The sequence below is a fragment of the Aeribacillus sp. FSL K6-8394 genome (assembly GCF_038008865.1).
Lineage (GTDB): Bacteria > Bacillota > Bacilli > Bacillales > Aeribacillaceae > Aeribacillus > Aeribacillus composti.
Genome location: NZ_JBBPAA010000001.1, coordinates 2,193,015 through 2,250,685, shown reverse-complemented (window position 1 = coordinate 2,250,685; position 57,671 = coordinate 2,193,015). Strand labels below are relative to the sequence as shown.

48 protein-coding genes (1 of these 48 only partly in view) are annotated in these 57,671 nt (G+C 38.6%); 30 read left to right on the top strand and 18 right to left on the bottom strand.

Annotation, left to right across the window (positions count from 1 at the left end; genetic code table 11):
- Nucleotides 1–143 precede the first annotated feature (143 nt).
- The 3 genes from NSR00_RS10680 to NSR00_RS10670 are packed head-to-tail and all read left to right on the top strand — an operon-like array spanning nucleotide 144 to nucleotide 2,501.
- On the top strand, nucleotides 144–710 hold the full coding sequence (locus NSR00_RS10680) for a tyrosine-type recombinase/integrase (RefSeq protein ID WP_094244430.1): 567 nt from the start codon (nucleotides 144–146) through the stop codon (nucleotides 708–710).
- Nucleotides 711–764: 54 nt separating this feature from the next.
- Nucleotides 765–1,265 (top strand): cation:proton antiporter regulatory subunit, encoded by a 501-nt coding sequence (locus NSR00_RS10675; RefSeq protein ID WP_066250077.1) that lies wholly within the window; start codon nucleotides 765–767, stop codon nucleotides 1,263–1,265.
- Between the two features lie 9 nt (nucleotides 1,266–1,274).
- Nucleotides 1,275–2,501, top strand: a complete 1,227-nt coding sequence (locus NSR00_RS10670; protein WP_144598418.1) for a cation:proton antiporter — start codon at nucleotides 1,275–1,277, stop codon at nucleotides 2,499–2,501.
- 344 nt (nucleotides 2,502–2,845) lie between these two features.
- On the opposite strand, the gene NSR00_RS10665 is transcribed toward NSR00_RS10670, so the two are convergent.
- Nucleotides 2,846–4,024 carry a M20 metallopeptidase family protein gene (locus NSR00_RS10665; RefSeq protein WP_066250069.1) on the bottom strand — a complete coding sequence of 393 codons (1,179 nt, stop codon included), beginning with the start codon at nucleotides 4,022–4,024 and terminating at the stop codon, nucleotides 2,846–2,848.
- 474 nt (nucleotides 4,025–4,498) lie between these two features.
- Between NSR00_RS10665 and NSR00_RS10660 the strand changes: the two genes are divergently transcribed.
- Together NSR00_RS10660 and NSR00_RS10655 are read left to right on the top strand one after the other, a co-directional pair.
- On the top strand, nucleotides 4,499–5,668 hold the full coding sequence (locus NSR00_RS10660) for an ISL3 family transposase (RefSeq protein WP_021292746.1): 1,170 nt from the start codon (nucleotides 4,499–4,501) through the stop codon (nucleotides 5,666–5,668).
- 792 nt (nucleotides 5,669–6,460) lie between these two features.
- Nucleotides 6,461–7,636: an acetyl-CoA C-acetyltransferase gene (locus NSR00_RS10655; protein WP_063386832.1), complete on the top strand. Its 1,176-nt coding sequence runs from the start codon at nucleotides 6,461–6,463 to the stop codon at nucleotides 7,634–7,636.
- Between the two features lie 330 nt (nucleotides 7,637–7,966).
- Here the strand turns inward: NSR00_RS10655 and NSR00_RS10650 are convergent, their stop codons facing one another.
- Nucleotides 7,967–9,394 (bottom strand): DHA2 family efflux MFS transporter permease subunit, encoded by a 1,428-nt coding sequence (locus tag NSR00_RS10650; RefSeq protein ID WP_340789222.1) that lies wholly within the window; start codon nucleotides 9,392–9,394, stop codon nucleotides 7,967–7,969.
- 176 nt (nucleotides 9,395–9,570) lie between these two features.
- Here NSR00_RS10650 and NSR00_RS10645 point away from each other — a divergent pair, with 176 nt between their 5' ends.
- The 4 genes from NSR00_RS10645 to NSR00_RS10630 all read left to right on the top strand — a co-directional run bounded on the left by NSR00_RS10645 (nucleotide 9,571) and on the right by NSR00_RS10630 (nucleotide 12,353).
- Nucleotides 9,571–10,413, top strand: a complete 843-nt coding sequence (locus NSR00_RS10645) for a TetR/AcrR family transcriptional regulator (RefSeq protein WP_340788664.1) — start codon at nucleotides 9,571–9,573, stop codon at nucleotides 10,411–10,413.
- Nucleotides 10,414–10,479: 66 nt separating this feature from the next.
- Nucleotides 10,480–11,250 carry a threonine/serine exporter family protein gene (locus NSR00_RS10640; protein ID WP_063386830.1) on the top strand — a complete coding sequence of 257 codons (771 nt, stop codon included), beginning with the start codon at nucleotides 10,480–10,482 and terminating at the stop codon, nucleotides 11,248–11,250.
- 17 nt (nucleotides 11,251–11,267) lie between these two features.
- On the top strand, nucleotides 11,268–11,693 hold the full coding sequence (locus NSR00_RS10635; protein WP_340788659.1) for a threonine/serine exporter family protein: 426 nt from the start codon (nucleotides 11,268–11,270) through the stop codon (nucleotides 11,691–11,693).
- A gap of 273 nt (nucleotides 11,694–11,966) precedes the next feature.
- On the top strand, nucleotides 11,967–12,353 hold the full coding sequence (locus tag NSR00_RS10630; protein ID WP_066250059.1) for a gamma-glutamylcyclotransferase family protein: 387 nt from the start codon (nucleotides 11,967–11,969) through the stop codon (nucleotides 12,351–12,353).
- 300 nt (nucleotides 12,354–12,653) lie between these two features.
- Here NSR00_RS10630 and NSR00_RS10625 read toward each other — a convergent pair whose 3' ends face one another.
- Genes NSR00_RS10625 through NSR00_RS10610 form a run of 4 tightly spaced genes read right to left on the bottom strand, consistent with a single transcriptional unit; the run spans nucleotide 12,654 to nucleotide 17,829 of the window.
- Nucleotides 12,654–13,808, bottom strand: coding sequence for a mannitol-1-phosphate 5-dehydrogenase (locus NSR00_RS10625; protein ID WP_340788656.1), 1,155 nt, complete (start codon nucleotides 13,806–13,808; stop codon nucleotides 12,654–12,656).
- A 2-nt stretch (nucleotides 13,809–13,810) separates the two neighbouring features.
- Nucleotides 13,811–14,245, bottom strand: coding sequence for a PTS sugar transporter subunit IIA (locus NSR00_RS10620; RefSeq protein WP_063386826.1), 435 nt, complete (start codon nucleotides 14,243–14,245; stop codon nucleotides 13,811–13,813).
- A gap of 1 nt (nucleotide 14,246) precedes the next feature.
- On the bottom strand, nucleotides 14,247–16,349 hold the full coding sequence (locus NSR00_RS10615; RefSeq protein ID WP_340788652.1) for a BglG family transcription antiterminator: 2,103 nt from the start codon (nucleotides 16,347–16,349) through the stop codon (nucleotides 14,247–14,249).
- 40 nt (nucleotides 16,350–16,389) lie between these two features.
- A complete protein-coding gene (locus NSR00_RS10610; RefSeq protein ID WP_340788649.1) occupies nucleotides 16,390–17,829 on the bottom strand; it encodes a PTS mannitol transporter subunit IICB in 1,440 nt (479 codons plus the stop codon).
- Nucleotides 17,830–18,119: 290 nt separating this feature from the next.
- On the opposite strand from NSR00_RS10610, the gene NSR00_RS10605 reads away from it, so the two are divergent.
- From NSR00_RS10605 to NSR00_RS10560, 10 genes are all read left to right on the top strand, one after another.
- Complete coding sequence (locus NSR00_RS10605; RefSeq protein ID WP_340789220.1) at nucleotides 18,120–19,895, top strand: putative bifunctional diguanylate cyclase/phosphodiesterase; 1,776 nt, start codon at nucleotides 18,120–18,122, stop codon at nucleotides 19,893–19,895.
- 333 nt (nucleotides 19,896–20,228) lie between these two features.
- Entirely contained in the window at nucleotides 20,229–21,488 is a 1,260-nt protein-coding gene (locus NSR00_RS10600; protein ID WP_340788646.1) for a hypothetical protein, read from the top strand.
- A 498-nt stretch (nucleotides 21,489–21,986) separates the two neighbouring features.
- Nucleotides 21,987–23,003: a LacI family DNA-binding transcriptional regulator gene (locus NSR00_RS10595; RefSeq protein WP_340788642.1), complete on the top strand. Its 1,017-nt coding sequence runs from the start codon at nucleotides 21,987–21,989 to the stop codon at nucleotides 23,001–23,003.
- A gap of 38 nt (nucleotides 23,004–23,041) precedes the next feature.
- Entirely contained in the window at nucleotides 23,042–23,605 is a 564-nt protein-coding gene (locus NSR00_RS10590) for a shikimate kinase (protein ID WP_340788640.1), read from the top strand.
- Nucleotides 23,606–23,668: 63 nt separating this feature from the next.
- Nucleotides 23,669–24,655 carry an HD domain-containing phosphohydrolase gene (locus NSR00_RS10585; RefSeq protein WP_340788636.1) on the top strand — a complete coding sequence of 329 codons (987 nt, stop codon included), beginning with the start codon at nucleotides 23,669–23,671 and terminating at the stop codon, nucleotides 24,653–24,655.
- A gap of 179 nt (nucleotides 24,656–24,834) precedes the next feature.
- Entirely contained in the window at nucleotides 24,835–25,377 is a 543-nt protein-coding gene (locus NSR00_RS10580) for a helix-turn-helix domain-containing protein (RefSeq protein WP_066250024.1), read from the top strand.
- 26 nt (nucleotides 25,378–25,403) lie between these two features.
- Nucleotides 25,404–26,483 carry an ABC transporter ATP-binding protein gene (locus tag NSR00_RS10575; protein WP_066250021.1) on the top strand — a complete coding sequence of 360 codons (1,080 nt, stop codon included), beginning with the start codon at nucleotides 25,404–25,406 and terminating at the stop codon, nucleotides 26,481–26,483.
- Nucleotides 26,473–27,264, top strand: coding sequence for an ABC transporter permease (locus NSR00_RS10570; protein ID WP_063386810.1), 792 nt, complete (start codon nucleotides 26,473–26,475; stop codon nucleotides 27,262–27,264). The genes NSR00_RS10575 and NSR00_RS10570 overlap by 11 nt, the downstream gene beginning before the upstream one ends.
- 10 nt (nucleotides 27,265–27,274) lie before the next feature.
- Nucleotides 27,275–28,078: an ABC transporter permease gene (locus NSR00_RS10565; RefSeq protein ID WP_063386809.1), complete on the top strand. Its 804-nt coding sequence runs from the start codon at nucleotides 27,275–27,277 to the stop codon at nucleotides 28,076–28,078.
- A gap of 14 nt (nucleotides 28,079–28,092) precedes the next feature.
- Nucleotides 28,093–29,148 carry an ABC transporter substrate-binding protein gene (locus NSR00_RS10560; protein WP_445659578.1) on the top strand — a complete coding sequence of 352 codons (1,056 nt, stop codon included), beginning with the start codon at nucleotides 28,093–28,095 and terminating at the stop codon, nucleotides 29,146–29,148.
- Between the two features lie 283 nt (nucleotides 29,149–29,431).
- Here the strand turns inward: NSR00_RS10560 and NSR00_RS10555 are convergent, their stop codons facing one another.
- Complete coding sequence (locus NSR00_RS10555; RefSeq protein ID WP_340788629.1) at nucleotides 29,432–30,400, bottom strand: hypothetical protein; 969 nt, start codon at nucleotides 30,398–30,400, stop codon at nucleotides 29,432–29,434.
- Nucleotides 30,401–30,560: 160 nt separating this feature from the next.
- Here NSR00_RS10555 and NSR00_RS10550 point away from each other — a divergent pair, with 160 nt between their 5' ends.
- The 6 genes from NSR00_RS10550 (at nucleotide 30,561) to NSR00_RS10525 (ending at nucleotide 40,113) form a co-directional block, all read left to right on the top strand.
- A complete protein-coding gene (locus NSR00_RS10550) occupies nucleotides 30,561–31,763 on the top strand; it encodes an MFS transporter (protein WP_340788626.1) in 1,203 nt (400 codons plus the stop codon).
- 280 nt (nucleotides 31,764–32,043) lie between these two features.
- Nucleotides 32,044–33,270 carry an IS110 family transposase gene (locus NSR00_RS10545; protein WP_044897903.1) on the top strand — a complete coding sequence of 409 codons (1,227 nt, stop codon included), beginning with the start codon at nucleotides 32,044–32,046 and terminating at the stop codon, nucleotides 33,268–33,270.
- A gap of 632 nt (nucleotides 33,271–33,902) precedes the next feature.
- Nucleotides 33,903–35,366, top strand: a complete 1,464-nt coding sequence (katA, locus tag NSR00_RS10540) for a catalase KatA (protein ID WP_117017086.1) — start codon at nucleotides 33,903–33,905, stop codon at nucleotides 35,364–35,366.
- A gap of 276 nt (nucleotides 35,367–35,642) precedes the next feature.
- Nucleotides 35,643–37,376, top strand: a complete 1,734-nt coding sequence (locus tag NSR00_RS10535) for an ABC transporter ATP-binding protein (protein ID WP_340788622.1) — start codon at nucleotides 35,643–35,645, stop codon at nucleotides 37,374–37,376.
- A complete protein-coding gene (locus NSR00_RS10530) occupies nucleotides 37,357–39,219 on the top strand; it encodes an ABC transporter ATP-binding protein (RefSeq protein WP_340788620.1) in 1,863 nt (620 codons plus the stop codon). Before NSR00_RS10535 ends, NSR00_RS10530 begins: the two co-directional genes overlap by 20 nt.
- A gap of 39 nt (nucleotides 39,220–39,258) precedes the next feature.
- Nucleotides 39,259–40,113 (top strand): Cof-type HAD-IIB family hydrolase, encoded by an 855-nt coding sequence (locus NSR00_RS10525; RefSeq protein ID WP_340788613.1) that lies wholly within the window; start codon nucleotides 39,259–39,261, stop codon nucleotides 40,111–40,113.
- A gap of 858 nt (nucleotides 40,114–40,971) precedes the next feature.
- On the opposite strand, the gene NSR00_RS10520 is transcribed toward NSR00_RS10525, so the two are convergent.
- Nucleotides 40,972–41,448 carry an N-acetyltransferase gene (locus NSR00_RS10520; protein ID WP_340788609.1) on the bottom strand — a complete coding sequence of 159 codons (477 nt, stop codon included), beginning with the start codon at nucleotides 41,446–41,448 and terminating at the stop codon, nucleotides 40,972–40,974.
- Nucleotides 41,449–41,831: 383 nt separating this feature from the next.
- Between NSR00_RS10520 and NSR00_RS10515 the strand changes: the two genes are divergently transcribed.
- The 5 genes from NSR00_RS10515 to NSR00_RS10495 all read left to right on the top strand — a co-directional run bounded on the left by NSR00_RS10515 (nucleotide 41,832) and on the right by NSR00_RS10495 (nucleotide 47,151).
- The gene (locus tag NSR00_RS10515) at nucleotides 41,832–42,785 is read left to right on the top strand and encodes an ABC transporter permease (RefSeq protein WP_339197568.1); all 954 of its coding nucleotides are present in this window, start codon (nucleotides 41,832–41,834) and stop codon (nucleotides 42,783–42,785) included.
- Nucleotides 42,775–43,725, top strand: a complete 951-nt coding sequence (locus NSR00_RS10510) for an iron chelate uptake ABC transporter family permease subunit (RefSeq protein WP_340788604.1) — start codon at nucleotides 42,775–42,777, stop codon at nucleotides 43,723–43,725. Before NSR00_RS10515 ends, NSR00_RS10510 begins: the two co-directional genes overlap by 11 nt.
- Nucleotides 43,719–44,477, top strand: a complete 759-nt coding sequence (locus NSR00_RS10505) for an iron ABC transporter ATP-binding protein (protein ID WP_339212102.1) — start codon at nucleotides 43,719–43,721, stop codon at nucleotides 44,475–44,477. The genes NSR00_RS10510 and NSR00_RS10505 overlap by 7 nt, the downstream gene beginning before the upstream one ends.
- Before the next feature lie 163 nt (nucleotides 44,478–44,640).
- Nucleotides 44,641–45,597, top strand: coding sequence for a siderophore ABC transporter substrate-binding protein (locus NSR00_RS10500; RefSeq protein WP_340788598.1), 957 nt, complete (start codon nucleotides 44,641–44,643; stop codon nucleotides 45,595–45,597).
- 753 nt (nucleotides 45,598–46,350) lie between these two features.
- The gene (locus NSR00_RS10495) at nucleotides 46,351–47,151 is read left to right on the top strand and encodes a uroporphyrinogen-III synthase (RefSeq protein WP_340788596.1); all 801 of its coding nucleotides are present in this window, start codon (nucleotides 46,351–46,353) and stop codon (nucleotides 47,149–47,151) included.
- Nucleotides 47,152–47,284: 133 nt separating this feature from the next.
- Here the strand turns inward: NSR00_RS10495 and NSR00_RS10490 are convergent, their stop codons facing one another.
- The 10 genes from NSR00_RS10490 to NSR00_RS10445 form a co-directional block, all read right to left on the bottom strand.
- A complete protein-coding gene (locus NSR00_RS10490) occupies nucleotides 47,285–48,073 on the bottom strand; it encodes an HAD-IIA family hydrolase (RefSeq protein WP_311066522.1) in 789 nt (262 codons plus the stop codon).
- A gap of 15 nt (nucleotides 48,074–48,088) precedes the next feature.
- On the bottom strand, nucleotides 48,089–48,889 hold the full coding sequence (locus tag NSR00_RS10485) for a sugar phosphate isomerase/epimerase family protein (RefSeq protein ID WP_063386793.1): 801 nt from the start codon (nucleotides 48,887–48,889) through the stop codon (nucleotides 48,089–48,091).
- An 11-nt stretch (nucleotides 48,890–48,900) separates the two neighbouring features.
- Nucleotides 48,901–50,046 (bottom strand): ABC transporter ATP-binding protein, encoded by a 1,146-nt coding sequence (locus NSR00_RS10480; RefSeq protein WP_340788590.1) that lies wholly within the window; start codon nucleotides 50,044–50,046, stop codon nucleotides 48,901–48,903.
- Nucleotides 50,047–50,060: 14 nt separating this feature from the next.
- Nucleotides 50,061–50,885 carry a carbohydrate ABC transporter permease gene (locus NSR00_RS10475; protein ID WP_003252244.1) on the bottom strand — a complete coding sequence of 275 codons (825 nt, stop codon included), beginning with the start codon at nucleotides 50,883–50,885 and terminating at the stop codon, nucleotides 50,061–50,063.
- Nucleotides 50,875–51,774: a carbohydrate ABC transporter permease gene (locus NSR00_RS10470; RefSeq protein WP_327848576.1), complete on the bottom strand. Its 900-nt coding sequence runs from the start codon at nucleotides 51,772–51,774 to the stop codon at nucleotides 50,875–50,877. Before NSR00_RS10470 ends, NSR00_RS10475 begins: the two co-directional genes overlap by 11 nt.
- Nucleotides 51,775–51,889: 115 nt before the next feature.
- Nucleotides 51,890–53,203, bottom strand: coding sequence for an ABC transporter substrate-binding protein (locus NSR00_RS10465; protein ID WP_340788571.1), 1,314 nt, complete (start codon nucleotides 53,201–53,203; stop codon nucleotides 51,890–51,892).
- Between the two features lie 469 nt (nucleotides 53,204–53,672).
- Complete coding sequence (locus tag NSR00_RS10460) at nucleotides 53,673–54,275, bottom strand: glycerol-3-phosphate responsive antiterminator (RefSeq protein WP_232515598.1); 603 nt, start codon at nucleotides 54,273–54,275, stop codon at nucleotides 53,673–53,675.
- A 326-nt stretch (nucleotides 54,276–54,601) separates the two neighbouring features.
- Nucleotides 54,602–55,717, bottom strand: coding sequence for an IS4 family transposase (locus NSR00_RS10455; protein WP_340786703.1), 1,116 nt, complete (start codon nucleotides 55,715–55,717; stop codon nucleotides 54,602–54,604).
- Between the two features lie 471 nt (nucleotides 55,718–56,188).
- The gene (locus tag NSR00_RS10450; protein ID WP_063386789.1) at nucleotides 56,189–56,947 is read right to left on the bottom strand and encodes an ABC transporter permease; all 759 of its coding nucleotides are present in this window, start codon (nucleotides 56,945–56,947) and stop codon (nucleotides 56,189–56,191) included.
- Nucleotides 56,948–57,135: 188 nt separating this feature from the next.
- Nucleotides 57,136–57,671, bottom strand: the 3' portion of a protein-coding gene (locus tag NSR00_RS10445; protein WP_340788567.1) for an ABC transporter substrate-binding protein. 445 nt of this gene lie beyond the right edge of the window; only the last 536 of its 981 coding nucleotides appear in the window; the start codon falls outside the window, past its right edge — the gene reads right to left on this strand; the stop codon is at nucleotides 57,136–57,138.

The following is a 57,671-nucleotide window of genomic DNA, read 5'->3' as shown; positions in this document are numbered from 1 at the left end:
ATAACAGAACAGCTAAACATAAAAAAAAACAGTTTGTTTACCTTATCCCTTATTTTCGTCTTAAAATCCAAAGCTTTGTTTGCGTGTTACATAATAATAGTATATAATAGTATTAAGTAACGTGGATTAAGGGGAATAACTATATGGAATATGTTGAAGCTCTAAGAGATATAAAACAAATCAATGCCATGAAAAGATATTTAAAAAAGCATTCAGAGCGAGATTATGTACTCTTTGTGTTTGGCATCAATACCGGTTTAAAGATCACAGAAATATTGGAAATAAAAGTAGGAGATGTTTTGGGGGATGACGGCTACATAAAGGATTTTTATCTGCTTCCACATAAAGAATCTAAAACGACTAAGGAAGTGTATCTCAACCAAAAAGTAAAAAGGGCGATTCTCCACTATATCCAATCGAGACAATTGAACCGCGAAGATTATTTATTCCAGTCCGCGAAAACGAAAAAGCCCATCACGCGTCAACAGGCTTACCGCATTATCCATCGTGCCGCAGAAGCGGTCGGCATACAAGGGAAAATTGGAACGAACTCTATGCGTAAAACCTTTGGATTTCATGCCTATAAACGAGGAGTCGCCATTTCTTTGCTTCAGAAATATTTTCACCATTCGTCTCCTTCTGAAACACTCAAATATCTAGGAATTTCGAAAGATGAAAAAATTAAAACGGAAATTGATGTAAACCTTTAATATTCAACAACCTTAATCCATTCATTTAAAACATTTATAAGGAGGAATTTTTGCATGAATATTAGAGAAAGTGAACTTCCGGGAATTGGATATAAGTTTGAAATTATTACAAAGAACCAAGATAAGCTTGTTATTGTCATCCATGATGATGGACGGAGAGAAATTTATCATTTTGATTCAGATGATCATGATGAGGTTTTAAGTACTGCCACATTTGATGACTCAGAAGCAAGACAAATTGCTGGAATTTTAGGCGGAATGGCATATAAACCTAAAGCATTAGAAACCGTTGACTTTGCGTTTGATGATTTAATTATTGAATGGTATCAAGTAGAACCTGGTGCACCAGTTGTGAATAAAACGATCGGTGAGATTGATATAAGAAACAATTATGGAGTTACGGTCATTGCTATTAAGAAAAAAAAGACAAAGAAGACACACAACCCAGGTCCGGATACGGTGATTGAGGCAGGCGATACATTAGTAATTTCAGGAGAACGAAACCAACTAAAACAACTAGTTAACAACTTATTATCGAACAAAGGAAAGGAGTGAGGTTTATAGATGGATCATTTAGTCTTTGAAGTTGGTACAGCACTTGTCCTTGTTGCAATTGCAGCTATTATCGCAAATAAGCTTAAATTTTCCATTATCCCTTTCCTGATTGTCCTAGGTATGCTTGTTGGCCCGCATGCCCCAACGATTGGGATTATCGACTTAACCTTTATTGAAAGTAAAGAAATTATCCAATTTTTAGGACGCATTGGTGTTCTGTTTTTGCTTTTTTATTTAGGTTTGGAATTTTCTGTTGGAAAATTGATGAAATCAGGCCGAAATATTGTGGTAGGCGGGAGTCTTTATGTAGCAATCAATTTTGTTTTAGGCCTTTTATATGGATTTATCGTCGGGATGCCATGGATGGAGACTCTTATTATTGCTGGGCTTGTCAGCGTGTCTTCCAGTGCAATCGTCGCCAAAGTCCTTGTTGATTTAAAAAGAACAGCAAATCCAGAAACAGAGTTAATCCTTGGGATCATCTTATTTGACGACATTTTTCTTGCTTTATTTTTAACCACAATGTCAGGTGTCTTGCTTGCCGGCTCTACTTCTGTCCTCGGTATCATTACCTCTGTTCTTATTTCGGTTGGCTATATGCTGCTGTTTTTTTTCATTGCACGAAAAGGTTCGCCTTTATTAAATAAATGGTTGAATATTAAATCTGACGAAATTTTCATTATTGTTATATTTGCTACATTGTTTTTTGTTGCTGGGTTTTCAGAAACCCTTCATGTTGCAGAAGCGATTGGCGCATTGCTGTTAGGTCTAGTTTTTTCAGAAACTGACTATCGAGACCGCATTGAACATATGGTAGTTCCGTTTAGAGATTTCTTTGGCGCAATCTTCTTTTTCAGCTTTGGATTGAGTATTGATCCATCAACATTAGCTGGTGCGATCTGGTTAGCTTTAGGCGCTGCCGCACTCACAATTGCTGGGAACTTTGTAGCTGGTATGATTTCGGGGAGGAAAGCGGGGCTATCCCATAAAGCTTCTACCAATATTGGTTTAACCATTATGGCTCGTGGAGAATTTTCGATCATTGTTGCAAATTTAGGGATTACAGCAGGATTAAATCCCATTTTAACTCCTTTTACTGCCCTTTATGTTCTTATTTTAGCGATCGTAGGACCGCTACTTGCGAAAGAAAGCAAAAATATTTACAAGTTTTTAAATAAGATTTTCAAATGGAGTAACACACCGGAAAAGAAAAAAATAAAAGTCCCAGGCGAGTAGCTCGCCAATGGGAAATTTTAAGCTCAATGAACATTATTATACACCAAAAACATCTCTCAAGAAATATAGAAATAAAACGCGAAAAATGTACGTAAGCTGTTTTCAAAAATTTATTGAAAATGCAGGTTTTCTCCTTATAACAGAAAACCTGCATTTCCTTGTAAACTATTATTTTGCGTACAAAATTTCGCATTTTTTGTTTGCGTTTCTTTAACGTATGGATCGAAGCGGCTGAACAGAATGTGCATTTGCTTGTTGACAGTTTCGCTACATAAAATCATCATTATTGTTGTTTCAATGTACATTTCGAATTTGTTGCACCACTTTTAATTGACATCATTTTTTTATTGTAAAAGATAATGATTGACAATACTTAAAAATATTTTCCCTGAGACGAGAAGCGCACGCTCGTCAAAGTCAAAGCGGGGATGGTGATGAGGATAATGAGTTTTTGGATCGTCTCCTCTTGCACCGACATGAAAATAAACACCTGGTTTATGCTTTAAATAGTATGCAAAATCTTCTGCTCCCATTGACGGCTGATAATTATAAAAACAGTCAGATGCATACGTCTCGCTAATAATGGCTCGCAATTGTTCGGTTTCATTTCTAGGATTGATAACTGGAGGATAGCCGTTTAAATAATCAATTTCGTAGCTTGCGTGCGAAGCTTGGCATAGTCCTTGAACAATCGCTCTGATTTCCTCCTCAATTTGCTTCCTAACGTTTGGATTAAATGTTCTTACTGTCCCTTCTATTCTAGCGTTTTCTGCAATGACATTGAAAGCTGTTCCAGCTTGAAACACACCAACTGTCACAACAGCTGAATCTATCGGATTCACGCGTCTGCTGACAATTTGCTGCAAGTAGTTCACAATTTGGCTGCCGATGACAAGAGCATCTACTGTTTCATGCGGACGGGCCCCATGGCCTCCTTTTCCTTTTATTTGAATCGTAAATGCATCGACAGCAGCCATAACGGGTCCTTCCCGTAAGCCTATTTTGCCGTACGGAATATCAGTGGAAACATGTGCGCCAAATACAAGGTCAACATCGTCCAGGCATCCATCTTCAATCATAAACTTGGCGCCGCCGGGCGGTTTTTCCTCCGCGTGCTGAAAGATGAATACGATGTTGCCTTTTAAACGGCTGCGATCGATTTCACTTAATACTTTTGCAACCCCGAGGAGAGCTGCTGTATGTCCGTCGTGGCCGCAGGCATGCATAACTCCTTTTACGGACGATCTGTAAGGAGAGTCGTTCTCTTCATGGATCGGAAGCGCATCAAAATCAGCGCGGAAGGCAATGGTTTTTCCTTCTTTTCCTCCCTTAATCATTCCGATAACTCCATTTCCGCCGATTCCGGTTTTTACCTCAATCCCAAAGGAGGAAAGCTTCTCTGCAATAAATTTTGGTGTATTTTCTTCTTGGAAAGAAAGCTCAGGATGCCGATGCAAATATCTTCTCCACGAAACCAATTGTTCGAAATTTTCCATTAAAGAACGATGAAGCTCTTTAATCATTTTCGCACCTTCTTTCAAAAATAATGATCCTTTTTTTCGATTAAAAGCTGTTAAATCCATCAGAAATATGAAGTATCTAGTAGTCTAGCTGGGAAGAGAAGTAAGCTGAGTTTTAAGATCAAAATAAACTCTTTAGCAGGTTAGATAAAACTCGTCTTTACTTCTAATCCAACTAAAAAAGGCTTCATCATGTATTATTTTCTTTAATATTTCGCCTTCTTTAGAAGTACGAAAACTGCTTTTTCAGGTATGGTTAAATATTTTAATCACCAATTCTTTATTAAACCTATACAATATATTGCAATTACTTAATATTCATTTTACCTCCCTTTTTTTGTCACACCAAGTAAAATTTGGCTCTTCACCACAAAATGTACTTGACAATCAGGTTGTTTTCTGATCAAGGGTACAAAAAATGCGAAATTTCCTGTATGGTAAAGGTGACCAAACCATCAACCATGGAGGAAATTTCGCATGCAATCTCAGTTTATCAAAGATTTGATCACTTTACCAGGCTTTCTTATTCATGGAGAACGAAAAGAGGGAGAACGATGGATTTTTGAACTTTCCCTCCCTCCTCATTGTCCGATCTGCCCGACTTGCTTCGGACGGACAACCAAAATATCATCGAAACGAAAACAATGGATTCATGGCTATACAAATACGGTCGGTTTATTTTGGATTGAACTTCCCATAGAAAGACGGCGTTGCCAAGCCTGTTTTCTGACGTTCACCGTTTCTTATCCGGGACTTCCGTCTCACAGTATCGCGACGGAATCGTTTCAACATTGGGTCGCCCAGTTATGCATCGGAAAAACGATTCAAGAAGTCGCTCGCTTGTTACAACTCGCCTATACGACAGTAGAACGCTGGTTTTATCAATATGCCCCGGCTCTTTTACCAACATCGAATCCTACAGTAGTATGTGTGGATGAATTCGCTTTCCGAAAGGGACATGATTACGGAGTAGCGGTGATGGACACACAGACTCGGAATGTCCTTTCCATTGCTTCTGGAAAAAATGAAGAAGCCATTGTGGAGGCGCTTCAACCCGTCGCCTCCAAAGTGAAGTATGTTGTCAGCGACTTGGCTCCTGCCATGAGAAAAGCCATTGAAAAGGTATGTCCAAAAGCCATCCATGTTCTTGACCACTTCCATGTGATTCAGTTATTCACCGATGCACTGGAACGTTGTCGCAAATACCTTGCCAAAGGCGGAACCAAACATGGAAGCGTTCGCCGCGTGTGCCGATTGTTAAGCCAACGTCCAGAAAAATTAACAGAAGAAGAGAGACAGGAAGTTCGACAATGGTGCCAAGAAAGTGCTTATTTACGTGATGTCTATCAAGCACTTCAACATTTCCGTTACGTATCCAAAAGCCAAACAAGAAAGCAAGCCGAAACTCGTTTGACCCAATGGTTTGACCGGTACCTTTTTAGCGACTGTGCCGCCGTACGCAGTATTGCCAAGGCACTCATCACCCGAAGAGACGCAGTGCTTTCTTGCATCGTTTTTTCTTACTCAAATGGTCCAATGGAAGGAATCAACAACAAAATAAAATTGATCAAAAGGCGAGGATATGGGTATCGAAATATCCAGCGTTTTACTTTGCGTGTCCGTCTAGAGACCTCTATCACATTTTAACGTAAAAATCAAGTACATCTTTTGGTGATGAACCTAAAATTTTTCATTTATTTATATTTTACAGAACCATTTAAGAATGCATTCGCTGCCTCTATATAGAACTCTAGTAGAAACAAAAGAGGTTAACTCATGAAAAGTTCGCTATTTCTCAAAACGAAAGAACCAAGCTGGAAAAGGGATATAAAGAAAGCGCCATAAAAATAATCGAACAACCAGAACGTTCGAACATAAAAATGACCTGTCCTTTTCCTAAAGCGAGAAATGTAATATTCGATGATTGGTTTTTAAAAACAACACGTCCGGATTAGTACCATAAGATAAGGTGCCATCTTCTTTTCCGGGTTTCTACCATTTTTAAATTGTACATTCCAGAGTGGTTTAATAATTAATTCTTCTTTTCTAGAATATAATGTATCTCTAATTCTTCAAGATCCAATACTACTGTTTTTTCTTCGGCAACCATCATACTTTCAGCAAATGATCGAAAATATTCACCCCAACTTATTTTGACATCATTCCATTTTTTACTTCATTAACAATCCAGCGGTTGTTTTTGAAAAACCGTTTTTACCTGACGTTTAGTTCATCTATACGCAAATTTGCTGAATTCTCCTTTGATTTTTAAGTATTTTTAACATTGTTATTTAATTTTCGTAATTTTATAATGAGCGTGTAAATAATTTTCATTATTCTGATAAATGAAAACGCTTTTTTATGCGCTAACGCATCAGAAATATTTGATACATGCAAAGGAACTGCTGGAATACCGAAATGTTTAGAGGAGTGAATAAAATGAAAGATATCGTTTTGCTGGAAGGAGCAAGAACGGCATTTGCTGAAATATCTGGATCATTTCGAAACACTACTGCGACTGATTTAGGTGCATTTGCGGCTAAAGAAGCTATTCGAAAATCTAATATTTCGCCTGATGAAATTGATCATGTTGTGTTTGGAAACGTTCAGCAATCAAGTAGAGATGCACACATTTTAGCAAGACATGTTGGATTAAAAGCCGGCACCCCGATTGAAGTTCCTGCCGTAACGATTAATCGTTTATGCGGGACGGGGATTGAAGCAATCTTAACAGGCGCCCGCTACATTTTAACGGGAGAAGCAAATGTTGTGCTGGCTGGCGGCACGGAAAATATGAGTCAAGTACCGCATGTCATTCGCGGTATGAGATGGGGAAGTCCTCTAGGTTCGCCTGTTGTAGAAGACTGGTTATGGGATGGACTATATGATACGTATGGCGGCTGCACAATGGCTGAAACAGCTGAAAATTTAGCTGTCAAATATAATTTAACGAGGGAAGAAATTGACCGTCATGCTTTATCTAGCCATGAGCGTGCGATTGCAGCGAGAGAAAAAGGGTATTTTAAAGAAGAAATTGTACCGGTTACTGTGAAAGGGAAAAAAGGAGACATCATTATTGATCAAGATGAACATATCCGCCATACGAGCATGGAGCAGCTTAGTAAATTAAAGCCTAGATTTATTGAAAATGGTGTTGTCACGCCGGGAAATGCAAGCGGTATGGTTGATGGAGCAGCTGCTGTTGTCATTGCATCAAGTGATTATGCAGAAGAAAAGGGGTTAAAACCGATTGCCCGCCTTGTTTCCTGGGATGTTGTAGGAGTAGAACCGAAGTATATGGGGATCGGTCCGGTTCCAGCTATTCAAAATGCATTAAAGAAAGCAAATTTAACGATTTCTGATTTGGACTTAATTGAAATCAATGAAGCTTTCTCTGCGCAATATTTAGCATGCCAAAAAGAATTGGGCTTTGATCTTGAAATAGGAAATGTAAATGGGGGAGCGGTTGCGCTAGGACATCCTCTTGCTGCAAGCGGAACAAGAATCACGACAACTCTTATTTATGAATTAAAAAGACGAAACAAAAAATATGGTGCTGTATCCGCATGTATTGGCGGTGGGCAAGGAATCGCCGCTGTTTGGGAAGCGCTGTAAAATCAGCAGAGAAAAATTGAAGGTTATGTTCCGGCTAAACAAGAAAATGACAGGTTAAATAGAATGTTGATCAAACCGTATTTGTTTCCATGCGGCAAGGCGATTTCAAAAGAAAAATGGGGTAACTGTATCGGATGTCAACTTCTGATGCAGAACATATTATTGAAGCAGTCTCTGCAGCTTTTTGATTATAAGAGGGTTGATGATAAGTAAATAGGTATGAAATGTTCAGCTGCTGTTGAAGCTGCCTTTTAATTCCGGCTGGAAAATCTAGATATTTTGAATGAAAAAGCCTCTAGACTTATGAACTTCGTCTAGAGGCTTTCTATTTTATGATGCGGATTGCTTTAAATATGTTTCTCCTTCAGGTTTTGCCCGTTTGATAAAGAAAGTGAGAACGAGGGCGATCAGTGCAATTAACAATGATATTTTGAAAGAAAAGTTGATTCCATTCAGCATTGCCTCATTCATAATATCGGCCATTTTAGCTGGATCACCCGCTGCGGCTTGAGCCAATCGCTCCGCCTCCGACTCCGTTTTATTTTGCATGAGCGTGACAAGCAGCGCTGAACCAGCAGCTCCTGAAACTTGCTGCAACGTGTTGTTCATCGCTGTAGCGTGCGGGTTCATAGTTTGCGGCAGCTGATTGATTCCGTTTGCCATGACGGGCATCATCACCATCGACATTCCCAACATTCTTAATGAGTACATAAGCATTAAAAAGCTGTAGGATGTATCCATTGTTAAGTGGCTGAATTCATATGTTGTAAAAATGGTAATAGATAAGCCGATAATGGCGAGCGCTCTAGCACCAAATTTATCAAAAAGCCTTCCTGTTATCGGCGACATAATTCCCATGATGATTGCTCCCGGCAGCATTAAAAGTCCGGAATCAAAAGGTGAAATGCCGCGAATTGTTTGAATATATATTGGCATAAGCAGCATCGCTGAGAACATCGTCATCGAAAGGACGATCGAAATAGCGGATGATAAGGCGAACATCGGATATTTATAAATTCGAAATTGCAAAAGAGGCTCTTCCATTTTTAATTGCCGCACAATAAACAAGACTAAGCTGATCGTTCCGACAATAATGGTTCCATATACATAAACGGAATCCCAGCCTTTTTCCCCGGCGGAGCTAAACCCGTATAAAATGCCGCCAAACCCGATGCTTGATAAGATGAGCGATAAAATATCCAAAGATATTTGTTTTTGCGGCAAAATGTTTTTTAATTTAAAGATTGCAAGGATGAGTGTGAGAGCAGCGATCGGAATAACAATGTCAAACAATGTACGCCATGAATAATGCTCAACAATCCATCCGGATAGCGTTGGCCCTATCGCTGGCGCAGTGATCATTACGAGTCCAAAAAATCCCATTGCTGTGCCGCGCCGTTCAACAGGAAAAGCGACAAGCATGACATTCATTAATAAGGGAGCCATGATCGCTGAACCGGCCGCTTGAAACATTCTTGCAACCAATAACACGCCAAATGTCGGCGAAAGTGAAGCTAGCACTGTACCGGCTGTAAACAAGCTCATTGCTGTTAAATATAGTTGGCGATTCGTAAACTTTTGCAACAAGAATGCGCTGGCAGGAATTAAAATCCCATTAATCAGCATGTAGCCTGTTGACAGCCATTGCGCGGATGAAGGAGATATTTCAAAATCCTTCATAATGGATGGAAGTGCAACATTTAGAAACGTTTCGTTAACAAAAGACACAAAGGCACCAACAAATAAAATGGCAATCATCCCATAAGGCGGTTTGTTTAATGTTTCATGATTGGTCAAGCGAGAATCCTCCTTGTACTTATAGTATATTATTTTATACTGTTGTTATAAAAGATAATAATAATATATACTGATAGTATAAAAAAATCAACAATAACTTTATTTTTGAGTTCAATCATAAAGGATGTGCAGTCAAATTGAACGATCGAAAAAGACAAGTAATGGAAGCGGCGCATGCTCTTTTTGTTGAAAAGGGATTTGTGAGAACATCTATTCAAGACATTTTAGATAAAAGCGGGATATCGAAAGGGACATTTTATAATTATTTCTCATCGAAAAAAGAACTATTAATTAGTATTTTTGAAAAGATTAAAATGGAAACAGATCAGCGGAGAATGGAAGTGCTGGCTTGCAGGCAAGCAAACGATAAAAACGCGTTTATCGAACAAATTCAAGTCAAGATGGAAATCAGTAAAGAAAATAAACTATTCGCTCTGTTTTATGGTGTGCTGATGTCAGAAGATGAAGAGCTTAAAGAAATGGTACAACAGTATCATTTTGATGAACTTTGCTGGGCACAGAAGAGGATTGCCGAAGTATTCGGGGAACAAATACGTCCGTATTCGGTTGATTTGGCCGTGTTGTTGTATGGAATGGTTCAAAACGCCATTCATTTCGCTGTCACTGCCGGAGCAGAAATAGAAATTAACAGCATAATCGCTTATTCGTTGAGAAGAATTGAAAAAATAGCGGAAAATGTTGTGAAAGCGAAGGATCAGCTATTTGATCCGGATATAGTAGAAAGGCTGGAGCCGGAAGAGGCTTTGAATCGGAAAAAGAAAAAGGAATCCCTTTTCAATCAAATTGATAAAATAAAAAAATCGGCAGATGAGGAGCAAAAGGAATTGCTATCCTTTCTAAAGGAAGAATTGCAATCTTCTGTTCCGCGGCGAGCGCTGATTTACGCGGTGATGTCCCAAATTGATCAGAAGAAAAAGCTTGAGCATTTGGTCGATGAGGTGCTAAGATTTAATACTTAAAGACCTATAAAAGGCTGAATCGTTTTGCCATTCACTTACCAAAAGACTTGGATATAATAATAGGAAATGAAGTTTATTGGAGAGATTAGCGTGCAATTAAATTCCAACAAGATTATTGAAGCCTGTTTGCTAGCTGGTAAAATTATGCTTGAAAATGGAGCGGAAACGTACCGCGTTGAGGATACGATGCAGAGGATGGCTACATCGCTTGGTGTAAAGCAGTCTCATTGTTTTGCTATGCCCACTGGAATTATATTTTCCATTGACGAAATGGAACAGACAAAACTTGTACGTGTGCTGGAACGGACAATAGATTTAAATAAAGTTGCGATGGTGAACAACATTTCTAGAAGGATGGCGCAGGGTGAAATATCTGTTGATGAAGCTTTGCTGGAACTGAAGCAAATAGACGAATCAAAACCTGAATATCCAGTTTGGCTGCAATTGACCTCCGTTTCCATCTTGAGCGGCTGGTTTTTAATCATGTTTCAAGGAAAGTGGGCAGATTTTGTTCCTGCCATGATTTCAGGCGGCTTAGGTTTTGCATTTTTAGTTTATGTTCATCGTTTTGCTAAAATTAAATTTTTTTCAGAGTTCCTAGCATCGTTTGTCATTGGATTTACAGCCATTTGGCAGGTGAAGCTGGGCATCGGGACAGATTTAGATAAAATTATTATCGGTTCTGTCATGCCGCTTGTACCGGGGCTGCATATCACGAATGCTGTCCGCGATTTAATGGCAGGACATTTAGTGGCTGGATTATCAAAGGGAGCTGAAGCGTTTTTAACAGCTTTTGCGATCGGGTCAGGAATTGCCATCGTTTTATCGATTTATTAATTGAAAGGATTGTTGTCATGCTGTCACAACTTGCAGCAAGCTTTATTGCAGCATTTGCATTTGGAATTATTTTTAATGTACCAAAAAAGACGTTATTTGCATGCGGAATTGCGGGAGCAGTTGGATGGCTTGCGTATTTATTCTTGATTCATTTTAAGATGGATTTAATTATCGCTGCATTTATTTCAGCGCTTCTTGTTGCCTTCATTAGTCACTTGTTTGCGAAAATGTATAAAGCACCGATCATCATTTTTTCTGTCCCAGGAATTATTCCGCTTGTCCCAGGAGGGATTGCGTACGATGCCATGCGCCATGTCGTCGAGCAAGACTATTTTATGGCGATTGAACTAGCAGCTAAAGCTTTTATCATATCAGGAGCCATCGCCATGGGACTAGTGTTTTCCGAAGTATTGAATCGGATGATTATGAAAATTATTCGGTAGTAGCTCTTTTCAATTAGTTTATCGGTGCATTTGCCGCTTAGGGAACAAATTTTTATACATGTCAGTTTTCATGGTCTTGCTTAGCTGGTTATGTTTTTTAAGGTGGGGGCGGTAGCTCTTTTCAATTGATTTGCCGCCTAGGAATAAATTTTTTTACATACTAGCTTTCATAGTCCCGCTGACCGGCTATGAATTTTTGAGGTGGGAAATCACTCTTTTCAACTGACGTGTCGATGTTCACTGACCGGATTAAACTTTTTGAGGTGAGCTGACATGCTTTATCAAGTTTTTGTGTATGGAACGTTGTTAGTCGGCGAAGCAAATCATCATGTTGTAGAGCCCTATTTAATCTCTTGCAAAAAGGGGCATGTGAAAGGCCGACTGTATGATGTAGGAGATTATCCAGCGCTTGTTCTTGATGAAGGAGAAGACGAAGTTGCCGGTGAATGGCTCATTGTGACAGAAGAAGGATTAAGGCAAATGGATTTGCTGGAGGATTTTTTAGAAGGCCGGCCGAATAATGAGTATGAGCGTGTTTGGGTCAAGGATAGCCGGCAAAATATAGAAGGTTTTGTTTACGTATATTCCTTGGAAAAAGCGCAGCATCTTCCTATCATATATTCCAATTCATGGCGAGAGCATCGGAGAAATCAAAAGTAAAAGGCTGATTCAACACATTGCTTTTCAGCGATGTTGAGTCAGCCTTCTTTGTATAGTTTTAGTATTGATTGTGAATGATGAATATGTTTTCTTGTTCATTACATTTGATTGACGGGATTGTGGCATTAGCCCACAACTTCCTGAAAGTAGCCGGCATCCGCCAGCTACTTTCAGATAAAAATCGAAAAAATATAAAAGCAAGTGGAGAGAAACGAATTGTTTTTCTCCACTTGCTTCATTTTAGGGACTTATCGGACAGCCCCGGTGTTTAAACAGGCAGAATGAACCATCCTGCTTACATTATTTCAATTTGATGAGCTGTTCATATTTTTCAAGAATTAGTTTTGTTAACGGGTCGTTTTCGTCAAGCTGGCTGTACTGCTTCAAAGCTGCAGCTGCTCCTTTTGTTTTAATGATTTCTTGCAATTCGACTGCCTCTTGGTCTTCTTTATAGTCAAACAATAGCGCAGCTGCTACAGCTGTTGCAAGATTTTCAGGTTTTTGACCGAATTCCATTAATCTTTTTGCTGGTAAAATTAATCGGTCGTTTGCGCCAAGCTTGCGAATAGGTGATCTGGCTACTCTAGTGACATGATCGGAAATTTGTTTGTTTTCAAATCTAGAGATAATCTTATCGATATATTTTTGATGCTCGGAACGATCAAAATGATAAGTTTTCGCCAGCATGTCGCCGGTTTCAGCTAGCGCGCCTTCTAAAATTGGGCGGACAAACGGGTCCAATACAGCTTTGTCGATTGTTTCTATATTTTTGAAATAGCCTAAATAAGCTGCAGTAGCATGTCCAGTGTTGACAGTAAATAGCTTGCGCTCAATATATGGATTTAAGTCGTCAACATAGGTGATTCCTTGAATATTTGGCAAGCTTCCTTTTATGTCTGTTTTTTCCACGACCCATTCAAAAAATGGTTCAACAGAAACTTTTAAAGGGTCCTCGTGGGTTTGTAATGGAACGATGCGGTCGACAGCTGCATTAGGAAAGCCAACATATTGATCCAATTTTTGTTTTTCTTCATCTGTAAGCGATTTGCCCACTTCTTCTTTTAATAATTGGCTGCCGCCGATCATATTTTCACATGCAATAATGTTTAAAGGCTGGACTGACTGTTTAAATCGTTCCTTAAGTCCTGAAGCGATTGTCGGTGCAATGATTTTTAAAATATTTGGACCGACAGCCGTTGTAATTAAGTCAGCTTGGCAAATGAGATCGATAACTTTGTCAGTTTGTTTTGCACTGTTAATTCCTTTTACACCTGTGACGGTGATTGTTTCTTTTTTTTCGCTGGCTAATTCGATGATATAACTTCCTCTTTTATTTAGCTCAGAGATTAGATTTTCATTCACGTCAAGAAAATATATTTCATAGTTAGCTTGATTTAGAAGAGCGCCGATGAATCCTCTTCCTATATTTCCAGCGCCGAACTGCAAAGCGATCATGTTTATTCCACCTCATTGAATAAATTGATTAATTCTTCTTTAGTTGCTGCATTGATTATACGGTCAACATTTTCTTCCTCTGAGCAAAGGATGGCGATTTTCGACAAGAGCTCCAAATGTTCGTTGTCTTTTCCGGCAATTCCGAACACTACTTTAGCAATGTTGCCTTCTCCATATTCTACGCCTTCAGGAATTTGAATAATGGAAATACCTGATGATAAAATGTCTTTTTTTCCTTCTTCTGTTCCATGAGGAATAGCTATATGGTTTCCCATGTATGTGGAAGTGATTTGTTCTCTTTCAAGCATTTTGCTGATATAATGTTCGTTCACATAGCCGTTTTCCACAAGAACCTTTCCAGCTAATTTAATAGCTTCCTCCTGATTGTCCACTTTTGCATTTAAAACAATATTCTCTGCTGTTAATATTTGCTTCATCTTAGTCACTCCAATTAAAAAATTTTTCTTTCATATAACGATGGAAAATCTCATTCAGCTTATGATAGACAGCTGCTTCATCTCCGCTTTCAAATAATGCTAAACTGCTTTTGCTTTCAATAATAGCTGAACTGATTTGGCTTAATATTTCCAGCTTATTTTGAGTTAGCTGTTCAGGAGCTAAAAGCAGCAATATCCGGCTGATTTCCATCGCATTTCCGTCCATTCCGAGGACGTTGTCCGCTTTGTCCAAATCATAAATACGAAATAAAGGAATCAATACTTCTTCATCTTTTAAATGAAATAAAGCAATTTTTGTCCCGGGAATTCCCAATCCTCCTTTTTGTTCTCTCGCCAAAAGCTTCTTCGCAACGGATTCATCATTTGTGATCAATTTTTCTTTATGCAATGTGCGGGCGATTTCCAAAAGATTTTTTTTATGCTGTCCTGTATTTTCAAGCAAGCTCACATTGAAATGGAGCAAAACTGTTTTGATAATATCGCCCAGTTCAAAAAATTGATCGATGATGTGAATCATATCGTTTGAAGGATTTTTCCGGAAAGGAATGCCCGGAACATTGTTTTCAATTCTTTTGAATTCTGTCAGCTTTTCATTCATGTACCTTTTTATTTTGGCGATATCATGCTCATTTAACAGCGGGTTAACTGTAATATATGGCACATGACGATACGGAAGATCGGTAGTTGAAATAATAATATCGTATTGGCTGATATCCAGCCTTTTTAAATCAATAAGAGAAGCAATATGAATGTTTTCTATTTCAGGAAATTCCTTGCGAAGTCTCGTTGCCAGCATTTTGGAAGAACCGATTCCGCTGGGGCAAACAACTAATCCCTGCAGCGAAATATTCTCCATCTTTGATTCCAAAGCGGAGCCAAAATGCAGTACGAGAAAGCCAATTTCATCCTCTGATAAATGAAGATCATAAAAGATTTTTTTTACCCCTTCTTCGACAGACGCGAAAAGGGCGGAAAATTTTGTTTTGATCTGTTGCAGCAGAGGATTGTGCGTATGAATCTTCTCTTTTGAACGTGTAATAGCAGGGACAAAATGGGCTACCAGCCCTTGATATAAAGATTGATCTTCCGTCAAGGGAAAGCCGGTTTTGTTGGAAACAAATTCAATGAGCGCATGGACCTTTCTTGAAATGTCTACATCTACATCAAAGAAGGAAAAATCTTTATCTTCTTTTCTGCGCGCACCTAATAAATGAGTCGTGACATAGCCGATTTCCGCTTCAGGAAACTTGATCTGAAAGGCTTTTTCCAATTCTTTGACGATCACGCGGGCGGATTCGAATTCTTTTGTGCCTTTCAATTCTTGAAAAACTTGAGGATCGATATCGATCGTTTCGCCTTTTTGGATTCTTTCCGCTGCCAGCATTAAATGGACTGCAAGAGCAATATAGGCACTGTCCGCAATAGAAAATAAAATGGTTTGCCGAAAATTTTCAAGTACTCCTTCAACCGTTTTTATTTTTTCTTCATCAATGATTTCAAAAATTTTTTCCCTTTTTTCATTTTTCTCTTCTTTTATTTGCCTTTCAATTGCTTGCAAAAAACTTTTTTCATCCAATTTCTCCATTATAATGTTTCCAAGGAGAGCCCTCTTTCCATTTTCTGGTCCAATGAGTTCTATTCCGTATCCTCTTTTTCGGATGAGCTTCAAATCAAATTGAGCAATCCATTCTTCGATTTGATCTAAATCATTGCTTACGGTTGCAGAAGTGACGTTTAATTTTTCGGCTAGTGTAAACAGTTTTAGAGGCTCGCTGGCCTCTAAAAGTGAACATAGGATAAGCACTTTTCTTTCTTCTTGGCTAAAGTCTGTGTGCTCTCCAGATCGGATATCTTTTAATAAATTTTGTTTCCGCAGCGATGGACCGAATAAGCGAATTCCTTTTCCTTGCAGGCTGTCAATATAAAGACCATATTTTTTTATCACTTTTTTTATATTTTTAAGCTCCCGGTGAACTGTTCTTGAGCTGACGTTTAATCGTTCAGCGATCTCTTTTGTGGAAATGTGTCGGTCCTCCTGCAGCATTAATTCGATGATTTCCCGTTCTCTCGCCCGCAAGTACATGGAATTCACCCCTTTTAAAGTGCACAGCTGTGCAATCTGCTTATGACTGTTCTTTTAATTTTTCTAGCAGTTCATCGTACTTAGGGCTGTTTAAGAAATTCTCAACAGAAATGTGTGTTGCATTTGGAAGCTTTGCTTTTGCTCTATCTGTTAAATCTTTATGTGTAAATACAATGTCTGCGTCATCAGGCAAATTGTTGATGGCAGTGTTTGTTACTTCGATATTTAACCCAGCTTTTTTGACTTTGTTTCGCAAAATGGAAGCGCCCATTGCACTGGATCCCATGCCTGCGTCACAAGCAAAAACAATCTTTTGGACATTGTCTAATTCATTTTCTTGCAGCTCGGCATCTTCACTGTCTTTTTGCGCTTGATTTGTGAGCATTTCTGCTGCTTTGCTTTCTTTACCTTTTAATTGCTGCATTTTCTCTGCTGCTGCTGATAAGTCTTCCTTGCTGTCTGCTTTCGCTGCTTTTAAGATGATGCTTGAGATGAGGAATGAAACAGCAGTTGCAACAATAACACCAGCCAACACACTTATATAATGTCCTTTTGGAGTCATAATCATTAATGCAATAATACTTCCCGGCGAAGGCACTGCCACAAGTCCGGCATCAAAAAGTAAGAATGTTAACACTCCGCTCGCTCCGCCGGCAATAGCAGCTAAAATTAATAATGGTCTCATTAAAATATAAGGGAAGTAAATTTCGTGAATTCCGCCCAAAAAGTGAATAATGGCTGCACCAGGAGCAGTTTGTTTTGAATTTCCTTTTCCAAACAGCATATAGGCAAGCAAAATTCCTAGACCTGGCCCTGGATTCGTTTCAAGCAAAAATAAAACGGATTTGCCTGTTGCTGCTGCTTGTTCAATTCCGAGCGGGCTTAAAATTCCATGATTAATCGCATTATTTAAAAACAGCACTTTTCCGGGTTCAATAAATATACTTGCGAGCGGAAGCAGGTTGGCATCGACAATGAATTTAACTCCGCCTGCCAAAATGCCGCTCAAAGTTACGACAATCGGGCCGATTCCTAAAAAAGCAATAATCGTTAAAATAGCGGCGACAATACCAGCTGAAAAATTGTTGACAAGCATCTCAAATCCGGATTTAACTTTTCCTTGGAACAGTCTGTCCACTTGCTTTATAATATACCCACCAAGAGGCCCCATTATCATGGCACCTAAAAACATGGGAATGTCCGCTCCAACGATTACTCCCATCGTTGCGGTTGCACCCACAACTCCTCCGCGCAGATCATACACCATGCGTCCGCCGGTAAAACCAATTAGAAGCGGCAACAAATATTGTATCATCGGATTCACTAGTTTTGCTAAAGCTTCATTTGGTGTCCAACCAGTCGGTATAAATAACGCAGTGATGAGTCCCCACGCAATAAATGCACCGATATTTGGCATAATCATTCCGCTTAAATAACTGCCGAATCTCTGTATTTTTACTTTAATATTTGATTCTGCCATTGTGTTCACCCCTTTTATTTTTTTTAGAATAATGTTTCTACATTTTAAATTTTAAAGCGTTATCATTGCGAGTCTCAATTTAAAGAAAAGTCAAGTTTGTCACTTTTGCTGCTGACAAAATTTATTTGAAGTTTAACCAAACGCATGCTTTTTATCCTTCTTTTTAGCTATTTTTTGTCATCTATCAGATGACAAATTTCCTGTATTTTATTACTATAAATGTAACTTCTATTTTCTGTATAAGGTGCTTGAAAATGGAATCGTATTATGTGGAGGGTATCGTAGTGGGGATGAAAAGACACGAAGCTCTGGAAGAGATTGAGAGAGTGCTGGGTATACGGGCTGTTGAAGTGCTGAATCATGTTGGAGAAGAATACTTTCGCTCCCTTGTTAAGTATATTGCAGAAACATTACATGCGCCAATAGTCCTTGTCGGAGAAGTGGACGAAACATCTTCAAAAATAAATGTACTAGCAATGTATCGAAACGGAAATTTGTCTGATGGAGATGTTCAGCCAATACTAGCTTTGGAAAGTTCTTTAAAGGAAGCGAGCTTTTACGAAAAATTTATTCACCAGTTATTCTCTAGAATAAAGGGAGATATAGAAGGCGCCGGTTATTTGGAAATACCTCTTAAAAGCAGCAAAGGGGAGATCATTGGGCTCATTTTTATTATAAACATAGAGACGACGGAGACAAAGGAGAAAGCCGAAACGATTTTTCGCTTGTTTAGGGATCGGACCGCAAAGGAAATAGCTAGGAATAAAAAGGAAAAAAGATTATTAAAGCTGGCACACTACGATTCGTTGACTAATTTATTAGAACGGGCTACTTTTCGAAAAATGGTTGATGAAGAAATAGGAAAACATCCTGAAATAAAAAGAGGCTTTTTCTTTATTGACATTGACAATTTTAAAATGATCAATGATTCTTTCGGGCATAAGAAGGGAGACGAGCTGTTAGTCAAATTTGCAAAACGATTAAAAGACATAATGAAAAACGAAAACGCGCTTCTTTGCCGCAATAGCGGCGATGAATTTGTCATCATGCTGAGAGATGTAGAAAAGGATCAAGTTTATAATTTAGCTGCAAACCTTGTCAATGAGCTTCAATATCCACTAATTTTAGGAGAAAATGCTGTGTTTATCACAGTAAGCATAGGAGTTTCTTTTTTTCCTGAGCATGGCCACAATGCAGACACACTGATCCATCATGCTGACTTAGCCATGTATGAGGCAAAAAAGGATGGGAAAAGCACATATCGCTTCTATCAATCTTTTATGGAGCATCATTACGAACGTTTTCTCCTGAAGCAGGAGCTGTGGCGCGGTATTGCCAATAACGAGTTTGTCTTATATTATCAGCCAAAAGTTGACATCATTCAAAGGAGAACCATCGGATTTGAGGCTTTAGTTCGATGGAATCACCCGGAGAAAGGGTTTCTTTCCCCATCAGAATTTATTGAGTTGGCTGAAGAAGATAATACGATTGAATTGATAGGAAGCTTAGGATTGGATGAAGCGTGTAAACAGCTTAAATGCTGGCAGGAGGAATTTAGTAATAAACAATTAACGATTGCGGTCAATATGTCGGCACGTAAATTTTTTCATAGTGATTTAGTTCATCAAGTCCAGGAATCGATTTCAAAATACAAGCTGCCGTATTCTTCGCTTGTCATCGAAATAACGGAAACAACGGCCATAAAAGATTTTGAACATGCAGTAAAAATTATTCAAAAGCTCCAATCATTAGGTGTGCACATTCATCTGGACGATTTCGGCAAAGGTTTTTCCTCTCTTTATTATTTGAATAGACTTCCTGTCAATGCAATAAAGATCGACCGTTCGTTTATACAACAAATCGGGCAGGGGCAAAAGGAAAATCCAATCGTCAACGCCATCATCGCAATGGCTCATTCTCTAAATTTGGATGTCATTGCAGAAGGGGTCGAAACAAATGTTCAGCTCAAATATTTGCTAGGGAAGGGCTGTCATATTATGCAAGGATACTATTTCAGTAAACCTTTGCCAGCGGATAAAGCCGGGGATTATTTAAGAAGAATGTAAATAATGATTCACTTCTTCCTCCATTTCTCAAGCCGTTTTGGGAGAGGAGGCATTTATTTTTTTGGATCGGCGTGTTATCAGAGTGCGTTTTTTCATATAAAAGATGCCGGCATATCGAGTCCGGTCTTTTTGTTTTGTAAAAATGTTTATGTGTTTGATAGACTGTATTATGTTAAGGGAAGATCCCGTAGATTATGTATTAATATATTTTGAGAAAGAAAGGATGAGAGAAAGGTTTTGCGCATTTTTGTGTATACAGTTTTGATAGCTATTTATATTTTATCTCGTTTTTTTCATGCTCCAGTCATAAGCTATAGCACTGGAGCTGTCGCTTTGGTAGCACTCGCAATTTCAGCGGTTTATGCCAGAGGACTATATCTCATTTCAGGTGCCATATTTTTATTGATTGGATTTGTTTTATTTATTCAAAGTAAGCAGCCATGGCATACGTTTATTTTGCATTTTGAGCAAGTGCTTGGTTTGCTTTCATTGTTTTTCGTATTGCCATTTATGAATTCCATCATTCGTGTCGGAAGGTATGATAAACATTTAAGCTTGTTACTTCAGGATCAAGCTGCTGATCTGAACCATTTATATCGGCGAAGCTCAGGAGTTTGTCATATACTCGGTCTATTTTTAAATATTGCTACAGCTCCCCTTCTTATTAAATCATTAAATGTTATCCTGCGTGATTTGCCCAAAAAAGTGCTAACGAAATTTTATTCACAAAACTTGCTGCGCGCCTATGCTTTATGTCTTACTTGGAGCCCGATGGAGGTGATGGTGAGTTCAACGATAGACATTACAAAAGTGCAGTATTTTATCATTTTTCCAATTTTGCTTTCGATGGCAATCATAATGCTTGGGTTTGATTGGCTCATGTCTTCGTATAAATATAAAGGTATCCAACTCGCCTTTCATACGCCTCATTTTTTTAATAAGAAAAAGGGTTATAAAAAAGCTTCTGAATTAATCGGAATGTTGATTTTGTTTATTTTCATGGTGTCGATTGTTCAACATTTTTTACAAAAAGGCTTTCTGTTTTCTGTTGTATTATTGATTATCCCATTTTCTGCCATTTGGTCTTTGTTTATTAAAAAAGGAAAAAGATATTTTACAGTTGCAATCCAGCATTGGAAAGAGCGGACAAGGGGATTAGCCAATTACTTTTTCATGTTTTTGGGAGCAGGTTTATTTGTAGAAATGCTGGCAGACTCGCAATTACTATCATTTTTAAAACCTGTTTTTGAATTAGGAACTGAAAAGACGTTGATTTTATATAGTACAATAGGACTTTATTTTTTCATTACATCTTTAATTGGTTTTCACCCTTTAGTAGGTTTTGCTTTATTGGCAGAGCTCTTGCAGCCGTTTTTAGTCGACATACCACCAATTCCGCTATCCATTGTGTTAATATGCAGCAGCTTGTCGACTGTGATGTTCAGCCCTTTTAATTTATCAGTATCAATTTTGTCTGATGAATTAAACGCACAATTTTATCGGATCGGTTCATGGAATATAATTTTTGCATTAGGGTACATTGGGTTCGGCATTGTGGTAGCATGTTTTGTTGAAATGTTTTTTATGTATTGACACCGTCTACAATAAAACTTTTAATCTTCTTAAAAAGAGATTATTTTCAAAATTCTCAACAATAAGTATTTTTTAGATCGATCTAAAAAAGATCGGATATTTTATCGATCTAATAAAAGAGTAAACAGAGCCAAATCGATGTGATAAGCAGGTGATTAGATGAGAAAAGCTCAGCCATTTATTAACGGATGTTGGATTTGGTATCCATACAACAGGCAAAGGTGAATCACTTGGAGCCATTTATGAAACGGTTATATGGCGGCTCCCTCCCGCCAGAAGTACATATTTGATCTATGCTCTTGTCTATATATAAACCGACTTCAGCCCATTTTTTCAGGTGATTTGTGGTGCTCCCGCAGCCTGAAGGGAGGTGATTATTTATAACATTTTCAAAGCCGTAAAGCATGGAAATAAACAAATTGACAACGTTTTAAATGTAAAGGTATACTTTTCTCAACTGAATTCGTTGATTAATTGCGTTAGCAGGTGATTAGACAGATGGGACGAAAAAAACAGTCCCGCGTGACGCTGCAGGAGGTTGCAAAACACGCGGGTGTGTCGAGGGCTACAGCTTCCCTTGTTGTTCGGGGCAGCCCAAATATTTCAAAAGAAACAAGAGAAAAAGTGTTAAAATCGATAAAAGAGTTGGGATATATATATGATCGTGTTGCAGCGAATTTACGATCCCACCAATCTTCAACAGTTGGTTTGATTATAACAGAGATCGGCAACCCCTTTTTCTCGGAATTATTGGTGGGTGTTCACGAAGCTTTAGATAAAGAAGGATATACCGTAATATTAGGAACGACGTTTGATTCCCCTGATAAACAAGATGCGCTGCTTGCGACAATGCTTGAATATCGTGTCGGCGGGGTAATTATGAGCCCTGTCCCAGGCAGTTCACCAGATATGGTAGAACGGTTAAAGCAATGGGGGATTCCTGTTATTTTAGTAGCGAGAAAAATGCTGTCAGAAGAGCCGTTTGATTATGTCGGAATCGATAATGTTGCAGGCGGACGGATAGCGGCTGAACATTTAATCGAACAAGGCCACCGCCGCATCGCTTTTTTGAGCGGTTTTTCTAATTCATCAGTATGGACAGACAGGAAAAAAGGATTTTGTGAAGCGATTGAACAAGCCGGGCTGGAAATGGATGAATCGCTGTTTGTCCAATCTCCCGCAACTAGGCAAGGGGGAATAGAGGCGATTAAGCGAGTTATGCAGCATCCTCAGCCTCCAACCGGGGTTTTTTGCTATAATGATGTTGTTGCATCTGGTGTTATGCTTGGATTAAAAGAACAAGGAATAGTTCCAGGCAAAGATGTGGCTGTGGTTGGTTTTGATAATATTCCGGAGTCAGCGGTATTCAGCCCTTCTTTAACAACCATTGCAGCTTTTCCTGATCGGCTCGGTGCAAAAGCTGCTGATCTCTTGCATCGGAGAATGAAAGGTGATGAAGAAGAGGCAAAAAAACTGATTTTACAGCCTGAGCTTGTAGTGCGGGAGTCAAGCTGACACACCATGATGAAGAAATCTAGGGAAGTGGATGCGTTATGAAGGAACATGTAGAAATCCCTCTTCGGGAAAAAAATATTGTTTTAATTGGATTTATGGGAGTCGGCAAAACGACTATTGGCCAGTTGGTCGCGAAAAAGCTGTACCGAGATTTCATTGATGTGGATCAGGAGATTGAAAAAAAGCAAAATATGCCCATCTCGTTAATTTTTCAAAAATTTGGCGAAGATTATTTCCGAAAAATCGAAAAGGAGTATATTGTTGATATTTGCACGAACACACGCTTGAAGGTTGTATCTTTAGGAGGGGGAGCCTATTTACAAGAAGAGGTCCGCAATGCTTGTTTATCAAACTGCATCGTCTTTTTGCTGGATTTATCTTGGGACAGCTGGAGGGATCGAATGCCGCTTTTAGTCGAGAACCGCCCTCTTTTAAAGGAAAAATCAATGGAGGAAATTGAAGAATTGTTTATAAAACGGCAAAATGCATACTCTCTCCATAACTCAAAAGTATCGACCAATAATCTTGATCCTGAAACAGTAGCAGATGAAATTGTAAATTCGGTGAAATTAACGTGGAGCATCTATGAACCGAACCAATAATATGAGATTATTCCTTTAAATGAATAGTTTGCAAGATGAGATTTGGGAAAGGGATTTAAAAACATGAATGTAGAAAACTTATTGTCTCCTTATCTTCAACTGGCTGATGCTGTCATTGTGACAGATAAAGATCATGTTGTCGTCGCTGTTAACGATGCGTATGAACAAATAACGGGATATAAAAAGGATTTCATTGTCGGCAGAAGAGCAGGTGTCATTAAATCTCATTTGACCCCGGAGCAAACTTATGCTTCGATGAAAAAAGCATTATCGGAAAAAAAGCCTTGGTCCGGTGTTTTTGTGAATCGTAAGAAATCAGGAGAATTATGGCACTCATCTATAACGATAACTCCTATTCTAATAGAAGATGAACTGTTTTTTATAGGAATTTTTCGGGAATTGGAGCAGCTGGACAGCGGAGCATACGTTCCGCAGGAGCAAATAGAAGAAACAAAAAAATCAATATTGGAAGTGCTGGCGATTTCTTGTGAAATTCAAGATCCAAGCATTGAGGATCATTTGATCAACGTTCGAAAACTAACTGAAAAGCTCATTTATGCTCACAACAGCTATCATAATCTTAATTTATCAGAAGAATATATGAGAAATGTTGCTTATTCCAGCATTTTGCATGATATAGGAAAAGCTGGCATACCTGAAGGAATTTTATATAAACCAGGACCACTAACAAAATATGAACGCTTAATTATGGAGACGCATCCGTTAATAGGCTTTGACATTTTGAAAAAAATAACAAGCAAACTGAAAGATAACTTTTTAAGGCAAAGCTATAAAGTGGCCGAAAATATTATTCTCTTTCACCATGAAAAATGGAATGGAACGGGATATCCGAAAAACTTGAAAGGAGCAGAAATTCCTTTAGAAGCTAGAATTGTTGCGGTTGTCGATGTGTTTGAGGCTTTAACGAGCAGCCGTCCATATAAAGTTGCATGGCCGATTGAAAAAGCGTTGAATTTTTTAGTGGAGCATCAAAATACGCATTTTGATCCAGATGTAGTGGCCTCATTTCTTACAATTGAACATTTTTAAACGGAAGGAATGTTAAGTTGATCTTCAGCTAAAAATTCCTTCTTTTTTTTGAAAATTTTTTATTGTGTTTTTTGTGTAATTGTGTATAATAAATCGTCGTGAAATAAACAATTTTCGATAAATATATTAATTTTTTTTTACAAAAAGTTTACTAGTATTAAACAAATGAGGTTGTTATGATGAAAATTGGGAGGAAAATTCGAAATTTGCGGATAAAAAAAGGTCTGACGCAAGAAGAGCTAAGCGAACGAACCGATTTGTCTAAAGGATACATTTCCCAATTGGAAAGAGATTTAAGCTCTCCCTCATTGGAAACGTTTCTGAATATATTGGATGTGCTGGGATGCAATCCAAAAGATTTTTTCGATGATGAGGATGCCGAGCAAAAAGTAGTTTACGGCAAAGAAGAACGAAAAGTATTTATTGACCAAGAGAGAGGATATAAGGTTGAATGGATTGTTCCTGAATCAAATGAAAAAGAAATGGAGCCGATTCTTTTAACGTTGTTTGAAAAAGGAGAGTTTAAAGTTTTTGAACCATCCTTATCTGAAACGTTCGCCTATGTTCTGAAAGGAACAATAAAAGTTCGGATCGGAACAAAAAAGTATGTGGCAAAGGAAGGAGAATCCATTTATTATCATGCATCCGATGAGCATCAAATTGTCAATGAGGCAGAAAGCATGTCGCAAGTAATTTTAGTGGCAACTGAATCTTATTTATAATTCTTGATGCGGTTGGAGGAAACGTCATGAACAATAAAACAATTATTCGTTTTGAACAAGTGACAAAAAAATATGATGATGATTTGCCAGTATTGGATAATGTAAGTTTTGAAATCGAACGCGGAAAATTTTACACGTTGCTTGGACCTTCAGGATGCGGAAAAACAACCATTCTCCGTCTAATTGCGGGATTTACGGAACCGACCAGCGGCACGATTTATTTTAACGGAAAAAATATTAACCATGTAACGCCGAACAAACGTCAAGTCAATACAGTGTTTCAAGATTATGCCCTTTTTCCGCATCTGAATGTGTTTGAAAATGTTGCCTTTGGACTTAGAATTAAAAAAATGAAAAAGGATATCATCGAACAAAAAGTAAAAGATGCCCTTCGTTTTGTAAACTTATCTGGCTATGAACAACGGAACATTCAGGAGATGTCAGGAGGACAGCGGCAGCGGGTCGCCATTGCGAGAGCGATAGTCAATGAACCGGAAGTGCTTCTGTTAGACGAACCGTTGTCAGCTCTTGATTTAAAGCTGCGCACGGAAATGCAGTACGAGCTGCGGGAGCTACAGCGCCGGCTCGGCATTACATTTATTTTTGTCACACACGACCAAGAGGAAGCTCTTGCAATGTCTGATGAAATCTTTGTTTTAAATAAGGGGAAAATTCAGCAAAGTGGAACGCCGAAAGATATTTATGATGAACCTGTTAACCGCTTTGTGGCAGACTTTATCGGAGAATCGAATATTGTCGCAGGAAAAATGATTCAAGATTATCTTGTTGAATTTGTCGGAAAGCAGTTTGAATGTGTTGATAAAGGCTTTGCTCCGAACGAGGACGTAGAAGTGGTAATTCGACCGGAGGACTTGGAAATAACAACACCTGAAAAAGGAAAGCTGAAGGTTTATGTGGATTCCCAGCTGTTTAGAGGAGTTCATTATGAAATTTGCTGCTATGATAAGGATGGCAACGAGTGGCTTGTTCATTCTACAAAAAAGGCAGAAGTCGGCGAGGAAATTGGTCTTTATTTTGAACCGGAAGCAATACACGTTATGCGTTTAGAAGAAAATTCTCGTATTGGTGTTGCCGATGAAAAGTAATATTCGCGCTTTATACTTCTTACCATATGTGTTATGGATCTTACTATTTGTTGTCGTTCCGATTCTGCTTATCATTTATTATTCGTTTTTTAACATTGAAGGAACATTTTCTTTTGAAAACTACGAGAAATTTTTCACGCCGGTTTATTTGAAAATGGCGTTAAGTTCATTTTGGTATGCGTTTTTAATTACAGCCTTTTCGCTATTGATCGCTTATCCGACAGCTCTTTTATTAACGAAAACAAAACATAAGCAGCTTTGGCTTTTGTTAATCATTTTGCCGATGTGGATCAATTTGCTGTTAAAAGCATACGCCTTTCTCGGCATTTTTGGAACCTATGGAATAGCCAATCATTTTTTGGAATTAATTGGTGTCGGTGCTAAACAAATATTATTTACAGATTTCAGCTTTGTGTTTGTTTCTGTCTATATTTTCGTTCCATTTATGATTTTGCCGATTTTTAATGCTTTAGAAAAATTAAATCCAACGCTTGTAGATGCAGCTAAGGATCTCGGAGCATCCCCTTGGATTACGTTCCGCCGGGTCATTTTTCCGCTGACGCTGGACGGTGTTAAATCCGGATGCCAAGCAGTGTTTATTCCTGCATTATCGTTATTTATGATTACCCGCTTGATTGCAGGAAACCGGGTAATTACGCTTGGCACAGCAATAGAGCAGCATTTCCTAGTTACTCAAAACTGGGGAATGGGAGCAACCATTGCGGTCTTTTTAATTCTTGCAATGGTGATCATCATGTTTTTAACAGGAAATCGGAAGTGAGGGATGAAAAATGAACAGAAAATGGAAGGTTTCAAATATATATTTAATCATCGTATTTTTCATCTTATACGCTCCGATTTTCTACCTTATTTATTACTCGTTTAACAGCGGCGGAAAAATGCATCATTTTGAAAATTTTACGTTAGACTGGTATAAAGAAGTCCTGCAGGATGTGCGTCTATTGATTATTGTACTGAATACGATTGTAATTGCTTTGCTTTCTGCGGCGATTTCAACGATCATCGGCGTTTTCGGTGCGCTCGCCATTTACTCCGTCAAAACAAGACGGGTGAAAAATACATTGCTTTCGTTCAATAATGTTCTATTAGTCAGTCCTGATGTCATCATCGGAGCTTCCTTTTTAATTTTGTTTACCATTGTCGGCATTCAGCTTGGTTTTATTTCTGTTTTGCTGTCTCATATCGCCTTTAGTGTGCCGATTGTCGTATTGATGGTATTGCCAAAGCTTCAGGAAATGAGCCCGACATTAATCGATGCGGCAAGAGATTTAGGGGCGAGCCAGTGGAATGTCATAACAAAAGTAGTAATTCCCTACATTACCCCTGGGATTTTTGCTGGATTTTTTATGGCTTTAACCTATTCTTTGGACGATTTCGCCGTTACATTCTTTGTTACTGGAAATGGTTTTTCCACTTTATCTGTTGAAATATATTCAATGGCTCGACAAGGCATTTCCCTTACCATTAATGCTTTGTCAACACTCATTTTCCTTTTAACGATTTTGCTTGTGATCGGCTATTATTTCATCACGCTGCGCTATAATCGTCCGGGAAGATTGGGGGGACGGAAATGAAAAAAATTGTGCAGATGTTTGCGATAGTATTTATCGCTTCGTTTGCCATCCTGTTTTTTATTGCGAGACTGAATGCATCTGAAGGCTACTCCGGTGATAATACCCTTACGATTTACAACTGGGGAGAATATATTGATCCGGAATTGATCGACCTTTTTGAAAAAGAAACAGGTATAAAAGTGATTTACCAAACATTTGATTCAAATGAAGCGATGATGACAAAAATTTCCCAAGGAGGAACAACATTTGATATTGCCGTCCCTTCTGAGTATGCCATTAGCAAAATGAAGGAAGAAGGTCTTCTTATTCCGATTGATCATTCGAAAATTCCTAATTTAAAATATATCAACCCCCGTTTTCTAAATTTATCGTTTGATCCGGGGAATAAATATTCCATTCCATATTTTTGGGGAACGGTCGGCATTTTGTATAATCCGGAAGCTCTCGGGGGAAAAAAGATCGACAGCTGGAATGATTTATGGGATAAAGATATGAAAAATCAAATACTTCTTGTCGACGGCGCCCGAGAGGTAATCGGAATGGGGTTGAACAGTCTTGGCTACTCGTTAAATGATACGAACAAAGACCATTTGCTAGAAGCGAAAAAGAAACTGGATAAACTGACTCCAAACGTGAAGGCGATCGTTGGAGATGAAATCAAAATGCTGATGGCAAACGAAGAAGCCGGCGCCGCTCTCGTCTGGTCGGGAGATGCTGCAGATATCATGTGGGAAAATGAGAAGCTAGATTACGTGGTGCCGAAAGAAGGCTCTAATCTTTGGTTTGATAATATGGTTATTCCGAAAACGGCCAAAAACATAGAAGGCGCTCATAAATTTATCAACTTTATGCTAGACCCGAAAGTGGCTGCGCAAAATGCTGAATATGTCGGCTACTCCACTCCAAATGAAAAGGCGCTTGAATACTTGCCGAAAGAGATTTCTGAAGATGAGCGGTTTTACCCGTCCCCTGAATTAACGGATAAATTGGAAGTGTATGAAAACCTAGGGAAACGAATGCTTTCCTATTATAATGATTTATTTTTAGAATTTAAAATGCACTCGAAATAAAAGGAAACCATCGCCATTCTAATTTGGAAGGCGATGGTTTTTTGTTGATTCTGATCTTTGACGCAAGAACGAGCTGTTGTTGGAAAAATATACAGCATAACCCTATCTTTATGCGGCTGTAAAAATAGACGTATAGTAGATGTAATTGGCACGTTGAAGGATGCCGTTTGCAGCATAGAAAAAATGCGCATATGGGCTTTTAAAATCGAAAACAAGAATCGGCACTTTGCCGGTTTCTGCTCATCGCGCTCACCTTTAAAAGAGTTTGGTTATGAACATTTCCTTAGCTGCTGCCGCATCCTCCGCCGCAGCTGCTTCCGCAATTTGAACTGGAGCATCCTGAAGAAGAGCATCCGGAACCTCCTGAATGATCATTGGAATCGCTGAGTGCAGCCCCGCATGCATAAATAGAACCTCCGCTTGTCCCTGCATCCTTATTCAAAAGCTGCGACATTTTTTCTGTATAACTGTCCTGCTCGTACAGCGATAAAAATACCATAGCCGGCAGCAGCATCGAGTACGTATCGTCTGTTTTTATTTCCTTGCGGAGCGATTTGTTTTGCCGTTTCATTTCTTCTGCTTTTTCAATATCGTTTTTCAGCTGTTCAAGCAGCTTTGTTTGTAATGGCTTGATCGGGTCAAACGAACGAAAATATTTATCAAACAGTTTTTCGTCACTAGCTGAGCGAACTTCTTCCAAAAGTGTTTTGCTTAGCGGATTTTTTAAAAAGCCTCCCCACAGCTTCGTGCTGTTTGGATAGATTTCAAATAAGTGCAAATACATCCAATCAAAAAGGGCTCTTTCGTGAGGAATCGGTGTCCGTTCCACATTAGGGCTGTGATGCAGAAATGATCCAAAAAATTTTTTTGAAAAATTTTCGTATTCTTTCGTAAACATAATCATTTCATGCCATATTTCATCCACTTCATCGCTGAACATTGGAACTGATTTTAAAATTCCTGCCAATAAAAAATATCTTTTTAATTCAAATAGGCGCCAGTTAAAGTCCGTTTCGGTCCAATTAGGATGATTTGCTAACACTCTTTTCTTTACTTTTTCCATATATTCTGAGTTTAGAGAGTCTTCCAAACGAGAGATAATTGGCAGCCCTTCTGGAATGCGGCAGGCTAATTTTGTCGGGACAGCCTCTTGAACAAGCTTTAATGATCTTTTTTTCTTCGTTTTATTGATATTGACAACGATGAACATAATGAAAATACCAATGATCAATCCTACTAAAAGCTCAGTCATAATATCCCTCCACAACACTATATATATCTTAATTATACTATTGGAATAGGAAATTTATAGAAACGATTTTCGTGAAACTCGAATATTGTATAATTTCAAAAATATCGTAAAATGGAAAGAGCAAAAAATTCCTATTTAATCATATAGAAAGGTTTTGGCGATGAACGTTCAAAAAATAAATATAGCAGGGAAAAAAGATCATATTATTTTTTTAACAGTTATCTTTTGCTTTTGGTTTTCCATTTATATTTATGTTCCAATCTTTGGGGTTTATTTAGAACATTTGCAGTTTGACTATTCACTTGTTGGCATTATTTTTGGCAGTTACGGCATCACCCAGATTTTGATTCGTTTGCCTCTTGGAGTTTTATCAGACTATTTAGGGCAAATGAGAAAAGGAATGCTTATAGCTGGTTTTTTTATGGCGTTTGCCAGCGGAATCCTGTTTCTTTTCTTTCAATCATTTATCCCGATTTTTATTGCAAGACTTCTTTCAGGAATTACCGCGTCGATGTGGGTAATGGCTACTACATTATACGCTCAATATTTTACGGAAAGTCAATCTTCCAAAGCGATGGGAATTCTCCAGTTTATGACGGTCGTTTCCCAATTTATTAGCATGGCGATCAGCGGGAAAATTGTAGAGTGGTTCGGCTGGGAAATGCCGTTTCTCATTGGGACCGTCATGGCTTTGATTGGTCTTATTCTTTCATTTCGCATTAAAGAAATCGGCGATAAGGTGAATCTTATTGATTTCAAATATATGAGTCAATTAAAATATGTTCTCGGCATCAAGACGCTTTGGGGCATCTCAGCTTTATCGCTTGCCGGACACGGAATTTTGTTTATGACGATTTTTGGATTTACACCGGTTTATGTCTCGAAAATCGGATTTAGTGAGTCCGTGTTTTTTTGGGTCGTCACTTCCTTTTTTATTCCGCATGCAGCTGCATCATTGCTGCTTGCCTATTTTCCTGTTAGAAAGCAAAAACAACTGCTTTTGCTTTCATTTATTTTAAGCGGATTATTTCATCTTCTGTTGCCGTTGTCAAATTCGATTCTATGGATTTGCTTCATGCATATTTTCATAGGGTTTTGGCTTGGTTTTATTTTTCCGCTGCTGCTTGCGATGGTTATTCAAAGCTGTCAAGAAGCATATCGGACGACCGCAATGGGCTTTTATCAATCATTTTATGCAATCGGCATTTTCACTGGTCCGATGTTAGCGGGCTTTATTGCAGATCACATCGGTTTTTATGAAGTGTTTCTTGCAACAGGCCTGCTTGCCTTTGCAGCTGCTTTTCTGTCTTTATTCATTCCAAGCTCCCGCATGGAAAGGAAAGCGGAGCGAATCTCTTCGTAAAGAGATAAAGTGGAATACGAACATTTTTCATATTAGACCCCCATGCCGCAAAAGCGGCACCAGCAGATGATGAAAATAGTTCGTCCATGTATACTTAATCTTAGGCTGGCCAGCGAGGTCGTCTTACCTTGGTGCCATGAGCCCGTTAATTAGACAGACCCCGACGACCTGGTGCACCACAGACTGTTGCTCCCTGGGGAAGCACGCGGGATAGAATGACGTGTATGGTCGTTGCACCGCCAGCCTGTGTTTATTACATGTTAGGCATGGGGGAACGAACATGGACATTATCCATACTCATGTTTGTGGATTAGACGTTCATAAGAAGAACGTCGTCGCTTGTATTATTACTCCGGATCATCAAGAGATCCGCACGTTTTCTACCATGACTGAAGACTTGCTTATGCTTGTAGACTGGATCAAGGCGCATGGCGTCACTCACGTGGCCATGGAAAGTACAGGTTCCTACTGGAAGCCAATTTATAACCTGTTGGAGATGGAAGACATCAAGATTTTAGTGGTCAATGCCAAACATATCAAAAATGTGCCTGGTCGCAAAACAGATGTAAAGGATGCCGAGTGGATCGCTGGACTCTTACGCCATGGATTGCTACAAGGTAGTTACATCCCTGACCGCCAGCAACGGGAGTTGAGGGAACTCATCCGTTATCGTCGCAGCCTGATTGAAGAGCGGGCTCGCGAAATCAACCGCATCCAGAAGGTACTGGAAGGGGCTAACATCAAACTCTCCTCGGTGGCGACCAATGTGCTGGGCAAATCGGGTCGAGCCATGATCGAGGCTTTAATTAATGGTGAAACTGACCCCGATGTGCTATCCGAACTGGCTCAGCGCCGTCTCAAACGGAAGAAAGAGGAGTTGAAAAAGGCCCTGAAGGGCCTCATCGGCCCTCATCAACGCCTGATGCTTAAAACCCAGCTTGAGCATATTGATCACTTAGATGCCTTGATTGAAGAACTGGATGCTGAAATCAAGGAGCGGATGCGCCCTTTTGAAGATGACCTGGAGCGGTTAGATACGATCCCCGGCGTTGGTCGGCGCACAGCGGAGCATATTTTGGCTGAGATTGGCCCTGACATGACACAGTTTCCTTCGGCAGCTCACTTGTGTTCATGGGCAGGAGTCGCCCCAGGGAATAACGAAAGTGCCGGAAAACGAAAGTCAGGGAAAACCCGCAAGGGAAACCAGAAGCTTCGTAGCACCCTGGTGGAAGCCGCCCGTGCCGCTGCTAGGTCCAAACACACCTATCTATCCAGCCAGTACCACCGTATTGCTGCACGCCGGGGGGCCAATCGTGCAGCGGTTGCGGTCGCTCATAGCATCCTGACTATTGTCTACCATCTCCTCAAAAAGAAGCAGACTTACATCGAACTTGGTCCACATTACTACGAAGAACGCAAGCGCCATCAAGTCGCCAGACAAGCGATTCGGAAGTTGGAAACACTAGGGTTTAAGGTCATGGTAGAGCCGTCAAATCAAACAGCGTAGTTAACCGAAACAGTAACCATCAGGTGCATAAACATGACTTATTCCAGCAAATACCAATCTGCTGGTGTTAACACCCCCTGGATTTTTTGTGCTTTTTTCATGGACTTAAATTTTCGGGATAGCGTTGAATCCTATATTGCTTGGGAATATGAAATGACATCTTGCTATAAATGAAAATGGCTGGCTGTTTTTGCACGGAGAGATCAACGGTCTTTTTCATCTATGTATGTTGTTTTTTCAGTTTCAATTCGATAGCTTCCATAAGAACCTCTCAATTTGTAGGGGGCTGTCCAGAAAGTCAAATCCCTATCGTAAACAAAAAAATTATAAACGTCGATATATCAACGTTTATAAAACATTAAAGGGGGCGTCAATAAGCCGTAAAAATCACTTATTAGACACCCCCTTTTCTGCCAATTTTTTAAACAACCTGTCAAAGAAAATAAATAGAACAACATGAAAAAAATAGTGGTTAATTGATAATAAACGAGGTTCATTGATTGATAGATAAACGGTTTCAAACTCCTTTATTAAAATTATTATAATTTACTATTGATTTTTAATTAAAATATGTTATCATATAGTTGTAATGATTAGAGAAATATTATTTTAAATTATGAGGTGATCGGTAAATGGGAGAGAATAAAAAGCTTACGACGAGCTGGGGTGCTCCTGTAGGGGACAATCAAAATTCGATGACAGCAGGCCATCGAGGTCCGACATTAATTCAAGACGTACATCTTCTGGAAAAACTAGCCCATTTTAATAGAGAAAGAGTTCCTGAACGAGTTGTTCACGCAAAAGGTGCCGGTGCTCACGGATACTTTGAAGTGACAAATGATATGTCAAAATATACGAAAGCGAAAGTTTTCAACGGAGTAGGCAAGCGAACACCAGTATTTGTAAGATTCTCAACTGTTGCAGGTGAGCTTGGCTCCGCTGATACGGTCCGCGATCCGCGCGGTTTTGCCGTTAAGTTTTACACAGAAGAAGGAAACTATGACATCGTAGGAAACAACACGCCGATTTTCTTCATTCGCGATGCGATTAAATTCCCTGATTTTATCCACACACAAAAACGCGATCCAAAAACACATTTGAAAAATCCTACTGCCGTATGGGATTTTTGGTCTCTATCGCCTGAATCATTGCACCAAGTAACTTATTTGATGGGAGATCGCGGAATTCCGGCAACATACCGTCATATGAATGGTTATGGAAGCCATACATTTAAATGGACAAACGAAGACGGGGAAAGCGTCTGGATCAAATATCATTTCAAAACTGACCAAGGTATAAAAAACCTTGATACGAAAACAGCTGTAAAAATTGCCGGAGAAAATCCGGATTATCATACAGAGGATTTATTCAATGCGATTGAAAACGGAGACTATCCTTCTTGGACGCTTTATGTGCAAATCATGCCGCTTGAAGATGCGAACACATACAGATGGGATCCATTTGACGTGACAAAAGTATGGTCTCACAAAGATTATCCATTAATTGAAGTAGGAAAATTAGTATTAAATAAAAACCCTGAAAACTATTTTGCAGAAGTTGAGCAAGCTGCATTCTCACCGGGAAACCTAGTTCCAGGAGTCGATGTATCGCCGGACAAAATGCTGCAAGGTCGTCTCTTTGCATATCATGATGCACATCGCTACCGCATCGGGGCAAACTATAACTCACTTCCAATCAACCGTCCGCGAGTTGAAGTGAACAACTATCAACGCGATGGATTTATGCGCTTTGACTCAAATGGCGGAGGCTCTGTATATTATGAACCAAACAGCTTTGGCGGTCCAAAAGAAACACCTGAAGCAAAACAAGCATCATACCCAGTATCAGGTGTTGCGGAAAACGTTCCTTATGACCATGATGACCATTATACTCAAGCGGGCGACTTATACCGTCTCATGAGTGAAGATGAAAGAGCACGCCTTATTGAAAATATTGTAAATTCAATGAAGCCAGTTAAGCTGGAGGAAATAAAACTCCGCCAAATCGGCCACTTCTACAAAGCAGATCCTGAATATGGAACCCGCGTTGCAGAAGGTCTTGGTTTGCAAGTGCCTGAAGAAGTAAAAAAAGGTTAATAAATATTTCATAGCTGGACGATCTCGGAAGGTTCAAACGAACTTTTCGGGGTCGTCTTAATTTTTGTCACTTTCGAAAAAAATATTTGGAATTACAACCTGCTTGCTTGTGAATGCGTCAGCTTTCAAACAATAGTTGGAATTACCACACGTCCCATAAAAACATATAATTGCCTTCTTTAATAGGGAAAAGTAAAAATAGTTAAAAAATTTTTTATAAAGTTGTATGATGGAAAATATAAATAGTTTCGTTCATACTTTTTGGAGGCTATGCTTATGAAAGAAGTGGCGTCTTTCTTAAAACCGTACCGCTTGGCGGTTGTTATTGCTCTTGCTCTCATGTTAACCGAGCTGACAGTGGAGCTTGTCCAGCCTTTGTTTATGGCAAAAATTGTAGATGATGGAATTTTGAAAAGGGATTTATCAGCTGTCGTCCATTGGGGGCTGGTGATGGTTGGTGTATCGGCTCTTGCCTTTGCAGCAGGCATCATTAATTCATTTTTTGCGGCGCATGTCAGCCAGAGCTTTGGATTTGATATTAGAAAAGTTCTTTTTGGGAAAATTCAATCCTTTTCATTTGCGAACTATAATCAATTTTCCAATTCATCTTTCATTACAAGGATGACAAATGATGTCTCCCAAGTGCAAAACACAATTTTTATGGGACTTCGGATTATGCTGCGTGCTCCATTGTTGGTGATCGGCGGCGCGGTTATGGCTCTAGCAGTAAATTTTACATTATCCTTCATTCTCATCGTCATTCTTCCGTGCCTGATCTTTTTTCTTTTATGGGTGATGAAAAGAGCAGGATCGATGTTTCGAATCGTGCAAGAAAAGCTGGATACGGTGAATAAAGTCATACAGGAAAACTTGACGAATATGCGCTTAATCAAAGCTTTTTTTCGAAATGACTATGAAGTTAATCGCTTTCAGAAGGTGAACAAAGATTTAAAAGACCAAACAATTTTCGTGCTCCGCTTTATGGAAATTATGCAGCCTGTCTTGCTTTTTGTAATGAATGTAAGCATTTTAATTATTTTATGGGCGGCTCATGCTGGACCAAGTGAGGCAAAAGTAGGTGAAGTTGTTGCGATCGTCAATTATTCAACAAGGATCATTTCTGTTTTATCTATGCTGTCTTTTATTGTCTCTGGTTTTTCCAGGGCAAAAGCCTCCAGCTTAAGGATTTCGGAGGTGCTTCAAACAGAAGTAAAATTGACTGATGAGCTTGCCGAATCAAGTCATCAAATAAAAGAGGGAAAAATTGAATTTCGATCGGTGTCCTTTGCATACCCGGATTCAGCCGTTAAGGTGCTTGATGATGTATCGTTTACGGTAAATGCTGGAGAAACTATGGCGGTGATGGGGGCTACCGGCTCCGGCAAATCGACTCTTTTCAATTTAATTCCGCGATTATACGACTTAGAAAAAGGAGCCGTTTATATTGACGGTTTCGATATACGTACGATCAAGCTTGAGCATTTAAGAAGGTCAATTGGGATGGTTCCGCAAGAATCGCTGTTATTCACTGGAACGGTAAAAGATAATATTTTATGGGGAAAAGAAGATGCTACTATGGAAGAAATCATTGCTGCTGCAAAGGATGCCCAAATACATGATACGATTTTAAAGCTCCCTCATGGATATGATACCCTTATCAGCCAAAAAGGCGTGAATCTTTCCGGAGGGCAAAAGCAGCGAATTTCGATTGCCAGAGCGCTTGTCCGAAAGCCAAAAATATTGTTGCTTGATGACAGCACGAGTGCTTTAGACTTAAAGACGGAAAGAAAACTGCTTCAAGCATTGATGAAATATCCATGTACGACCTTGATCATTACGCAAAAAATTTTAACAGCGATGGCGGCTGATCAAATTTTGCTACTAGAAAACGGAAAGGTGCTTGCGAAAGGAAGGCATGATGAATTAATACGCAGCGTTCCACTTTACCAAAAAATCTATGAATCACAATATGGAAAGGATGGCATCCGTCATGCTCAAAAGTCTTATTGAACCTTTCCGATATGAAAAACTAAAGCTGACAAATGAGTCAAAAGTGAAGAAAAGCTCTTCAAAAGTTAAAGACTGGAAAGGAACATTAAAAAGAATTTGGGGATATATGTCAGATCAAAAAGTTTTGTTTTTTTTCGTTTTGCTCATGGTTTTTATTAGCACAGTTTTAACAATCCTTGGGCCTTTTTTAGTAGGGAAAGGGATCGACATTTATATTGTAGAAAAAAGCGGAAATCACTTTTTCTTTTTTTTCGTCGTTCTTGTTTTAATCTATGCATTGCATTCCCTTTCCATTTGGCTGCAAAACATATGGATGATCAAAGTGTCGCAAAATACTGTGTATAAAATAAGATCCGATCTATTTCGCCAGTTTCATCTTCTTCCCATTTCTTTTTTTGATCAGAAAAAAACGGGAGAGCTGATGAGCCGAATGACCAATGATGTTGAAAACGTCAGCTCGACATTAAACAGCTCAGTGATTCAAATCTCATCCAGTGTTCTTACATTAATTGGTGTTGTTTCTGTTATGTTATGGATGAGCCCTTTTTTAACAATCATCACCTTAATAGTTGTTCCTTTATTGGTTGTAGGTATGAAATGGATTACCCGGCGGACTGGACAATTGTTTAAAGAGCAGCAGCGAAGTTTAGGAGAACTGAATGGATACATTGAAGAAACCATCACTGGTCAGCGAATTGTCAAAACCTTTTCACAAGAGAACCGGGTTATGCATGAGTTTTTAGAAAAAAATGAAAGGCTGCGGAGATCTTCATTTTGGGCTCAGACGATTTCCGGTTTTATCCCAAAGCTTATGCACGTATTAAACAATTTAAGTTTTACATTGATTGCAGGGTTCGGTGGAATCTTTGCTCTAAAAGGGTGGATAACCATCGGAACGATTGTTGTTTTTGCGGAGTACGCCAGGCAGTTTACACGGCCTTTAAATGATCTTGCCAATCAATTTAATACATTATTATCTGCGGTTGCCGGTGCAGAGCGGGTATTTGATTTGCTCGATGAGCAGGCAGAGGAAGCTGATTTTGGAGAATATGTACAATCCGCAAATATAAAAGGGGACATTGTGTTTGATCGAGTATCTTTTTCATACGGGGAAGAGAGCCAAACGATAAAAAATATTAGCTTTCATGTTTCTCCGGGAGAAACAGTTGCCCTTGTCGGTGCCACCGGCGCCGGAAAAACAACGATCATCAATTTACTGGCACGCTTTTATGAAATAAATGAAGGGAGAATTTTGATAGATGGAAAGGATATTTCCAAATTAAGACGGAGTGAACTTCGTCAAGCAATGGGGTTTGTATTGCAGGATCCTTTTTTGTTTCACACGACAATTCGTGAAAATATCCGATACGGAAGATTGGATGCAACAGATGAGGAAGTGGAGGAAGCGGCAAAGCTAGCAAATGCTCATTCATTTATTAAAAACCTACCTGATCAATATGATACAATCATTAACGAAGGTGGAACGAGCATCAGTCAAGGTCAAAAACAACTTCTTTCAATTGCGAGGGCGATTTTAAAAAATCCGTCCATTTTATTGCTGGATGAAGCGACAAGCAGCATTGACACTGTAACAGAATTAAAGATTCAAGAAGCGCTGGAGAGGCTGATGAAGGGGAGAACAAGCTTTGTGATCGCTCATCGGCTGAATACGATTAAAAAAGCAGATCAAATATTTGTTATCCAGGATGGTCGCATTGTGGAAAAAGGATCTCATGATGAATTGCTGGAAAAAGAGGGGTTTTATTTTGATTTAGTCACAAACCAGCTAAAACCGCAATTAAAAACGAAAGACATGTTGTCAGAAATAAAGGATCATATATAATGAATATAATCACTTTACTTTGTTAAAAGGGGAAACAGTATGAAATTAGTAGCTATTGATTTAGACGGGACATTGCTATCTTCCAATTTATCCATATCAGAAGAAAATCTTACAGCTATTCGGGAAGCACAAAATGAGGGAAACATCATCATGATTTGCTCCGGCAGGGCGCCTGAGAGTATTCGTGAACTGCTGGACGAATATGATTTGGCATGTCCATTTGCAGCAAGCAATGGAACAGTTGTCGTAATCGAAGGAGAAAAGCCGAAATACATTTCAATGAACAAACAAAACATGTTGGAAGCAGCCGAAATTTTGGAGAGTTATGGTGTGCCGTATAAACTTTATACAAATGATGGTATTTGGATGCCGGAAGACTGGAGCGCCAAAGTTCGCTCTGCTCTGCAGTCGAATCCGGAGCTGGCAAAATGTTTGCTTGAATCTGAGTACAAACAGTTTATCGAGCAGCCAAAAAGGACCGACAATAATCGATACTTTCGTCATATACAAGATGTTATAAACCGCGGTGATTTATCGGTCCAAAAGTTTTTTATTTTGCAATTTAATCAACATACTAGAAAAGAAATTATGGAACAATTAGAAAACATTGCTGGGATTGCGGTTACGACATCAGGTGACTACAACGTTGAAATAATGGATGAAAAGGGAAATAAAGGATATGGATTAAAAGCTGTTGCCAAGCACTACAATATCCCATTGGAACAAACGATTGCGATTGGTGATAATTTCAATGACGTTCCAATGCTGGAAGCTGCAGGGCTTTCCGTTGCAATGGGGAATGCCGAGCCTGAGGTGAAAGAAATGTGCGATATCGTGACGAGGACAAACGATGAACACGGTGTCGCCTATGCTATTCGACAATTTGTGCTGTAAATGGTTTATGGATGTGAAGGGGTGTCTAATAAGTCGTTTTTACGGCTTATTGACGCCCCCTTTAATGTTTTATAAACGTTGATATACGACGTTTATGATTTTTGTGCGCCCGGCATGTATATGAACTATAGGGTGTAAGTCCCGAACCCCGAAGACAGAAGTAGAGGTCAGCTCAACGAAAGGGTGTCCGTGGTGACGCGGAATCTGAAGGAAGCTGGAGGCAAAACACCGGTCCGAGGAACACGAACCTCATATAAGGCTAGGTATGATTGAGTGAGTTTGCATAACAAAACAAAGCTCTTTCTGTCGAAGGTCATATCGAGTAAATGAGGCGGATAGATGGTGTGAAAGTGCATGTACTTACCCGGGGAGGTCTGGCGGATATGTGAAGTACGCTTCATAACCTACTTAGTGATAAGTAGCTGAACCGTCAGAAGTCAGCAGAGGTCATAGTATTAGTTGATCTAGAACAACTAAGAAGGACCGAACAATTAAGAGAGAATAGCCCTTGGCATTCAGTGAGTCATGATGAACACAGAAAACGTAGTACCTCACTTGAGGGAGGAAGCGGTGAATCCCGTGGGAGACCTCTTGGAGGGTGGAGTGACCACTGGCATAAAGAGAACAGCTATTCACGGAAGTTATGAAAACTTGCGTCAATTATCTTAATTGAACCGCCGTATACGGAACCGTACGTACGGTGGTGTGAGAGGACGGGAGTTAATCGCTCCCTCCTACTCGATTGTTTACGATAGGGATTTGACTTTCTGGATAGCTCCTTTCATTTTATTTACTATTGAAAACTGCGACGGTGCGGCTTCTTTGAGGCGGGCAATAAAAAAGTGTGATGAATTATTGTTATTGTTTCGCTAGTTCTTTCTGCCATACTTTTTTTAACATAGCTGTTTCGTCACACGATGGAAGTTTCGGACAATTGATGCAATCCTTCCACATTTTTTGCGGGAGAGATTGCTTGTCAACGATATCGAATCCTAATTTGGTAAAAAACTCGATTTGATACGTTAAGGCAATCAAATTTTCAATTTCCAACCTGTTTGTTTCATAAATGATTTGTTTTACGAGCTCTTTTCCGATGCCTTTTCCGGTATGGTCAGGGTCAACGGCCAGCGAGCGGATTTCAGCCAAATCTTTGTCTAAAATATGCAAGCTGGCAACGCCAGCCACTGCTCCACCTTCATCTGCAACATAAAAATTTTGTAAATTTTCATAAATAGATGCGTACGTTCTGCTGAGCAGCTTTCCTTCCAATGCATAATGTTTAATTAATTGATAGATGGCATCTGTATCGCTCATAGTCGCTCTTCGAATGTGCATGTATACTCCCTCATTTAATCGAATGAATAATTATAAGTAAAATAAAATATTTATTCATATATATTATCGGTATGAACATTATTTTGTCAATAAAAAAACCAAACAATTTATAATTATGCAAGTTCATCAAATCTTTAAACATTTTCTGTAAGTAAAATTTTGGCGGGAGAAAATATTTGATAAGAGGATTTTACTACAAGGAAGCTAGCATTCAATGAAATTTATGGTAAAAAATGATGTTTATAAGAGAGGTTTAATCTTCTTCATCCATCAAATTGTGGACAAATTCAGACATTTTTTCTAAATGTGTTGAAAATGAGTCTTATTCTTATTATAATTGATAACGAATCTCATTATTAATTTATTACGGAAAGAGTTAAAAAATGAAAAAACGATATTTGATCATTGCTCTCATTATTCTTTCAATTGCATCGATTTTTATCGGGGTAAAAGATATTAAACCAACTGATTTATTCAATTTGACAGATGAACAAATACAAATTTTGATCATCAGCAGAATTCCGCGTGTCATTAGCATTATTATTGCAGGAACGAGCATAAGCATTGCCGGTCTTATTATGCAGCAGCTGAGCAGAAACAAGTTCGTTTCCCCAACTACGGCAGGAACGATGGATTCCGCCAGATTGGGGATTTTAGTTGCGATCATGGTTTTTGCAGACGCTAGTCCGATTCAAAAAATGATTGTTGCATTTGCTTTTGCACTTTTAGGAACATTTATCTTTATGAAAATATTGGAGAAAATCAAATATAAAGATACTATTTTTGTTCCTCTAGTCGGGCTGATGTTCGGCAACATCATTGGATCTATCACTACTTTTTTTGCATACAAAAATAATTTGATTCAAAATGTTTCCTCATGGCTGGAAGGAGATTTTTCGTTAATTTTAAAAGGTCAATATGAATTATTGTATGTCAGCATTCCTTTTGTATTAATTGCATACTTGTATGCGAATCAATTCACTGTCGCTGGAATGGGAGAGGAATTTTCGAAAAATTTAGGCTTGAATTATAAACAAGTTGTCAATATCGGACTTGTTATCGTAGCTTTGATCACTTCATCTGTTGTATTGACGGTTGGAACCATTCCGTTTCTAGGTCTTGTCGTTCCGAATATTGTCGCCATATACAATGGAGACCATTTGAAAAAGAATTTGATTCATACCGCTTTGCTCGGTGCTGTTTTCGTTATGTTTTGCGATATTTTAGGGCGAATCATTATATATCCGTACGAAATCTCGATCAGCTTAACCGTCGGTGTCATCGGCAGTGCCATTTTTGTTTACTTACTTATGAGGAGAAAAGCATATGGGTTATAGAGCGAAAATAACATCTCTTCTAGTGGTCGCAGTCCTTTTAATGATCACCTTTTTGTTCATCGACCTCGGCAAAAATTGGGATTATGCATTGCCGCGCCGTTCGGTGAAGATGCTGGCGGTTATTATTACAAGTGTAGCAATCGGTTTTTCAACGTTAGTATTTCAAACGATTACAAACAACAGAATTTTAACTCCGAGCATTTTAGGTTTAGATTCTTTATATATGCTTTTGCAAACCATGCTTGTCTTTTTATTTGGTTCAACACATGTTGCGATGATCGATAAAAATATTAACTTTGCGCTTTCCTTGTTCTTTATGATGCTGTTTGCACTGATCTTTTACAAATTCCTTCTTCGAGGCGAAGGTCAAGACATTTATTTTCTTCTTCTGATTGGACTGATATTCGGAACATTATTTAACAGCTTGACTTCTTTTATGCAAGTGCTGATAGATCCTAACGAATTTCTAATTGTGCAGGACAGAATGTTTGCCAGCATCAATAACGTGAATACGGATTTGCTGTACTTGTCGATTGCCGTTATGTTGCTGGCGGGTCTTTATTCACTGAAATATTTCAAATATTTAGATGTGCTGGCACTTGGAAGGGAGCATGCGATTAATCTCGGCATTGATTACGATCATGTTGTCAAAAGGCTTTTGATCATTGTGGCTGTTTTCGTTTCGATTTCGACAGCTTTAACCGGTCCGATGACGTTTTTAGGCCTTCTCGTGATTAACGTGGCAAGGGAATTTTTAAACACATATAAACATAGTGTTTTAACGATCGGGACCGTTCTTTTTTCCATCATTGCGTTGGTTGGCGGTCAGCTATTGGTCGAAAGAGTGTTTACATTTTCAACTACGTTAAGTGTTGTCATTAATTTTGTTGGAGGGGTTTATTTTATTTATCTTCTATTAAAGGAGAATCGATCATGGTAGAAGTAAAAAATGTTTCAAAACAGTACGGAAACAAATTTGTAGTAAAAGGCGTCTCGCTGAAAATTCCGAAACAAAAAATCACAGCCTTCATCGGCCCAAACGGAGCTGGAAAAAGCACACTGCTATCAATGATCAGCCGATTAATAAAAAAAGATGATGGAGAAATATTGATTGACGGAAAAGAACTTGGCGCATGCAAAAGCAACGATTTGGCGAAAAAAATTTCGATCTTAAAGCAATCAAACCACATTAATCTTCGCTTAACAGTCAGGGAACTTGTCTCTTTCGGCAGATTTCCGTATTCAAGCGGAAGATTAACAAAAGAAGATCAAAGGCATGTGGATGAAGCGATCCGTTACATGGGGCTTGAAGAGATCGAACATAAATTTCTTGATCAGTTGAGCGGAGGCCAAAAGCAGCGGGCTTTTATCGCTATGGTGATCGCGCAGGATACCGAATATATTTTGCTTGATGAGCCATTGAACAATTTAGATATGAAGCACTCTGTGCAAATTATGAAAATGTTAAGAAAACTTGTCGATGAACTTGGAAAAACAATTGTCATTGTACTGCACGATATCAATTTTGCATCGGTGTATGCCGATTATGTAGTTGCAATGAAAGATGGAGAACTCGTACACGTCGGGCCAACTGATCAAGTCATAGATCGTTCTGTCTTAAAAGACGTATATGATATGGATATAAACATCCAGCAAATAAACAATTGCAAAATATGTGTGTACTTTTCTTAAAGGGTAGTATGGATGGAGGCATTTTGATAAACATCTCAGCAGAAGGAAGAGCTGTCAGCTCTTCCTTACAAAGAATTCGAAATGATAATGATTTTCTTATTCAATTGCGAGATGTTTAAAGAATTGCCGACATCATTTAAAAAATATACAGGGGGTAATTTTTATGAAAAAGTTTTTAGTTTTTCTCATTGCTTCTTTGATGGTTTTTGTTGTTGCAGCTTGCGGCTCGAACGGGTCAACTAGCGGCGAAGGTGAAAAAAATGGCACGAAACAGGAGTCAGAAGAACTGACGATTAAGCATCAGCTTGGCGAAACAAAAGTGAAGAAAAATCCAGAAAAAGTCGTCGTTTTTGATTTTGGTGCTCTTGACACATTGGATAAGCTTGGCGTTGAAGTGGTAGGTGTACCGAAGGATAACCTTCCATCCTATTTAAAAGACAAATACAGTGACGATAAATATGAAAATGTCGGCGGTTTAAAAGAACCGGATTTTGAAAAAATCAGTTCGATTGAGCCTGATTTGATCATTATTTCCGGAAGACAATCAGAGGTTTATGAAGAGTTTGAGAAAATTGCACCAACCATCTTTATGGGTGTTGATACAACGAAATATTTAGAGTCATTCCATGAAAATGTGAAAACACTTGGAAAAATTTTCGGTAAAGAAGAGGAAGCTGAAAAAGAACTGGCAGCAATCGATGAATCGATTAAAAAGCTAAAAGAAAAAGCAGAAGCGTCTGGAAAAAATGCATTAGTTATTTTAGCCAATGAAGGGAAAGTCAGCGCATATGGACCGAAATCTAGATTTGGACTCATCCATGATGAATTTGGAATTAAAGCTGTAGATGAAAACATTGAAGTTTCTACACACGGACAAAGCATTTCATTTGAATATATCGTTGAAAAAAATCCTGATTACTTATTTGTGGTAGACCGCGGTGCTGTTGTAGGCGGCCAATCATCTGCAAAACAAACAGTAGAAAATGAATTAGTGAAAAAGACAAATGCCTACAAAAACGGCAATATTGTGTACTTAGATCCTAACTACTGGTATTTATCCGGCGGCGGATTGATTTCGGTTGCTGAAATGGTGAAAGAAGTGGATAATGCGATCCAATAATTTTTCAAAAGGGAGCTGAAAACAGCTCTCTTTTTTCATATGCACCCGGGCATGGGTGTAATCTCTAGGGTGAAAGTCTCGAGCTGCGAAGGCAAAAGTAGCAGTTAGCTTAACGCAATAGTGTCCGTGGTGATGTGGAATCTGAAGGAAGCGGGCAGCAAACTTAGGGTGTCTCTCGAAACACGAACTTCATATGAGGCTAGTTGCCATTGGATGAAACAAAGTCCTTTCTATCAAAGATGGTACAGAGTAAATGAAGCAGACAGTTGGAAGGAAAGACTGCACCCTTACCCAGGGAGGTATGACCGACATGTCGAATTGATTAGTATGTGCTTGAACGTCTCAACCTTTTCGATAAAAGAAACAGACGCAAAAAACACATACATATGCCGAAAGTCATAGACAAGGTCAACATTTGATTATGAGACTCGCAAGTTAGACACCGTGAGAAGGCATTACAAAAAGCCAATACTTTTCTACATAGTATTGGCTTTTAATCATTGATGAAAAATGAAGTGAACAGACTCTCATCTCCAAAAACAATAGCGGTACTTATTAAGACAGAAAGCTAGGTGTGCTTTTCCTATAATCCCGTCTACCGCTAACATACATAAGCATTGAAATTCCATAACGGCTCTAACGCTACTTCCATAAAAAAGTTGCCCACAAATACTTGACTCAAACTTTTTCATTTGAAAATAAGGGATGAACGGAGTATTTATAGTATGATAGAGAAAAAGGGGGAAGAAAGGCATGGGAAATTTACATGGGAAGCGGATCGCTATCACAGGCTCTCGAAAGAGCGGGGAAATTTCCACGTTAATTCGTAAAAAAGGAGGGGAGCCTGTTATTCGAGCTATTCAAGAAACAATAAAATGCTCTCCTTCGGATTTGGAGGCTGATCTTCGAAGCATTGTTGAAAAAGGGACTGACTGGGCTGTGTTTACGACAGGAATAGGGACGAACGCTCTGTTGGAAGCGGCAGAAAAGATCGGCATTTTGGATTCATTTATAAACGTTTTAAAAGAAGCAAAAATAGCTGCCCGCGGCTATAAAACGAAAGCGGCTCTTAAACAAATCGGCATTCAGCCGGATGCTTGTGATGATGACGGAACGAATGACGGGCTGCTTCGGGCTATTGAAGGATTTTCTTTTAAAGACAAGCATGTTTTTTTACAATTGCATGGAGAACCGGTGCCAAAGCTTTCAGAATGGTTTGAAAAGCACGGAGCGATTTTGCATGAAATTTTGCCATACCGCTCCATTGTACCTAATCCTGAGACCGTTGAGCAGCTGCTGGATGAAATAATCGAGAATAAGCTGAATGCTGTTGCGTTTACAGCTGCCCCGCAAGTAAGAGTGCTTTTTAAATTGGCTGAAAAAAAAGGAGCAACATCCGACCTTATAGAGGCATTTCAACAAAATGTTTTGGCAGCAGCCGTCGGCAAAGTAACTGCTGGAGAATTGAAGGAATATGGGGTGCAGCGCATCGTGGCTCCAGAACTGGAGCGGATGGGGGCGATGATTGTCGCTTTGGATGAGTATTTTCAATGATGTTGTTGTCAAAAAATTTAATGGCTGATTGTGTGTATAAAAAACAGGTGGAGCGTGACAGCTTTGAGGATGAATCACGTCCACCTGGGTTTGAACCTTTTACCTAAAAATCAGTATGTATGAAAGCATCGATTTATTTCATGAAAAACAAATACTGTAAATTTTGTGCAATATAATTCGGGTAAATTTTGTTTTTTTCAATATCTTCTTTTCTAGAGGCTCCTGTTAATACAAGGCATGTGCGGCAATTATTTGTTTTTCCAAGCAAAATATCGGTTTCTAAACGATCGCCAATGATTAAGCACCTGTTGCTGTTTATGTTTAATTTTTCAAGAATTTTTTTGCCGTAAAAAGAGGAAGGCTTCCCGATCACCTGATCGATCGGCCGTCCTGATGCAGCTTCTATTGCTTTCGCTATTGCCAGTGTATCTGAAATATACCCTTCAGGTACTGGACAAAGCGAATCCGGATTGGCTGCAATTAATTTGGCTCCATTACGAACCGCGTTCATTGCCAAATTGAGTTTTTCGTAAGTGAAGCAGCGATCAAGCCCGACAAGTACGTGGGTCGCGTCCATAGGATTGTCGGTCATTTTTAGTGAAAATTTGTGGAATTCTTCCGAAATCGCTTTTTCACCTACAATATAGACTAAAGAGTCCGGAGATTTCTCTAAAAAATATACAGCTGACAAATAAGAAGCTGTCATGATTTCGTCCAGTTTCGCTTGAATTCCTAAATGATGAAGCCGCTTTCTGCATTCTTCTCTTGTTTGTGTCGATGTATTTGTGATAAAAAGAATTTTTTTGTTATGGCGCCTTAATCGGTCGATCGTTTCTTTTACACCGGGCAAAAGTTTATTGCCAATATATATAGTTCCATCTAAATCAAAACAATATGCATCAAAATCGTCAATGTGTAACAATACAATACTCCACCTTTATTCTGTTGAAAGTTCTTTTAGAAGAATTTCTTTGCCTTCGCGTAACTTTTCTAACGGTGTTCCGGGGGCATATTCTAGGATGAGCTGACAATCGATTGATTGTTCATGAATCGTTTTAAAGATTTCTTGCCATGGGACAGTTCCTTCACCGATTGGCAAGTGATCGTCTCCTGTTCCGTTATTATCATGAACATGGAGGGCAATCAGTCGATCCTTTGTCTGCTTCATTATTTGCGGAATATCCCAACCGTTTAAATTTGCGTGGCCAATATCAAGTAAATATCCTGCCGTGTCATGAATATTTTCTAAAAAGCTTATAAACTCATCTTGCGTAAAAATCGAACTGCCGTTGTATCCGACGTTTTCGATTGCCAGTTTGACGTTCAAAGGTTTAGCAAATTCACATAATTGATGGATATAATCTTCAGCTCGCTGCTTTGCTAAACGTTTGTCAAAAACCGGAGAAAAACAGAACCCAGGATGGATCACAACATGCGAAGCCTGAATCATGCCGGCAAACTCAATCGCTTTTTTGTATTCAAAAAATGAAGCTTCCCGAATCGCTTTATTTTCACTTGTTAAGTTAATATCCCATGCTGGCGGATGAATGGTGTAGCCGATGGGCAATTCTTTTAGTTTGGAAGACAATTTTTTGAATGATTTTTCCATGTCATCCCATTTTTCGCCATCCATTAATAGTTCAACTTTATCAGCTCCATATTCAATTAAGTCATGGACATTTTTTAAAGGATCTTTTGATACAAGCGGCAAATCAGAATAACAGATTTTTCTTTTCATAAACAACCACCTCATGAAAGATATGTTTCCACATTGATTTTGTGATTCATCGGACTGCTTTCATTCAGATCCAGCTCTTGCGGATAGCCTATTGATTGTGTGGATTCTTGATCAAAAATATGAATACGATCCATTTTTGGTTTTAAATAGACCATTTCCCCCGGATGCCAATTCTTTTTTTCACTCATCGCAATCACTTCATGACCTTCTAAATTTATATAAATACTGTAGCTGCTTCCTTGGTTTTCCACGTATTTCACTGTGCCTTTTAATGTGTTTTCTTGGGGAGTTTTATAAATTTCTAGATGTTCAGGACGAATTCCAAAAACAAACGTTTTAGCATTGCATTCATTTATTTGTCGGATCCACATCGGATGTAATAAAAATGATTGTTTCCCGATCACAACTTTGCCATCATAATAATCCATATCGACAATATTCGTTGGAGGCGAGCCGATAAATTTTGCCGTAAAGATGTTTGCAGGGCGGTTATATACATTTTCCGGCGTATCTACCATTTGCAATTGCCCTTGATTCATTAACGCAATCCGATCCCCTATAGTCATTGCTTCAATTTGATCATGTGTAACATAAACGATTGTTTGCTTATACATTTCATGGATTTTCACTAGTTCCTTGCGCGCAGATACTCTTAGCTGCGCATCTAAATTTGATAATGGTTCATCAAGCAGAAAGAAATCAGATTTTTTTACAACGGCTCTTGCTAAAGCGACACGCTGCCTTTGCCCGCCGGATAAATCTTTCGGCAATCTGTTTTCATACCCTTTCAGCTGGAGCATTTCTAACACAGCATTTAATCTTTTTTGAATTTCGTCTTTATGAACCTTCTGAACTTTTAAACCGTACGTAATATTTTCAACGACATTCATATGAGGATATAATGCATAATTTTGAAATACCATCGCTACATTTCTTTTTCCGCTTGGAATGTCATTCGCCTTTACGCCATTCAAATATAAGTCGCCCGAAGTAATTTCTTCAAGGCCTGCAATCATGCGTAAAGTTGTCGATTTGCCGCATCCGGACGGACCTAGAAGAACTAAACGTTCTCCAGGATGAATGGTAAGATTGAGCCCTTTTACAACATGTGTTTTTCCATAGGATTTCCAAACGTTTTCAAATCTTATTTCCTTCATTGTGCCATCCTCCGTTATTTAATTCCAGAAGAAGTAAATGTTCCTATAATATACTTCTGGAAAATTAAATATAAAGTTAAAGGTATTATCATTGTGATGACTGATACGGCCATGGCGACAGTAAAATTCGTGCCGCCTTCTGAGCTGATGTACATCTGTAAAGCAAGAGGCAATGTATAATTTTCCTTGCTTTTTAAAATGAGCACCGGCCATACGTATTCGTTCCAGGTAGTAATGAAAAACCAGATGCCTGTTGATGTGACAGCCGGCCTCACTAATGGGAGAACGATATCTTTCATAATCCGGGCGTGTCCAATATGATCTAATTTTGCTGCTTCAATTAACGAGATGGGGATTGTTTTCATCGACTGCCTCATTAGAAAGATACCAAGCGCATTGGCAAGCTGCGGCAAAATAACACCCCAAACGCTGTTGACTAAACCGATACCCGATATGATCAAATAGTTTGGAATCATTGTTACGGTAAAAGGGATAAAAATTGTACTAATTAACATAAAATATAAAATGTTTTTCCCTTTAAACTGCAAAAATACGAAAGCATACGCTGCTAAAAATGATGTAATCAGTTTGAAAATTGTCGCAACAGAGGCAATAATGAACGTATTCATCGTAATTTTGAAAGCAGGTAAACTATTAAAGAATGTGATATAGTTTTCGAATGTCGGATTTAACGGAACTATGTTCAAAACATTGTTGTAGGCATCTTCCAACGTTTTAAACGATGAACCTAATGCAAAAACGATAGGATATAAAAGAATAATGATTGTAATGATAAAAATAATGTGCCAAGGTATCGCAACAGATCGTTTAATTTTCATAATAGATACCTCTTTCAACAAACTTAAATTCAAGAACTAATAATATGAAAAAGATTAACATCGTCATAATTGATAAAGCTGCAGAATGTCCTGTTCTGTAAAGTACGAAGGCTTCGTGATAGGCGTGATAGATCGCATTGGAGCTGGCGTAATTTGGACCGCCTTGTGTTATCACTTTTATAGGCGTGAATACATACTGCAGTCCTTGGACGATTGTAATAATAAACACATAAATGCCAGTAGCGCTGCTCATAGGCAAGACAATATGAAAGAATATTTTCCATAAAGGAACATTATCCAAACGGGCTGCTTCTATTATTTCGCGTGAAATACCGTTGATAGAAGCATAAAGGACGATAAAGTTATAGCCAAATACTTTCCAGGATGTAATCAAACTTAAAACCAATATGACCCAGCCGTCTAATTTACTCCAAATCGGCATTTCAATGCCGAACCATCCTAAAATAATGGCAACAGGTCCGGAAACTGGATTTAAAATCCACGTAAACAATATCGAACCAACGACCAATGAGATGAATGCCGGCAGAAACAAGGCGCTTTTATAAAAACCATTAAATCGTTTTAAAATTAAATCTAATACGAAAGCAAAAAGATACGGTATGATACAGTTTATAACTAATAAGAAAGCAATATATATAAATGTATTTCCCAATATTTTATATGTATTTCGATCTGATAAAACATCAATGTAGTTTTTCAATCCGACAAATTCTTTTGTCGGAGTAATCATGTTCCAGTCAAAAAAGCTTAAATAAATCGTGTATAAAAATGGCCAGAACATGAATATCGAAAATATAATTAACGTTGGAATCAATAAGCAATACGCTTTCCAACTCTCTTTATTTTTAAAAACTGTCCCATCACTCATATTTTTATTACCCTCCGTACTGATACCGAAAATAAAAGTTAAAAGGAGGGTGACTAAAGGAAGTTTTTTTGAAAAATTGTTATAAATGTTAGTCACCCTTTGTAGACATTTCCTTTTACTTTAACAATTCGTTGATGGATTTTTCCGTTGATTTTAAACCTTCTTCTACTGATACTTTTCCTGTAAGAATTTCGTCGCGTACATCTATTAATAATTGCTCTGCCTGTAAACCGGCGTCTCCAGGGAATGATGCCCAAGGAACAATCTTGTCCATTTGTTCTATGGCAGGCTTCATCATTTCATTTTCTTCTAAAAATGATTTAAGTCCATTTTCTGCTTCTGCAACATCTTTACGTGGAGGCACATAACCTGTTCCTTCTGTCCATTTGGCCATTGATTCAACGCTATAAAGAAATTTCATGAATTCCCATGCTGCTTTTTGCTGCTCTTCATCTTTTGCTGTAATAGCCAGCATTGCGCCACCTGCCGGCAGTCTTACTTCTTTTCCTTCCCATGCTGGCGATTTGATTGCCGCTACGTCAAATTTGGCATTCGCTTGGATATGCGAACGTTGTGCAATCGTTGTATAGACCATGGCGACATTGCCATCGATAAAGCTTTGTACACCTTGATCCCAAGGCAAATGCAAGGCTGTTTTATCTTTTAACACCATATCAGCCCATAGTTGATACGCTTCAATTCCTTCTTTTGAAGCAAATGTTGCTTTTCCGTCCGTAATCATTTTGGCTCCGTTGCTTTCTAATAAAGCTTGTGTAGCCCAGTTATCTGCCGGCTCCTGCAAATAAAACCCATATTTTCCGGTTTTCTCTTTTATTATTTTGGAAAATTCTCTTACCTCTTCCCACGTTTTTGGCCCATTTTCATCTAGTCCAGCTTTTCGCAAAAGGTCTCGATTAATATAGAGGACTGGATTGCTTAACGAATATGGAATCCCAACTTGTTCACCATCCGAATTTTTCGCTAAATCCAAAACATTTTTTAAGAAATGATCTTTTAAAAATGTTTTATCTTCTGGAAAATATTTATCTATTATTTCTTGCGGCGGCACATAATGAAAATTATTTGAGAAGTAGTCTAAAAATGCCCATCCTACTTGTACAACTGCTGGTGAATTGCCCGCAGCTACTTCAGCCTGTAAATTTTGCATCAACCCTTTATACATGTCCGGGTTGTATTTGGCTACGACTTCTACAGTATCACTTTGTGCATTAAATTCCTTCACTAACTCTTCTACTGTTTTTCCGCCTTGAGTTTCAGCATTTACGTGCCAGTATTCGATAACCGTTTTTTTGTTGCCGTCCTCTGATTTAGAAGGAGAGTCATTGGCTGCCTGCTTGCTCGTGTTGTTACAAGCTGCTAACATAAATACTAATGTAAATGCGCAAATCAATTTTACAAATGATTTCATTATATTCCTCCTCACCAAATTGTTTGACCGTAATTAATGAAAGGATCTTCAAAATGTCGTGACATTTCGGCTATTTAGAAAATTCTTTACATGAATCAGTTAACAAATCTTGTTGCCTTTGACTGGCTATCACCGTCCGTGTTCGAGCAAGCGGCTTCTACAAGCTGTCTTCAATTTCAGATAAAGCTATTTTTCATCGTTATGCCAATGACAGGTTGGCAGATCGTTTGCATTAATATTTTAGGTGTAAATGCTTTTTTATCTCCCGACCTGACAAATCTATTAAATGATGTCGAAATCACCTCCAATTGCTTGCATAACAAAAAAAGAGACTCCAAATATAATGTATATATCTATTCCATATACATTAAATTTGAGGTCTCTCTATTTGCACCAGTAATTATTCACTTGTTACTTATAATATAGATGAGAATTGTTAATCTAGTATAAATCATATGTAAATTCTCTTTTAAAATTTATTTAAATCCATTTCCCACAATTTTGAGTTGGACGTCGTTACAGCGAGTGCGCCATTATTTATCGCTTCCTTCGCATGTTCAGGCAAAGTCAACAGCCCTCCTGTTATAACGGGAACTTGCGAAACCTTTGTGAATTTCTTTAAAAAATCCGGAGCACGGCACGGCATAATTTCTATTATATCTGAGCGGATTTGGTCCGCATCCTTCACTAAATTATGATAAACTTCCGTGTCAATTAAAAAGATTCGCTGAATAACAAATAAACCGCTTGATTTTGCCTTTTTTATAATGCCGTTCCTCGTTGTAACGATCGCCGTTGGCTGGACATTCTTTTTTACAAAGTCAATTCCATCGCCATCCATTTCCAGACCGCCTATTTTTTCAACATGCAATATGACGGGGAGCCCTTCAGACTGGATGAAATCAACATATCTTTTTACCGTTAAAATGGTCCCTGTCATTAGTAAGACAGCACTTAAATGTTCTTTATTCTTGATCGCTTTCTCAATATATTTCGGTTCTTTAATAGCTGCTACCATTCTATGTTTTTTTAATCTTTCCAACAAAATTGTTCCTGCATTGCTTTTTGCCACAGCTAAATTTCCTTTCTTTTAAAATTCCGAATCTGCTCTAAAGATTTAAAAGTATTTTGTTATAAAAGCAATTCGATTGGCAAACGTTTGATATACTTTGGATTGCGCGAAACATCTTGTTGGGCAGAATATGCTTGCTCTTTGGATGGGGGCAGAGGATCAAAAGCTTTTAAAAGAAATCATTAGCATTGCATAAATATAGTTAGAATTTTCTGTTAATTATTTTTTGTGAATTTGTGCCAAAAAGACAAAACCTAAAGAAAGGTGGCACTGCCCATTTGGTAAATATATACAGTTAAATCAGAGCGACAACGACAAAAGGGAGATTATGGACTGGCTCGCCCATCAAATTTTCGCAACCAAACATAAGCTGGTTTCCACAGAGCTCTCTTTAACCAACGAGTAATTCGAAGTAGGGATTTCTTACTTTTCATCTCCAATTGAATGAGAACATGTAAGCAATACGTGATAAGGGCTAAGAAAATTTGATTTTGAATAGCTGTTTCACTCATTCCATAAAAGTGCTTAATTTCTACGTGTTGCTTAAGCCATTTGAAAAAGAGTTCAATAGCCCAGCGAGATCGGTAAATATCACTTATCTCTTCTGCTTTTAAATCAAATCGGTTGGTAATTAAACGAAGTAAGTTCCCTTTTGTGTCCATAACTTCTAGTAGACGATAGACATTTTCAGTACGATTTTGTGTGGTACCAATGTAGACCATTTTATCGGATAGAACGTGACAATCATCAGGAAGTGAAAATGTATAGACTTCACGAATGACTGCGTTTTTCTTCAGTCTTGAAACGAAGAAATAGCCATCATCTGTCATCCGGTCAAAACGTTCATAGTCCACATAACCGCGGTCAAACACATACATGGCTTCTTTATCATCCACTAGGACTTCGAGTTGATTTCGGTCATGTTCTTTTGCTGTCGTAATCACTGCTTTTTCAGGATAGACGGTGTCTTTATCCATGAAAACGAGCCGTAAGTGTAGCTTTACACCAGCTTTTGTTTTACGGAATTTTGCCCATTTATAATTGGTCAAATTCAACGGGAGTGTACTCGAATCAATGATTTTCAGTGGCATATTCTTTCCGTTTTTATAATGGTACCGTTGAATTTTCCAAACAAGATCCAAGAACAAATTTGCAAGAATTAGTGGGTTGATCTGATTGTTTTTTCGGGATAGCTGAGAGGCACTTATCGATTCAAATCCGAGTGCTTTTTGAAGATCTTCGTCTACAAGTGCATCACTCATTTCCTCTAAGCTCTTAAATTCGAGCAGTTGGGCTACCAATAAAAGTTTAATATAGGCTTCTGTTGTCAGCTTTTTTGTGTAATAGTCCTGTTTCAATTCTTTGACTTGTTCGCTAAGTTTTTGAATATTTATGGGTGAAACCCATTTACCAAATGATGAAATTAGTGTATTCTTGTCCATAACAGTTATCCTTTACGATTGGATTTGGACAGGAACCACCTGTACTTCCATTGTAAAGGATTTTTTTGTTTCGAAATCAATAAAAAATTGAACATTCTTAGTATTTTGAATCATCAGATTTAATTACTGCAATGCTAGTGAAAAGAAATATAAAAAACAAATATTAAGCAAATATTGTGCCCAAGCTAATTCATTGTAAATTTTGCTTTACAAAAGATTTACATCTAGCATGATTTTGCCCGAAAGATTATTTTTAATAGCCGAATTATTTTTGCCGTTTTCTAAAATCGCTGGAGAGACTAGTTCCAAATAAGAAAGATGTGTATAAAAAAAGAGGATGTATGCTCTTATCATGAACATACTATCCTCTGAAAAATTAATATAGGCAATTAGATGATTAGTTGGAAAAGCACTTTCAACTTGTAGGGCTGAGATATCCCTTGAAACAGGAAAGTTTGCTGTGCACAGCGATTATGCTCTTCCCCAAATACGATTAATCCAGTTTTCAATAAGTCCGACCGCTTTATCGAGAAGCAGCCCGGATACGCCGATAAATAGTATGGCAGCCATGACTAAATCTAGCCTCATGGAATTTCTGGCGTCGACAACTAAATAACCAAGTCCTGACTGCGTTCCAACCATCTCTCCTGCTACAAGAAAAATCCAAGCTGTACCTACAGCTATATGAAGCCCGTTCGCAATATAAGGGAATGTAGCAGGAAAAATGATTTTGCGCAATAGCTCGAATTTTTTAATCTCGAAATTTTGCGCCACTTTCAAATAAGTTTTATCAACGTTCTTTACAGCAGATACTGTCGATAGCAAAACAGGAAAGAAGGCAGCAATAAAAATAATTACTATTGCCGGCATATTGCCAATCCCAAACCAAAGTACAATAAACGGTGACCATGCGATTGGCGAAACAGGCCGCAATACCTGGATAATTGGGTCAATCACTCCCCATAATAGTGGTATTCTGCCGAAAATAAGTCCTAAAATGATCGCTAATACAACGGCAGAAAGATATCCAGCCAAAAATCGCATGATACTCACTTGAAAATGTTCGAACAGTGTGCCATCTTTAATAAGCGAAAGTATTCCATCCCATACTTGAATGGGTGAAGGGAAAAGTGCTGAATCATATTTTCCAATGAAAATAATTAACTGCCACAAGGTAATCAAGATAGCAAAACCAATGATGACATTTATGAAATTCTTATATTTAATCATCCTATCACTTCTCTTTTTTCTCAAATTAATTGGTGAATTTATGCATCATCAACCATGCGGAACTGTCATTTTAGTATACTTCCATCATTAGGGCTTCTGTTGTTCAACATGCCTAGTGCCTGCTTAACCATAGAACATCTTTAAATTCGCGTCCATCTTTCGGTTTGCTCGAGAAATAGGAATTCCCCTTATGGAAGCTTTGCATTGTCTATTAGCGAATTATCTACAAATTCTTCATAAGATGGCGGATTTTTTTGTAAGCCCATCTCAATCAAGTTTTTCGTTAATTCTTTATAGTCTTTTTCATGAATGATTAAATCGTCATAGGCAATCCATTTAAAAGATAAATCCATTACTTCTTTGTCCGCTTTCATATATTTGGAGGACATTTCAATTGTTTGCTCATCCTTGTGCTCTGCTACCTCACCAGCTTTTAAGTAATAATTAACAAAATCCTGAGCAATCTCTTTTTCCTTTTCGATAAATTCACCGCGCAGTACTAGTGCACAGTCAATGGAATTCTGCCAAATTTCATTATCTTGAAATAGTACCTTGCCCTTTCCGATCGATACGGAAGCTGCACCAAAAGGTTCTGCAACGACATATCCAGCAATTCTGCCCTCAGATAAAGCTGCCGGCATTTCTGCTGGAGGCATCTCGACAGCCTTTACATCATCGTACTTTAATCCGTTTTGTTTTAACATTTGATAAAGCAAAATATTGT

What these genes read in the sequence shown, in the direction of transcription:
- NSR00_RS10680 (WP_094244430.1), top strand. Translation starts at nt 144, where the DNA reads ATGGAATATGTTGAAGCTCTAAGAGATATAAAACAAATCAATGCCATG.
- NSR00_RS10675 (WP_066250077.1), top strand. Translation starts at nt 765, where the DNA reads ATGAATATTAGAGAAAGTGAACTTCCGGGAATTGGATATAAGTTTGAA.
- NSR00_RS10670 (WP_144598418.1), top strand. Translation starts at nt 1,275, where the DNA reads ATGGATCATTTAGTCTTTGAAGTTGGTACAGCACTTGTCCTTGTTGCA.
- NSR00_RS10665 (WP_066250069.1), bottom strand. Translation starts at nt 4,024, where the DNA reads ATGATTAAAGAGCTTCATCGTTCTTTAATGGAAAATTTCGAACAATTG.
- NSR00_RS10660 (WP_021292746.1), top strand. Translation starts at nt 4,499, where the DNA reads ATGCAATCTCAGTTTATCAAAGATTTGATCACTTTACCAGGCTTTCTT.
- NSR00_RS10655 (WP_063386832.1), top strand. Translation starts at nt 6,461, where the DNA reads ATGAAAGATATCGTTTTGCTGGAAGGAGCAAGAACGGCATTTGCTGAA.
- NSR00_RS10650 (WP_340789222.1), bottom strand. Translation starts at nt 9,394, where the DNA reads ATGATTGCCATTTTATTTGTTGGTGCCTTTGTGTCTTTTGTTAACGAA.
- NSR00_RS10640 (WP_063386830.1), top strand. Translation starts at nt 10,480, where the DNA reads ATGAAGTTTATTGGAGAGATTAGCGTGCAATTAAATTCCAACAAGATT.
- NSR00_RS10635 (WP_340788659.1), top strand. Translation starts at nt 11,268, where the DNA reads ATGCTGTCACAACTTGCAGCAAGCTTTATTGCAGCATTTGCATTTGGA.
- NSR00_RS10630 (WP_066250059.1), top strand. Translation starts at nt 11,967, where the DNA reads ATGCTTTATCAAGTTTTTGTGTATGGAACGTTGTTAGTCGGCGAAGCA.
- NSR00_RS10625 (WP_340788656.1), bottom strand. Translation starts at nt 13,808, where the DNA reads ATGATCGCTTTGCAGTTCGGCGCTGGAAATATAGGAAGAGGATTCATC.
- NSR00_RS10620 (WP_063386826.1), bottom strand. Translation starts at nt 14,245, where the DNA reads ATGAAGCAAATATTAACAGCAGAGAATATTGTTTTAAATGCAAAAGTG.
- NSR00_RS10615 (WP_340788652.1), bottom strand. Translation starts at nt 16,349, where the DNA reads ATGTACTTGCGGGCGAGAGAACGGGAAATCATCGAATTAATGCTGCAG.
- NSR00_RS10610 (WP_340788649.1), bottom strand. Translation starts at nt 17,829, where the DNA reads ATGGCAGAATCAAATATTAAAGTAAAAATACAGAGATTCGGCAGTTAT.
- NSR00_RS10605 (WP_340789220.1), top strand. Translation starts at nt 18,120, where the DNA reads ATGAAAAGACACGAAGCTCTGGAAGAGATTGAGAGAGTGCTGGGTATA.
- NSR00_RS10595 (WP_340788642.1), top strand. Translation starts at nt 21,987, where the DNA reads ATGGGACGAAAAAAACAGTCCCGCGTGACGCTGCAGGAGGTTGCAAAA.
- NSR00_RS10590 (WP_340788640.1), top strand. Translation starts at nt 23,042, where the DNA reads ATGAAGGAACATGTAGAAATCCCTCTTCGGGAAAAAAATATTGTTTTA.
- NSR00_RS10585 (WP_340788636.1), top strand. Translation starts at nt 23,669, where the DNA reads ATGAATGTAGAAAACTTATTGTCTCCTTATCTTCAACTGGCTGATGCT.
- NSR00_RS10580 (WP_066250024.1), top strand. Translation starts at nt 24,835, where the DNA reads ATGAAAATTGGGAGGAAAATTCGAAATTTGCGGATAAAAAAAGGTCTG.
- NSR00_RS10575 (WP_066250021.1), top strand. Translation starts at nt 25,404, where the DNA reads ATGAACAATAAAACAATTATTCGTTTTGAACAAGTGACAAAAAAATAT.
- NSR00_RS10570 (WP_063386810.1), top strand. Translation starts at nt 26,473, where the DNA reads ATGAAAAGTAATATTCGCGCTTTATACTTCTTACCATATGTGTTATGG.
- NSR00_RS10565 (WP_063386809.1), top strand. Translation starts at nt 27,275, where the DNA reads ATGAACAGAAAATGGAAGGTTTCAAATATATATTTAATCATCGTATTT.
- NSR00_RS10560 (WP_445659578.1), top strand. Translation starts at nt 28,093, where the DNA reads ATGTTTGCGATAGTATTTATCGCTTCGTTTGCCATCCTGTTTTTTATT.
- NSR00_RS10555 (WP_340788629.1), bottom strand. Translation starts at nt 30,400, where the DNA reads ATGACTGAGCTTTTAGTAGGATTGATCATTGGTATTTTCATTATGTTC.
- NSR00_RS10550 (WP_340788626.1), top strand. Translation starts at nt 30,561, where the DNA reads ATGAACGTTCAAAAAATAAATATAGCAGGGAAAAAAGATCATATTATT.
- NSR00_RS10545 (WP_044897903.1), top strand. Translation starts at nt 32,044, where the DNA reads ATGGACATTATCCATACTCATGTTTGTGGATTAGACGTTCATAAGAAG.
- katA (WP_117017086.1), top strand. Translation starts at nt 33,903, where the DNA reads ATGGGAGAGAATAAAAAGCTTACGACGAGCTGGGGTGCTCCTGTAGGG.
- NSR00_RS10535 (WP_340788622.1), top strand. Translation starts at nt 35,643, where the DNA reads ATGAAAGAAGTGGCGTCTTTCTTAAAACCGTACCGCTTGGCGGTTGTT.
- NSR00_RS10530 (WP_340788620.1), top strand. Translation starts at nt 37,357, where the DNA reads ATGCTCAAAAGTCTTATTGAACCTTTCCGATATGAAAAACTAAAGCTG.
- NSR00_RS10525 (WP_340788613.1), top strand. Translation starts at nt 39,259, where the DNA reads ATGAAATTAGTAGCTATTGATTTAGACGGGACATTGCTATCTTCCAAT.
- NSR00_RS10520 (WP_340788609.1), bottom strand. Translation starts at nt 41,448, where the DNA reads ATGCACATTCGAAGAGCGACTATGAGCGATACAGATGCCATCTATCAA.
- NSR00_RS10515 (WP_339197568.1), top strand. Translation starts at nt 41,832, where the DNA reads ATGAAAAAACGATATTTGATCATTGCTCTCATTATTCTTTCAATTGCA.
- NSR00_RS10510 (WP_340788604.1), top strand. Translation starts at nt 42,775, where the DNA reads ATGGGTTATAGAGCGAAAATAACATCTCTTCTAGTGGTCGCAGTCCTT.
- NSR00_RS10505 (WP_339212102.1), top strand. Translation starts at nt 43,719, where the DNA reads ATGGTAGAAGTAAAAAATGTTTCAAAACAGTACGGAAACAAATTTGTA.
- NSR00_RS10500 (WP_340788598.1), top strand. Translation starts at nt 44,641, where the DNA reads ATGAAAAAGTTTTTAGTTTTTCTCATTGCTTCTTTGATGGTTTTTGTT.
- NSR00_RS10495 (WP_340788596.1), top strand. Translation starts at nt 46,351, where the DNA reads ATGGGAAATTTACATGGGAAGCGGATCGCTATCACAGGCTCTCGAAAG.
- NSR00_RS10485 (WP_063386793.1), bottom strand. Translation starts at nt 48,889, where the DNA reads ATGAAAAGAAAAATCTGTTATTCTGATTTGCCGCTTGTATCAAAAGAT.
- NSR00_RS10480 (WP_340788590.1), bottom strand. Translation starts at nt 50,046, where the DNA reads ATGAAGGAAATAAGATTTGAAAACGTTTGGAAATCCTATGGAAAAACA.
- NSR00_RS10475 (WP_003252244.1), bottom strand. Translation starts at nt 50,885, where the DNA reads ATGAAAATTAAACGATCTGTTGCGATACCTTGGCACATTATTTTTATC.
- NSR00_RS10470 (WP_327848576.1), bottom strand. Translation starts at nt 51,774, where the DNA reads ATGAGTGATGGGACAGTTTTTAAAAATAAAGAGAGTTGGAAAGCGTAT.
- NSR00_RS10465 (WP_340788571.1), bottom strand. Translation starts at nt 53,203, where the DNA reads ATGAAATCATTTGTAAAATTGATTTGCGCATTTACATTAGTATTTATG.
- NSR00_RS10455 (WP_340786703.1), bottom strand. Translation starts at nt 55,717, where the DNA reads ATGGACAAGAATACACTAATTTCATCATTTGGTAAATGGGTTTCACCC.
- NSR00_RS10450 (WP_063386789.1), bottom strand. Translation starts at nt 56,947, where the DNA reads ATGATTAAATATAAGAATTTCATAAATGTCATCATTGGTTTTGCTATC.